Consider the following 55,763-nt stretch of genomic DNA (forward strand, 5'->3'; position numbering starts at 1 on the left):
AACCGCCTCAAGCGCCACCGCGCGGTCGCCACGAGGTACGACAAACTCGCCGTTCGCTACGAAGCGACCGTGCTGGTCGCAGCCATCAACGAATGGCTGTGACCAGCACTTTCGAAACACCCCCTAGACTCTGCTCGCTGGAGAACGCCCGGGCCGATCGGCCGACCGGGCGCACCGTGATGTGGAGAGGGAGGGACCAGTCGTGCGCGGCACCGCTGCTGTCGTTCCCCCGTCGCGGTTCGAGGTGATCCTGGTGTCCCGGGCGGGCCGGTGCCCGCTGCGCGGCCGGCACCGGTAGGGGCTGCGAGCTCCCGTCCGACCCCGTGAACCTCCCCGTTCCGCGCGCCGCTCCACCTGCCGTTCCGTGTGCCGTTCCGTGTGCCGTTCCGTGTGTCGGGCGGTGCGTCGGGCGCCCCGGTGGTGGCGGTGTGCGCGGTGCGGGCGGGTGCGGTGAGGTCGGCGGGCGTCGCTCGTGGCGCCGTGCATCGCGCTGCCGATTCCAGGAGCGAACTCCGAAGGGCCACGGGCCATGCGTACCGACCTCGTCACCACTGCCGCCACTGCTGTCACCGCCACTGCCGCCACCACCGCAGCCGTCACCGCCGGTTCGGCGATCGGCCTGGTCCGCAACCTGGGCATCCTCGCCCACGTGGACGCCGGGAAGACCACCGTCACCGAGCGGGTCCTCTTCCTGACCGGGGAGACCCACAAGCGCGGCGAGGTCCACGACGGCACCACCGTCACCGACTTCGACCCGCAGGAGCGCGACCGCGGCATCACCATCTTCGCCGCGGCCGTCAGCTGCCAGTGGGACGGCCACCTGCTCAACCTGATCGACACCCCCGGCCACGTCGACTTCGCGGACGAGGTGGAGCGCTCGCTGCGGGTGCTGGACGGCGCGGTGGCCGTGTTCGACGCGGTCGCGGGGGTCGAGCCGCAGAGCGAGTCGGTGTGGCGGCAGGCGGACCGGCACGGCGTGCCGCGGATCGCGTTCGTCAACAAGATGGACCGGCCCGGTGCCGACCTGGACGCCGCCGTCGCCTCCATCCGGGAGAAGCTCCACCCGGTGCCGCTGGCCGTGCAGTTGCCGATCGGCCGGGAGGGCGGGTTCGCGGGCGTGGTCGACCTGGTCGAACTGCGCGCACTGACCTGGCCGGACGGCGCCGAGCCCGGCGAAGGCGTCCAAGTCGGCGAGGTGCCGCAGGAGTTGGTGGCGGAGGCGACCCGGCGACGGCAGGCCCTGGCGGAGGCGGTGGCCGAACTGCACCCCGCCGCGCTGGAGGAGTACTGCACCACCGGCACCCTCGCGTCCGGCACCCTCGCCGCTGCGCTGCGCCAACTCACCGGCGGCGGACAGGCGGTGGTGGTGCTGTGCGGCTCGGCGTACCGCAACCGCGGCATCGAGCCGCTGCTGGACGCGGTGACCGCGTACCTGCCGTCCCCGCTGGACGTCCCGCCGGTGCGCGGGGAGTTCGACGGGGCGCCGCAGGAGCGGGCCGCCGATGCGCAACAACCGTTCGCCGCACTGGTGTTCAAGGTCTCCGCGAGCACCACCGGTCGGCTCAGCAGCCTGCGGATCTACTCCGGCACGCTACGGAAGGGGGACACCGTGCTCGACGCGCGCACCGGCCGCACCGAGCGGATCGGCCGGATCCTGCGGGTGCAGGCCGACCGGCACACCGAGACCGACACCGCGGTGGCCGGGGACATCGTCGCCGTGGTCGGCGCGAAGGGCGCCAGGGTCGGCACCACGCTGTGCGCCCCGAACGCCCCGCTGGTGCTCGAACCGGCCGTCTCCGCCGACCCGGTGGTGACCGTCGCGGTCGAGGCCCGCCGCTCGGTGGACAACGACCGGCTGGCCGCCGCACTGGCCCGGCTCACCGAGGAGGACCCGTCCCTGGTGGTCGGCAGCGACCCGGAGAGCGGGCAGCGGACGCTGTCCGGCATGGGCGAACTGCACCTGGAGGTCGCGGTGGAGAAGCTGCGCCGCGCGGGTCTGGAGGTCACCGTCGGACGGCCGAAGGTCGCCTACCGGGAGACCCTCTCCGCGGAGGTCACCGGGCTGGTCCTGCGGCACGTCAAGCAGGACGGCGGCTCCGGCCAGTTCGCGCACGTCGTGGTCGACGTCGCCCCGCTCGGCGAACCCGGGACGGACGGCTTCGAGTTCCGCTCCACCGTCACCGGCGGACGGGTGCCGCAGGAGTTCGTGCAGGCCGTCGAGGCGGGCTGCCGGGACGCCCTCGCGGACGGCCCGCTCGGCCACCCGGTCACCGGCGTCCGGGTCACCCTCACCGACGGGGCGACCCACGTCAAGGACTCCTCCGACCTGGCGTTCCGCACCGCCGGACGGCTCGCCCTGCGCGAGGCGCTGCGGCGCGGCGGCCCGCTGCTGCTGGAGCCCGTCGTCGAGCTGGTCGCGACGGTGCCGCCGGACGGTGTCGGCGGCGTCCTCGGCGACCTGTCCGCCCGTCGCGGCCGGGTGCACGGCTCCGAGCCGCGCGGCGGCAGCGCGGTGCTGACGGCGACCGTTCCGCTGGCCGAACTCTTCGGCTACGCGGGCACGTTGCGCGGCCGCACGCAGGGCCGGGGCACCTTCACCACCCGGCCCGCCGGGTACGCCCCGGCACCGCGGGCGCAGCAGTAGCGGCGCCGGCCGGGGCCCTGTTCCGTCTCTTCGGCGGGGCGGGGCTCCGGCCCGGGTGCGGGCGCGGGTGCGGGTGCTGGTGTCGGTCCGGTCCGGGTCCGGCTTCTGGCGCTGGTGCCGCGGCCGGTCCGGTGCCGGGTCTAGCGCAGCCAGCCGCGTTCGGCGGCGCGGGCGCCCGCCTGGAAGCGGCTGCGGGCGCCGAGCACCTCCAGCGCCTCGGCGGTCAGCCGTCGGACGGTGCGTTCGGAGACGCCGAGCTTCCGGGCCGCGACCACGTCGGTGTCGCCCTGCTGGAGGATCCGCAGCAGGGCGTAGTGCTGCGCCGTCATGCCGTTCAGGTCGCGTCCCCTGGGGTGGCAGAGCGGTGCGGCGCTGTGCCACAGCCCGTCGAACAGCGCGCACAGGGCGGCGACCGGTCCGCGTCCGTGCAGCACGGTCGCGGTGTCGGAGCGCTCGGGGTCGAGCGGCAGCAGGGCGGTCTCCTGGTCCAGCACGACCAGGCGCAGTGGCAGGGCGGGCGCGGTGCGGACCTGCCCGCCGAGCCCGACCAGGCGGCGGGCGTACTCCACGGTGGGCGGGTGGCGGCGTACCGCGTCGACGAACAGGGTGCGCAACTCGACGCCCCGGGCGAGCAGTTCGGCGCTCAGCGACTCGTCCAGCAGGCCCGTCGCCGGTGTGCCCGGGGCGTTCGGTGCATCCGGCGTGTTCGGTGTGATCGGTGCGTTCGGTGCGTTGGTCGGGCTGTCGCCGGGGGAGAGGACCAGGACCTGGGAGGAGGTTCCCGCGCCGAGTTCGGCCAGGCGGTCGCGGATCGCGTCCGTCCCGATCAGGTGTTCCGTCCTGGTGTGGTGGCGTTCGGCCGCGGCCTCGGTGCGCAGTTGGCCGAAGGCGGCCCGGGCCTGCTCGAACTCCTGGCGCTGGGAGAGCAGTTCGGCTTCACGGCGGGCCAGCAGGGCGGCCAGGCCGAGTTCCGGCACCACCGGGTGCAGGTGCGACGGGTCGTCCCAGGACGGTCGGAGCAGCCCGAGTCCGGTCAGTTCGGCGCGGGAGGAGTGCAGTTGCTCCGGTGCCAGGCCGAGGCGGGCGGTCAGTTCGGCGTCCGTGGCCCGGGGGGTGCGCAGGAGTGCGCGGTACAGCCGATCGGCCGGGTCGCTCAGGCCGAACGCCCGGAGGGCGACGGGCATCTCAGCCGACGCCAGGGGTGCGGCGGCCGGAGCAGGTCACCGTGTGCATCGCCGCCGTTCCTCCGTCCACCCGTTCGACCGGTCTGGGGTAGGTCTAGACCATTGGGGCTCCTGGTGTCAAAGGGGGTGGGCCGCGGCCGGTGCTGCCGGCCGGAACCGGCAGTGCCGGGTCCGGACACCGTCGGCCCTGGCGGATGGGGCGGCGGGCGTCGAAGGTGGGGGGCATGGCCCACGCGCTCCCCGCCTCCCCACCGTCCCCGTCCTCCCCGCCGCCGCCCGCGCTGTCCCCTCCTGCGGCGGTCGGGCGGTGGCGGGCCCGGCTCGGGGTGCCGGACCTGACCGGGCAGCGGCGGGTCGTGGCGGCGACCGTGCTCGACGCGTTCGGCGTCGGGATGTTCGTGCCGCTGTCCTTCCTGTTCTTCGTCCTCACCACCGAACTGTCGGTCGCCCAGGTCGGGTTGGGCAGTTCGCTGGCCACCCTGCTCTCCCTGCCGGTCGCCCCGCTGGCGGGTGCGCTGGTGGACCGCTGGGGTGCCCGTACCTCGCTGGTCGTCAACAACCTGCTGGTGGCCGGAGGTTACCTCGGCTACCTGCTGGTCGACTCGCTGCCCGGGCTGGTCGCCGCGATGCTGGTGGTGCTGTCCGCGGAGCGGCTGTACTTCACCGCCTGGCCGGGGTTCGTCGCGGACCTGGCCGAGGGCGCCGAACTGGACCGCTGGTACGCGTTCACCACTGCGGGCGGCAACGCCGCCGCAGGGCTGGGCGGTGCGGCGGGCGGCCTGCTGCTGGGCACCGGGTGGCCGGGCGCGGCGGTGGCCGTGGTGGTCGTGAACGCGGCCACCAGCCTGGCGGCCGCCGCCCTGCTGCTCACGCCGGGCGCGCGTCCGTCCGACCCCGCGCGGAGGAAGGGGGGCCCGACCGGGGAGGACGCCGCCGGGAGCGTCCCGGGGTGGGGGGCGCTGCTGCGCGAGCGGCGGTTGCTGGGGTTGCTGGCCGCGCAGGCCGCGCTCGGGTTCGGCTGGCTGGTGCCGACCGTCGTGCTGCCGGTGTACCTGGTCGAGGTGGCCGGGCTGCCGGCCTGGGTGCCGTCCGCGGCGCTCACCCTGAACGCCGTCGTGATCGTGGTGGCGCAGTCCGCGACGACGGCCCGGCTGGTGGTCTTCTCCCGTACCAGGGTGGTGGGTTGGGCGTCCGCGCTGATGGTCGGATCGATCGCGCTGCTGGCGGTCGGCGGCGGGCGGGTCGGGTCCGTGGCGGGGGCGGTGCTGCTGTTCACCGCGGGCCAGGTCCTGGCCGGGCCCGCGTGCACCGCGATCGCGGCGACCGCGGCCCCCGTCGGTGCGCGGGGGCGCTTCCTCGCGCTGGTCAACCTGGCCTGGGCGGTGTCCGCGGTCGGCGGACCGCTGATGGTCGGCGCGCTGATCGAGCGGCACGGCGCGCTCTTCTGGTCGCTGCTCGGGTCGTTGGTCGCGGCCGGGGGGATCGGTTTCCGCGCCGCCGGGCGCCGGACGGTCCGGACCGGCCCGGCAGGGACCGGGTTCGGCGTCGGGCCGGGGGAGCGGTGTCCCGGCCCGGACGGTGCGGGGTCGTCCGGGCCGGGACACCGGCGGGGCGGTCAGTAGGTGAGCAGGCCAGGGTCGGAGAGCGACGGGGCGCCGGTCTCGACGTGCCCGGCCAGGCGGCGGACGAAGTCGGCGCTCCGGTCGGAGGTGACGGTCAGGTCGTACCAGCGGCGGCAGGTGGAGAGGTCGACGGTCAGGGTCACGGTGCTGCCGCGGCGGACGGTGACGGTCTGCGGGCCCCCGGCGTAGGCGTTGGTGACGGTGAGGACGGCGTCGGCCCCGGCCGGGTTGGTGAAGGTCAGGACGAGGTTGCCGGTGGCGGCGTCGTGCCGGGCGGTGACCTCCGGGCCCGCGGTCCTGCCGGGGTTGCGGAAGCGCCGCAGGAAGCCGTTCGGACCGAACACGGTGAGGTCGGTGACGCCCTTGGAGTAGCTGGTGTTCCAGGCGTCGGAGACCGACTTCCCGGCCTCGGCGGTGTACGTCCACGGGCCGTCGGTGCGGTTCGCCGAGGTGACCAGGAACTGGGCGCCCGCGGCCGGTCCGCCGCTGAACGCGAGGGCGTACTTGCCGGTCGACACGTCGGCCGAACCGTCCACGTACGGCGCGTACTTGAGCGGACGGGTGGGCTTGGCCCCGGCCTCCTGCCGCGGCAGGGTGCCGGTCGCGGGCGGGGTCGGGACGTAGTCGGGGTGCCGGTTGTGGTCGGCGGGCAGGTAGGCGGCGGTGGACGGCAGCGCGGCCGGGGCGGTGTTGCTCGCCGTGAAGTCGAAGGCGGAGGTGAGGTCGCCGCAGACGGCGCGCCGCCAGGGGGAGATGTGCGGTTCGGTGACGCCGAAGCGCTGCTCGATGAAGCGGATGATCGAGGTGTGGTCGAAGGTCTCCGAACAGGTGTAGCCGCCGGTGCTCCACGGCGAGACCACCAGCATCGGCACCCGCTGCCCGAGGCCGTACGGCCCGGCCGCGTAACTCGCGTTGCCCGCGAACCAGTCGGCGCCGGTGGCGACCGTGGACAGGCCCTGGGCGGCGGAGGCGGGCGGGAACGGCGGTACCACGTGGTCGAAGAAGCCGTCGTTCTCGTCGTAGGTGATGAACAGCGCGGTGCGGGCCCACACGTCCGGGTTCGCGGTGAGCGCGTCCAGCACCTGCGAGACGTACCAGGCGCCGTAGTTGGCGGGCCAGTTGGGGTGCTCGGTGTACGCCTCGGGGGCGACGATCCAGGAGACCTGCGGCAGCGTCCCGGCCGCGACGTCGCGGCGCAGCTGGTCGAACAGCCCGTCGCCCGCCTTGGCGTTCGTCCCGGTGCGGGCCTTCTCGTACAGCGCGTCGCCGGGCTTGGCGTTGCGGTAACTGTTGAAGTAGAGAAGGGAGTTGTCGCCGTAGTTGCCGCGGTGGGCGTCGCTGATCCAGCCCCAGGAGCCGGCCGCGTCCAGGCCGTCGCCGATGTCCTGGTAGATCCGCCAGGAGACGCCGGCCGCCTCCAGCCGCTCCGGGTAGGTCGTCCAGGAGTAGCCCGCCTCCTGGTTGCCCAGCACCGGCCCGCCGCCGACCCCGTCGTTGCCGGTGTGGCCCGTCCACATGTAGTAGCGGTTCGGGTCGGTGGAGCCGATGAACGAGCAGTGGTAGGCGTCGCACAGCGTGAACGCGTCGGCCAGCGCGTAGTGGAACGGGATGTCCTGCCGGGTCAGGTACGCCATCGTGGTCGCGGTCTTGGCCGGGACCCACTGGTCGTACTTGCCGCCGTTGAACGCCTTGTGGCCGCCCGCCCAGTCGTGGTTGAGGTCCTGGACGAACTGCATCCCGAGGTCGTTCACCTGCGGCCGGAACGGCAGGATCTCCTTCTTCGAGGCGTTCGCCTGGTACCAGACCGGCTTCCCGCTCGGGAGCGTCACCGGCCGCGGGTCGCCGAAGCCGCGCACCCCCTTCATCGCGCCGAAGTAGTGGTCGAAGGACCGGTTCTCCTGCATCAGCACCACGATGTGCTGCACGTCCTGGATGGTGCCCGTGCTGCCCTGCGGGGCGATCGACGCGGCCCGCGCGATGCTGGGCGCCAGCGCCGAGAACGCCAGGCTCGCACCGGCCAGTTGGAGGAAACGACGCCGGTTCGGTTCGGCAGTAGCCATGGGTGACACGACCTCTACGGGTGAGGGGCGGACGGGGGTGCCCCCAGGACAGCGCGCCCGGGGTACCGCCCGTCGTCCCGCCCGTGACGGACCGGCGTACGGCGGGCGAACGCATCGAGTTGTCCGGACAAGTCGCGCTCGCCGCGTGCCGGGCACCGGGTGCCGTCGTCCGCGCCTCCGACCGTCCCCTCCCGTTGTCCGGGTTCGTCTGACAGTGCGCCGTTGATGTGCGAACATGTCGTCCTCTCAGGTCGGTTGATTGATCATCAGGGGAACCACGGCGTGTCCAGTGACATCGCGCTCCCCGTTCCGGGTTGGAACGGCGGGGACGGCAACAACGCTTACCTCGACAAAACGCTCCGGCACATGCCGGTCGAGACGGTGCTCGACGACCGGGTCAGCGGTCGGGCCCTGCTGCGGATGGCGGCCCGGGCCCTGCTGGTCTCCTGGATGGTCTGGCTGGCCGTGCTGCTGTTCGGTCTGCTGATCGCGCTGGCGGACAGCAGCAGCGGCTCCGACCGCTACGGCTCCAGCGACCCGACCGACTTCCTCAGCGTTCCCTTCTACGCCGGGCTGGTGGGCTTCGCCACCTTCCTGGTGGTCCTGCTGGTCGGAAAGCTGACGGAGCCGATCGCGGAGTGGCGGGTCCTGCTCCACGCCCGCGCCGACGTGGACTCCGCCTACAACCAGATCTGCAACGTGGTGGCCGAACGCGGCTACCCGCTGGCCCCGTCCGTCGAGGCCGCCCAGCAGTACGGCGGAGTCTCCCGCGGGCTGGTGCTCGCCCAGCACGACTGCACCGCGCACGTCTCGGTCTTCAGCTACGGCAGCAGCCTCTACCTGGGCTGGCAGATGTGGCGCACCAGGAGCAAGTTCCGCCTCTTCGTCCAGTTCGTCACCGACAACGTGAGCGGCGGCAGCGACCTGCGCAGCGCGATGTCCCGGACCGGGCAGGTGCGGGCGATGCGCGAGGCCGTGCACGCCGCCTGCCGCGAGGGCCTGGTGGTGGCCATCGAGCAGCGGCCGGTGCAGCTGCAGGTGCAGTTCCCGCAGGCGTCCTCGGTGTCGACCGTCAAGGCCGTCGGACCGCAGCGGCTGCCGTCGATGCCGCCCGCTCCGCCCGGTGCGGCTCCCGTGCCGCCGGCGCCGCCCGCTCCACCCGGTCCGTGGGCCGCCGACGAGCCCGGCCGGCAGTGACGGTCGCCCAGGGCGGCCCGTCGGTCGAGCCGCACGGTCCGGACGGCGACGCCGCCCTCGCCCGGGTGGCGTACCGGATCGCCCCGGTGCTCGGACCGAGCTCGCCGCTCGGCGGGCCCGACGGTCGGCACTGGGCCGAGGCGGGGGCGGCCGAACGGGCCTGGCTGAGCGGACTGCCCCGGCTCGGCGGACACCTCGAACTCCGCTGCACCGGCGGGGAGTCGGGGCGCATCCGGGCCGCCCTGCTGGCCCGGGGCGTGGCCGCTGCTCCCGAGCGGGCGGTCGACGCCGCCCGGGCGCTGGTCGGTGACGCGCTCCCGCCGCACGTGGTGGCGGCACCGGCCGACGTGGCGGAGGAGCTGTACCCGATCGGAACGGCACCCGCCGTGCTCGACCTGTACGAGGTCCGCAAGCAGCTCCGGCAGTACCGGTTGGCCGCGCCCGGTGCACCGCGCCTGATGGCGACCGTCGCGGTACCGCTGGGGCCGGGCGGCAGCTGGGAGGCGGTCTGGGCCGAACTGGCCCGGCAACCGGTGCCGACCTGCCTCGCGGTGAGCCTGGAGCCGTTCGCGCTGCCGACCGGGGCGAGCCGGTTGCTCGGCCGGTTCGCGGACACGTACGGCCAGTTGGCGTGCGCCTCGGTCGGCAGCCCGGTCTGGGGGCAGGCCCGCCGGGGTGATCCGGCGGCCGAGGCCGGGCAGCGTTTCTTCGAGGACGCACTGCACCGCTACCAGGGCCGGGTCTTCCGGCTCCGGATGCTGCTGGCCGCCGCCGGGCCGATCCCGCCGATCCTGCCCGAACTGCTCGCCGGCCTGGTCGGCGGCGAGGCCGTCCGGCTCCGTACGGACGCCCAACGCGCCCGGGCCTGGCACGACTTCAGTACCCTCGGCCTCGACCCGCTCCCGGACAGCCACCGTCCGACCGGTGCCCCGGACACCGAATGGACCGAACTGGAGCAGGAGTTGGTCGGCCTGGTGGACCTGGACGAGGCCACCGCCGCACTCCGCCTCCCCTACGAGTTCCCCGGCCGGACCGGCCGCCTGTTCGCCAGGCTGCCGGAGACCCCGACCCCGTCGACGCCCCCCGCCCCCGGGGACCTTCCGACCCTGCACTGAAAGGCCGACATGACCGGTTACACCATTGCCTTCCACGGCGAGGACGACGAGGTCCGCGAAGCCGCCGAGGCACTCCAGCAGCACCTCAACCGCGACGCCGAACTGCGCGGCCTCACCAGCAACCGGATCCGCCCGCCCCGCCCCGACGAGCAGGGCGGCATGGCGGACGCGGTCCAGTACGCCGCCGAGTTGGGTCCGCTGGTGATCAGCCCGCTCTGCGTCTGGCTGGAGGCCCGCCTGCGCAAGAACACCGTCTCGCTGGAACTGCGCCGCCCCGACGGCACCGAACTCCGGATCTCCACCGACTCGGTCCGGGACAGCTCCGAACTCCTCGACCAGGTCGAGGAGTTCCTCTCCTCCGAATGAGCCACCGCTTGATCCGTCCCGATCCGGACGGCTCCTGGGCCGTCCTGATCGCGGTCGGCCGCTACGCCGACCTGCCCGACATGCCCGAGGCGGTCGCCTCGATGGAGCTGCTCGCCGACCAACTCTCCGGCCCGGACGGTGGTTTCGACCCCTCCCAGGTGCTCCGGGTGGTCGACCCGGAGAGCGCCCGCGAGGTGGTCGACCGGGTCGCCGCCGCCGCTGCCCGGGCCACCGACACGTTCCTGGTCCACTACGCCGGCCACGGCGTCACCAGCACGGCGGGCCACCTCCACCTCGCCCTCCCCGGCACCCTGGACGAACGCGACCACGTCCCCCGCACCGCGCTCCCCGTGGGCACCCTGCTCGCCGCCGTCGGTCAGCGGGCCGCCCACCGGATCGCCGTCCTCGACTGCTGCTACGCCGCTCTCGCCCTGGACGAACCGGCCGCCGCCGACCTCCACCTGCTCACCGCCGTGGACCGGGCCCGCAGAGCCCTGACCAACAAGGACACCGGCCTCACCCGCTTCGGCGAGGAACTCCTCCGCCTCTGCCGCGAGGGCGTCCCCGACGGGCCCGCCTTCCTCCCCCTCGACCTGGTCCACCACCACCTGGCCGTCACCCTGGCACAGATCCCCGCCGACGCACCCCGCCACTACCAGGCCCCCGTACCGCAGCAACGCACCGTCGACGCCAGCGGGCACCTCGCGCTGTTCCGCAACCCCGCCCACGGCACGTCGTGCACCGAGCCGGGGCTCCGGGCCCGGGCCGCCTTCGCCTACCGCCAGTTCGCCATCCGCAACCGGCGCCAACCCTGGCACCGCCCCCAGGCCGTGGCGCTGCTGGCCGACGTCTCCGCCGACGCCGCCCGCTCCCTCGGCCCGGACCACCCGCTCGCCCTGCAACTCGCCAACGCCCACGGCCACGCCGTCGGCCTCCTGCACGGCGCGGCGGCCGCGCTCGCCCTGCTGGAGCCCGTCGCGGCCCGGGCCGCTGCCCGACTTCCCCCCGGATCAAAGGAGTTGGCCACCATCAACGCCACCCTGCGGAGCTGGTCGGACCAGCCTCCGATGTCGGACCAGCCTCCGATGTCGGACCAGCCTCCGATGTCGGACCGCCCCCGGTGACGGTGACGCCGTGCCCCACCGGGGCCCGCAGCACCGCCGAGCGCCCGGCCGCCGGGCCGGAGCCTGGCGGGGCCCCGTCACGTTCTGCGACAGGTCCCCGCCGGGCCCACCTCCTGATCGCGGTCGAGCACGCTCCCTAGCAGCGGTACTCCACCGTCCAGGAGTGTGCCCCCAGGCCGGCACCTCCGGTTCACCGTGGCGGTTCACCCGCACCTCGACCCCGTCGAGGAGGGCGAGGCGGTGGATGTCGGCGCCGGCCTCGGAGGGCACCCGCGCGACCAGTTCGACCTCCCGCAGCCGCAGCAACGGCCCGCCCGTCGCGTCGATCAGCACCGCGACCAGCCGCGGCCCCGGCGCGTAGAACGCGGTCAGCCCGGCTCCCGGTAGTACTCCCGGACGTCCCCCGTCCGCCACGTCAGCTCGGGTCGGACGCCCGCGTCCTCCAGCGCCTCCCGGACCTGCGCCGGGTCCATTCCGAAGCGCAGCGGCCCCACCCCCGCCAGCGGGTCGAGCACCCATCGCTCGCGTTCCCCCGGCGCCCTGTCCCACCAACCCACACCAACCCCCTGTGAACGACCCCGCCACGTCCGGCGCGACCCCGACGACGACCTCGCCGGTCACCCTGGACGCGGCCTCCGACAGCACCGTAGCCACCGGACTCCCCGCAGGCACCAGGCCGACCGCCATCCAGTCGGCGGCCACCTCCGAAAGGCTCCGTGCTTCCGGGGGCGCACCACCCGCCGTCCGGTCGCCGACGCCGAGGTTTCAGGCGGCGGTGATCGGGCGGACGGTGGTGTGCGGGGCGGTGCGGGCGGCGGTGTGGGTGGTGACGAGGTGGCGCAGGGCGCGGTCGGTGGCGGGGTCGGCGGGGGTGAGGGTGAAGAGGTGGTGGGGGCCGGTGGTGAGGATGTCGTAGTGGAGGCGGAGCTCGCCCGCCTCGGGGTGCTGGACGCGCTTGGTGCCGGTGGAGCGTTCCAGCACGGTGTGGTCGTTCCACCAGAGGGCGAACTCGCGTCTGTGGGACCGGAGTTCGGCGAGCAGGGCGGCCAGCCGGGGGTCGTCGGGGTGGCGGGCGGCGGCGGTGCGGAGGTGGCCGACGGTTTCGCGGGCGACGCGGGGCCAGTCGAGCTGGGCGGTGCGGGTCGCCGGGTCGCGGAAGAGCATGCGGGCGGTGTTGGCGGCGGACCCGCTGCCGAACCCCGGCCCGAACAGGGCACGGGCGGCCGGGTTGTGGGCCAGCACGTCGAGCCGGTGGTCGGTCAGGTAGGCGGGGAACAGCGGTATGCCGTCCAGGAGTTGGCGCAGCGACGCGCGGACGTCGGCGGGCTGCCGGGAGCCGTCCGCGGGGAGGACGGGGGTCTCCCCGCGGGCGAGCAGGTGCAGGTGCCGGTGCTCGTCGGGGGTGAGGTGCAGGGCCTCGGCGATGGCGTCCAGGACGGCGGTGCCCGGGGTGCCGACCCGTCCCTGCTCCAGGCGTACGTACCACTCGACGCTCACGGCGGCGAGCTGGGCGACCTCCTGGCGGCGCAGCCCCGGGGTGCGGCGGCGCGGCCCGCGCGGCAGCCCGGCCTCCTCGGGCTGCAGCCGGGCGCGCTTGGTCCGGAGGAAGGCGGCCAGCTCGGCCTGGCGGGGCGGTACGTGCGCGGTCATGCTCCCGATCATCGGTGCGGGTCGGGTCGGCCGTCCAGCGCCGAGACTGGTACGCCGAGTGCCAGCATCCGGAAGGTCTCCCCGGGGCGCGGGCGGCGGACGAGGGTGGGTCTCGCTCGCCAGAGCAGCCAGAGCACGCCAGAAGCACGTCTGATCCGACGACCGGCTGGGAGACCCGCGCCATGTCACGTTCCGCCCGCACCACCGCCGCTTCCCCTTCCTCCCGTCCTGCCCCCGTTCCTTCCCCCACCGCTCCGCGGTCGCGTCCGTTCCGCGCCGCAGCTGTCCTGCTGTCCGCCGCAACTGCCCTGACCCTGCTGGGAGTCGGTGATTCGAGCGCTCGAGTGCGCGGTGAGGTGCGGGACTTCGGGCGGGTGTCGGTCCGGGCCGGTATCCCGAACGGGGTGGAGCAGTTCACCGTGACCAGCCCCGATCTGGCCAACGGCCGCTTCTCGCCCGCGAACTGGGCGAACTCGTTCGGCTGCGACGGTGGCAACCAGCCGTTGCGGCTGGAGTGGCACGGCGCCCCGGCCGGGGCGAAGAGCTTCGCCGTCACCATGTTCGACCCGGACGCGCCGACCGGCTCCGGCTTCTGGCACTGGCTGGTGTGGGACGTGCCCGCCACCGCCACCGGCCTGCCGCAGGACCCGTCGGCCGGCGCGGTGGTCGGCGCCAACGCCGCGGGCACGCAGGGCTACTTGGGCCCGTGCCCGCCGGTCGGCGACCGCACCCACCGCTACCGGATCACCGTCTACGCCCTGGACACGCCGAGCCTGGCGCTGCCCGCCGCCACGCCGCCGGCCGTCACCGCGTTCACGATGGGCGGCCACGTCATCGGCTACGCGCAGACCACGGCGCTAGCTGCCCGGTGAACTCGCCCCGGACGGTGGTCAGTTGAGGGTGGTGAGGCGCAGGCCGCCGTCGGACTCCAGGACGGTGCCGGTGAGGTTGCGGTTGGTCGCGGCGAGCACGACCGCCTCGGCGACGTCCTCCGCGGAGGCGATCCGGCGGGTCGGCAACTGGGCGGCGGCCTGGGCGAAGTAGGCCTCCCGGGCGTCCTGCGGCAGGCCGTTCCACCACGGGGTGTCGACCAGCCCGGGGGAGACGGCGTTGATCCGGCGCGGGGCCAACTCCACGGCCAGCGGCCGGATCATCGCCTCCAGGGCCCCGTTCACCGCGGCCAGCCCGGCGGTGCCCGGCATGCCGGTGCGTGCCGAGATCGCGGTGACCAGGGTGACCGATCCGTCCTCGGACAGGTGCGGCAGGGCGGCCTGCACCGTGGTCAACTGCCCCCAGAACTTGGCCTCGAAGGCGCCGCGCAGGGCACCGAGGTCGAGTTCGGCGAACGGCCCCGCGCCCTCGGCGCCGCTCAGGGCGACCACCAGCCAGTCCAGGGTGCCGACGGTGTCCAGGACTTCGGTGATCTGCTCGCGGTCGCCGCCGTCCGCCCGGTGCCCGATCAGCTCCGGGTCGCTCACCGCGAGCGCCTCCAGGCGCTCCTTGCTGCGGCCCGCCACGTGCACCACGGCACCCTGGGCGCGCAGTTGGCGGGCGGTGGCCAGTCCGATGCCGGAAGTGCCGCCGACGACCAGTGCAGTGCGCTCGCTCATGTGTGCTCTCTCCCCAAGCAATCCATCGGTGGGTGTTCGTCGATCCGGCGAGCCACGGGCTCGTAATTTCGAACCGCGACGTCTCGTCTCGAATTAAGGTAGCGTGGTCGCCGTGATCGAGCAAGCGAACCGAGGACCGGCCGAGCCGGCCGACGAGACGTCAACTCCCGTCCGAACCGGGCGCCGACGCAGCGAGGAGAGCCGCCGCGCGATCCTCACCGCCGCGTACGAGCTGCTCGACGAGGCCGGGTACGCCCGCCTCACCGTCGAGGGCATCGCCGCCCGGGCCGGCACCGGCAAGCAGACCCTCTACCGCTGGTGGCCCGGCAAGGCCGACGTCCTGCTCGAGGCCCTCACCGCGCACGCCCGCCAGCACATCCCGCTGCCCGACACCGGCGACCACGCCGCCGACCTGCACGCCTTCCTCGCCGCCACCTTCGCCGCCGCCACCCCGCCCACCGGCGACGCCCTGCGCGCCCTGATGGCCGAGGCCCAGATCGACCCCGCCTTCGGCGAACGCTTCCGCGACACCCTGCTGAACCCCCGCCGCGAAGCGCTCGGCACCCTGCTCGCCCGCGCCCACGCCGCCGACGCCCTCGCCCCCCAGCTCACCCCCGCCACCGCCGTCGACCTCGCCTTCGGCCTCCTGTGGTACCGGCTGCTCGCCACCCGCGAACCCCTCGACGACCGGCTCGCCGCACTCCTCACCCGCACCCTGCTGCGGGCCTGAGCCGCCGGGCGGGCCGCCGCCCGCCGCTCCGCGGGTCGGCCTGCTGGGCGTGGGGCGTCGGGGCGGGGTGCCGGGGCGGGGCGTCGGGGCGGGGTGCCGGGGCAGGGGGTCGAGCCGGGGCGCCGAGGCGGGGCGTCGAGGCAGGGCGTCGGGGCGGGGCGTCGGGGCGGGGCGTCGGGGCGGGGCGTCGGGGCGGGGCGTCGGGGCGGGGCGTCGAGGCAGGGCGTCGAGGCAGGGCGTCGAGGCAGGGCGTCGGGGCGGGAATGTTGCCGGGGGATGTCCACCCGTACCCCGCCCGCACGGGCGTCGAACGGCTGAACGAGCATGGCGGGGTGCCCACCGAAACACCCTCCCGCCCGTCCCCGCCGCCCCGACCCGTCCCGACCGGGCTGCGCCGCCTCACCCGCGGCGCCTTCGCCGACCTCACCCCGCTACGGCAGAGCCCCGACTACCGGCGGCTCTGGTTCGGGCAGACCGTCTCCTCGATCGGCCAGCAGATGACCGCCCTCGCGGTCGGCATCCAGGTCTTCGCCCTCACCGGCTCCACCTTCCTCACCGGCGTGGTCGGCATCTGCTCGCTGGTGCCGCTGGTCGTCTTCGGCCTCTACGGCGGCGCCATCGCCGACCGCGTCGACCGCCGCCGCCTCGGCCTGATCGGCTCCGGCGGCCTCGCCGCCGTCTCCGCCCTGCTCGCCGCCCAGGCCCTGCTCCACCTCGGCTCCGTCGCCCTGCTCTACGTCGCCGTCGCCCTCCAGGGCGGCTTCTTCGCGGTCAGCTCGCCCGCCCGCTCCTCGATGATCCCGCGCCTCGTCCCGCGCGAGCAGCTGCCCGCCGCCAACGCCCTCAACACCATCGGCATGAACCTCGGCCAGACCGTCGGCCCGCTCCTCGGCGGCGTCGCCGTCGCCGCGTACGGCGCGCAGAGCGCCTACCTGATCGACACCGCCGCCTTCGCCGCCACCCTCTACGCGATGTGGCGCCTGCCCGCGATGCGCCCGCAGACCACCACCGGCAAGCGCGCCACCGTCCTCGACGGCCTGCGCTTCCTGCGCAGCCAGCCCAACCTGCGGACCTCCTTCGCCGCCGACCTCGCCGCCATGATCTTCGGCCTCCCGCGCGCCCTCTTCCCCGCGATCGTCCTCCCCTTCTACGGCGGCGACGCCGGCACCGTCGGCCTGCTCGCCGCCGCCCCCGCCGTCGGGGCCCTCGCCGGCGGCCTCTTCTCCGGCTGGATCGGCCGCATCCACCGCCACGGCGTCGCCGTCCTCGCCTCCGTCGCCGCCTGGGGCCTCGCCATCGCCGCCTTCGGCATCGTCCACAACCTGCCGCTCGGCCTGCTCCTGCTCGCCGCGGCGGGCTGCGCCGACACCGTCTCGATGATCTTCCGCAACACGATGATGCAGGTCGCCGCCCCCGACGAGATGCGCGGACGCCTCCAGGGCGTCTTCATCGTCGTCGTCGCCGGCGGCCCCCGCCTCGGCGACTTCGAGTCCGGCACCGTCGCCGCCCTCACCAGCCCCACCGTCTCCATCCTCACCGGCGGCCTCGCCTGCGTCGCCGCCGTCCTCTACCTCGCCGCCCGCCGCCCCGCCTTCCTCCGCTACGACGCCCGCCACCCCACCGCCTGACCACCCCCGACCCCACCCACCCGCCACACCCTCGAAACCTGGCAGCGAGCACCCCCCGACGTGCTGTATTGTTTTCCACGTCGCCGAGAGATCGGGGGCAAGGTCAGAAAGCCGAGGAGCCCGCCAGGGCCACCGGGCGGACGACCACGGGACGTGGCGCAGCTTGGTAGCGCACTTGACTGGGGGTCAAGGGGTCGCAGGTTCAAATCCTGTCGTCCCGACCAGCGTTTACGCAGGTCGGAGGCCGTTCCTATCGGAATGATAGGGGCGGCCTTTTCCATTGGTGGTCGCAATGTGGTCGTGAACGCTCGTTCACGTCGCCCTGCTGAGGGCATCTGCGCAGGTTGAGGGCCCTCGTCTCGGTCGTGGCGGGATGTCTGCTCACCCGGTCGGGCATTCGGGCGTCGTCGATCGAGGGCCGGTCGCCTCTTCGGTGCGGAAATGGGCCCGGATCCGCGGGAAAATGGCATGCCGAAAGTACCTGCGGCGTCAGGTGTTTGACGGACCGCACGTTTGTCGGGTGCAGCTGTGGGCGGGGTGGCCGGTCGTCCGGTCCCGCCGGTTGTGAACGGCTCGGCCTGCCGGGCCGGCCGCGGCGCTGAGGTGGTCAGGCCGCGTGGCTGAAGAGCGGGTTCGGCAGGGGCCTGCTGTCGGCGGGGGCGTCGGTGCCGTACTGGGCGCGGGCTTCGACGAGGTGCAGCCTTGCCTCGATGGTGTTCACCGCGGCCATGGCGACCTCCCAGGTGAGGTGGCTGTAGATGTTCGCGGTGGTGGAGAGGGTGGAGTGCCGCAGGGTCTTGGAGATGACGGCCATGGAGACGTTGCCCTCCAGCGCGATGGTGGCGGCCAGGTGGCGCAGGTCGTGGATGGTGACGTGGGGGAGTCCCGCCTGCTTGCGCAGTTCGTGGAACCGCCGGCGGACCGCGGCTGGGTGGAGGGGCTTGCCGTGGGCGTCCTGGAAGACGTGACCGTTGGCGGTGGCGGTGCTGCGGTCCATGGCGCGCTGGAGGGCGGCGGCGACACGCTCCGACAGGGGCACCCAGTTGCGGCTCTTCTTCGTCTTCGGCGCGGTCAGGACGAGTTCGTGGTTGTCGACCGCGGACAGCGTGTGGCGGATGAACATGACGCGGTCCTCGATGCGGACGCACTGGCGTTGGAGCCCGAGTGCCTCCCCCTTGCGCAGACCGGTGCCGACGATCACCTCGAACAGGTCGGCGAAGGCGGGGTCGACGTCGCGGCAGTGTGCGAGGAAGGTGACGGCCTGCTCCGCGCTCCAGGGCACTCGCTCGTCGGCGCGGGGTCGGCGCATGGGCAGGGGCTGGGCGGCGTTGAAGGGCAGGCGGTGGGTGCGCACGGCGCTGCCCAGGGCGCTGGAGAGCGTGGCCAGGCAGTGGTAGACGGCCTGGCGGCCGCGGCCGGCTTCGAGCTGTTCGTGGGTGTAGGCGGCGATGTGGTCGTGGGCGAGTTCCTCCAGGCGCAGCTTGCCGAACACGGGGATCAACTCGCCGAGCACGTAGGCGCGGTAGCGGGCGTAGGTGGTGGGCTTGAGCAGGAACTCCATGCCCTTGAGCCACTTGGTGAGGTAGGCGGCCACCGTCTCGTGCGGGTCGGCGTCGAACCCCAGCCGACGGCCTTCGAGGAAGCGCCGCAGCGCCGACTCGGCGGCGAAGGCGTCCTCGAAGCCGCCGCGGCGCACGGTACGTCGGCGGCCGTTGAAGGACGGGATGTCGACGGCGAAGGTCCACGTGCCGTGCCTGTCGTCGGCAAGACGCGGGCATCCGGCGCCGAGCTGGCGGCGGTCCGCGTCCCGGCATCCGCACCGACGGTAGACCCGGCCCCGTCGCCGTCCTGAACTGCGCATTCTCGTCTGCCTCCTGCGGTCCTGACTTCCTGGTCAGCCCGCGAGGCTACCGATCCCGCATCCTGCTGGACCGCTGCGACCACCATGCGATCACCAACGCGAGATTGCGGCTCTGACCTGCGGATTTCGGTGAGGACCCGCACCTGGGCGGAGCGGGCGTGGTGCTCGCTATGTTGATCGCAGGGCGGCCTCCACTGCCTTCGACAGCTGGTTACGCAGTGGCCCGCTCGTGATGAGGGTGACGGCGTCGGCCAGGGCCAGCAGAGCGTCCCGCAGCAGGCGGCCCTGGTCGGTCATAGTTGCGCAGAAAGCCCTGCGCCGGAGAAGGAGCCGTGTCGACCACCTGGGCCCTGTAATGGCGGTGAGGGAAAACGCCCAGCAGGCGTGGAGAAATCCGAATGCGTGAAGTATTATATTCCGCCACTGCGAATAGAGGGAAGGGTTCTCCGAAAATGACACCGATGCCGCATTCGGGGCATCGGTGAACCAATGGTGTCCTGCCTCGTGAATGAGGTCTCGCGCGAGAACCTCCGGGGAGTCCACGTGGTCGGTGAACACCGTGCCGGGAAGGCGCGTGATGCTCCAGCTGAAAAGGGTGTCGCGCATTTCGCGTCGTTCGAGGAGGCAGATGATCGGCGCGTGCTCGTCCAGCAGGTCACCGAAGCCGTGTTTGTGGGAGGAGTCCAACGCTGCTGCGAGGAGTGCGTGCTTGTCGGGTGCTGCGGGCGAGGTCTGCGGGTTGATCAGGTAGTAGGCGGTGTCCGAGAGCGGTGACTGCAGGAGCTGCTCGTGGGGCGGGTTGAGGAGCAGGTGGGCTGCGCCGGTGGTGTCTGTGGCGGTGAGGTAGGCGAGATCGCGCAGTTCGGTGCGCCGGTACCAGGAGAGCAGTTCGGTGTCGCGGTTGTGGGCGGCCTGTTCTGCTCCTTCGAGCAGGTGGTGGGCTACCGCGTGAGTGATGGCGGGCCCTGTCGGGTCCTGGCCGGTGAGGCTGCTGCCGAGGACCTCGGCGATGCGCCAGCATGTTGCGGGTCTGGGCCATGTCGGCGGCGGACTCCAGGTCGTGCCCGGCGACGTCGCCGATGACCAGGGCACAGGTGCCGTCGGGGAGCATCAGGGCCTCGTACCAGTCGCCGCCGACCTGCTTCGGGGTGGTGGCGGGCCGGTAGATCGCCGCGAGGCCGAAGGGTGCCGCATCGGGCAGGCCGGGAAGCAGGAGGCGCTGGAAACGCTCAGCGTTGGCGCGAACCTGCTGGTGGAGGCGGGCGTTCTCGGCGGCGAGGCCGGCCGCCCCGGCGAGTGCCACGAGGATGTCCTGGTCGTGGTCGTCGAAGGGCCGGCCGTCGCGGCGCTCGTAGAGGTACAGGTTGCCGTAGAGGCGTTCGCGGCCGGTGAGCGCCACCCTCGGCAGGGTCCGCATCGGCGGATGGCCCGGTGGGAAGCCCGTCGCGTCCGGGTGGTCGCCGATGTCCGCGACGCGCAGCGGTTCGGGGTGATCTATGAGGTGCGCCAGGAGTCCGCGCCCCTGCGGGGGCGCTACCCCGGACAGGGCTGCGACCTGCTGCTCGCTCAGCCCGACGGGGATGAACTCCTCCAGGCGTTCGCCGTCCTCGCTGAGTACGCCGAGCGCGCCATAGCGGGCAGGGACTTGGACCTGCCCGTGGTCATCACCCGGCGGAGCACCACGGGCAGGTCCCAGGTCCCTGCCCACCGCCGTCACCGCGTCCAGCAGGTCCGGGAAACGGTGCTGGGTGTGGGCCAGGTCCCGCAGGTGCCCGACGATCCGGTCCGTCTCGTCGTCGATCAGGCGGCTGCGGTCCGAAGCGCCCGCCTGCCCGGTTCCGTCCTCCTCCGGATCCACCGGTTCACCTTCGATCCCTCTGCCGGACGACCGTGCGTTCGACGCGCGGCACGATGGGACGTGTGCCGGGCGGCGCCGGATCCGGTTGAACGGCCAGCGCCCTCGTTAGGCCGCCCGCCGGCGCCGGTGACCAGGAACCGGTACCGGCGCGCCGCTTCGGTACGAGTACGCAGCCACGCCGCTGAGGCGGGACCGCAGGGCGATCTCCAGCCGGGCGTGGCGGGCCCGGCGGGCGATCCGTTGCGCACCTGCCGCGGGTGGGGAGATCCCGGACCGCACTGTCATCCCTTGTGCGACGAACCGCCTGACTCCTTGAGCTCATCGGATGCCTCTCGCGGCGCAGTGCCCGGGTCAGCTCCCTTCGGGGAGGCGGGGAGTGGGGCGGCCGTTGATGTTCGGGTCGGCGTTCGACGCACCGGCCGCCGTGTCTTTCGTCGAAGCTGTCGAGGCGGCCGTCGGCACCGCGGAGTGCTGGAGGGAGTGCAGGACGGCCAGTGCCTGGCTGACGATGCCGGCCGCGATCTGGTTCACGCCTTCGGTGCCGTTCAGGACGGTCAGGTCGGCGCCGGCCATCCCCCGGGCCGCTGCGTCGGCCAGCGTCGGGAGGTTCTCCACGATCCGGTTGGCCGCGATCAGCTCCTGGTTGCCGTCCCGCAGTGACGCCGCACGGGCAGCGTTGGCGTCCGCCTGGGCCTGGGACAGGGTCCGTTCGGTGTAGGCGCCGGCGTCGGCCTCGAACTTCACCCGGTCCCGGTCCGCCTCGGCGAGCGTCCGCTTCCGGTAGGCCTCGGCGTCGGCCGGCCGCCGCACCTCGGCTTCCAACCGCTGCGCCGTGAGCGCCGCATTGCGTTCTGCGAGTGCGGTCCGTTCCTCGGTGACCTCCTGGGTGGCCCGGGCCTCGGCCAGCGGCCCGGCCTGTGCGGCGCGTGCCTTGGACTGTTCGGTCTCCGCGAGGAAACCGGCCCGCTTGATCGCGGTGTCCCGCTCGTACTCGGCCTTGAGCGCGGCGGCCTGCTGCTCCCGTTCGCTGGCCTCCTGGTCGGCCTTGGCCTGGGCGATCCGGGCCTGACTGGCCACTGCCGCCGCGTGCGGCGCCGCGAGGTTGTCGATGTAGCCGGTGGCGTCCTCGATCTCCTGGATCTGCAGGGCGTCCACCACGATGCCGAGTTTCTCCATCTCACCGTGACTGCCTGCCACCACCTCCTGGGCGACGCGGCTGCGCTCCCGGATGATCTGTTCCACCGTCAGCCCACCGATGATGGAACGCAGGTGGCCCGCGAAGATCCGGCCGACCAGTTCCTGCATCTGGTTCTGCTCGGACAGGAAGCGCCTGGCAGCGTTGGCGATCGACACGGCGTCGTCGCCGACCTTGAAGACGCACACCGCGCGGACGGTGAGCCGGATGCCCTGCTGGGTGACGCAGTCCTCGGCGATCTCCGACTCCTGCAGGGCCAGGGACAGCATGCGGGCCTTCTGCTTGACGGGGACGACGAAGCTTCCGTGGCCGGTGACGATCCGGAACTGGGTGTCCTGCGACTGCCGCCTGGAGCCGGAGATGAGCATGGCCTCGTTGGGTGCCGGCACGTGCCAGAAAAGCATGGGGAACCACCTCACGTGCGAGGGATGCGAGGGCTGCCGCGCTCAGGGCGGCAGCGGCTCGACGAGCACCGACCGGGCGGAGATCGTGTCGGTCACGACCACCCTGGTGTTGACCGCGAGCGGCCGGGTGGACCAAGCCGCGAACACCTCCGACCCGCCGCGCAGGCCGACCAGCACCTCGCCCGGCCCTTCGGCCGGTACCGGCACCGTTATTTTTCCGACGGCTCCGACCGGGCTCTGGCAGGAGTCGTCAAACGGGTGCATGGCACCTCGTGCCCTGCGGCACGACGGCGCGGCGGGCGACTCGAGCGCGAATCATCACGGCGGCACCTCTCCTGGAGGCACCGGGCCCCCGGTCGGGTCCTTCGGCGGGATGTCCGCAAGCAACTCGTACGGCGCGGCCACCCCGGTCACTCCACAGTACTCCTGCCGCAGGAGATGGGCGTTCACGAGGCACCCAGCCCGGATCAGGCCCGGCGGCCACGGCCCGGAGCCGATCGGGCCCGGCTCGGAGGCTGGCGCGGGCACCGTCCGGATCGGCGGATCTCCGGACCACCTCCCGGCGTCGACACCGTCGTCGAGGGAGCGGCCGGGCACTGCACGGCCGGACGTCCCCGCTGCCCGGCTGTGATGGAGCACGCTGGTTTGCGGGTGGCTGGTAACTGAGTGCTGGTCAGGAGAGCGGGGACGCATGCTGATTTGCAAGTTTGGAGCAAGATGGTTGACGAACCCGAGGGAGTTTTCGTCACTGTGTGCGACGTTGCTCGGGTCGCGATCAGCCTGGTGCCGTCACCGTGTTCGAACCGATCGGCGGTCTCCAGTCGCACTCGCTTCCGGTGCGGTTGTTCCTGGACGGTGAACCCGCTTCGCTGCACGTATCGCGTACTGATGCCGTAGTGCAGGGATCAAGGTCTGTCAGCGTCTCCTGCAAGGAGAGTTCGGCCTGAGTAACCATGCACGATCGTAGGGAGATCCAGAGAGGAAGCCGGTGAAGGTCCGTACCCGGCAGGCGCGTTCGGAGAGGCCCGCAGGGTGGCTGTCGTGCTGTCAGCCCTCGTTCACCGCCGCGGGGGTGGTGGCTGGGCCGGGGACGTTCCACTTCTCCTCGATCCGCGCGAACCTCCACACGGCGAGTGCGATGAGCCAGGTGGCGACGAACAGGCCGACGATCGCGAAGCCGACGGTGTTGAGGTCGATTCGGGAGATCCAGTCCCAGAAGGGCCCGTGCAGGGCGAGTTTGTCGGCGAGGAGGCCGAGCAGTTCGATGGTGCCGATGAGGAGGGCGACGGCGATCGACAGGCCGGTGACGGTCAGGTTGTAGTAGATCTTGCGGGCGGGTTTGGAGAACGCCCAGCCGTAGGCGAAGTTCATGAACGAGCCGTCGATGGTGTCCAGCAGGCACATGCCGGCGGCGAACAGCACGGGCAGGCACAGGATGGCGTACCACGGCAGGCCGGACGCGGCTCCGGAGCCGGCGAGGACGAGCAGGGCGATCTCGGTGGCGGTGTCGAAGCCGAGTCCGAAGAGCATGCCCAGCGGGTACATGTGCCACGGTTTGCTGACCGAGTTCGTCACGCGTCCGAGCAGTCGGTTCATCAGGCCGCGCTTGTCGAGCTGCTCTTCCAGTGCGGCTTCGTCTAGGTGGCCGGCGCGCATCTGGCGGAACACCTTCCACAAACCGACGAGGATGACGAGGTTCACGATCGCGATCAGGTATAGGAAGGCTCCGGAGACGGCGGTGCCGATCAGGGCGGTGACCTGGTGGAGGGCGGAGCCGTCGTTCCGGAGGGGGCCGGCCAGGGCTTTGACGCCGAGCGAGAGCAGGACGGCGAGGGCGAAGACGATGGACGAGTGCCCGAGGGAGAACCAGAAGCCAACCGACAGGGGTCTCTTTCGCTGTTCCATGAGCTTGCGGGTGGTGTTGTCGATGGCGGCGATGTGGTCGGCGTCGAAGGCGTGGCGCATGCCGAGGGTGTAGGCGGTGACGCCGATCCCGATGCCGAAGGTCTTGGTGCCCAGGGCGTGGTGCTCAGGGGCGACGACGGCGACCAGGGTGACCCAGCCGATGACGTGCAGGGCGGCGATGAACGCGCCCATCGTGCCCAGTCGCCGCCACTCCTGACGGGTGATCGGGATCTTCGCGGGTGCGGCGGCCCGGGACGGGGGGAGGGGTGCGGACGAGGAGGCCACGGGCGTCCTTCCGGCGTGGGGCGAGCGTCCGCTCGGGTGCGTTCGACTCGTACTTGCACTATCACCGCAGAAAGGGGGTCTGTCAGGGGGCGCGCCGGGGGCGCGTGAGAGTGCGTAGTCGGCGTCCGGTCCACCGGAGGAGCGGGGGTGGCGGGCTCCGGCTCCGGCCCAGGCGGGCCCCGGTGGCGGGGTTGCCCCGTGCGGGTGATCCCCCGGCAGGTCGGGGTGGTAGCTGTTCCCCGTGGGGCGGGCGGGCGCGAAGGTGGTTGCGGGGCACCTCGCCTCGTTCCCTCTCCCACCGGGCCCGTCGGCCGTGGACCGCCCGGCCGTGTTCCTGGAGGCCCGCGTGCAGGCAGCACGATTCCTTGTCAGAGCGGGCGCCGTCGCGTCGGCGGCCCTGTGCCTGATGGCCCTCGGCGCGCCCGCTGCCGGTGCCCACCCGTTGGGCAACTTCTCCCTCAACCACTACCTCGGCCTCACCGTCCGGCCGGCATCCGTCGAGGCGCTCGCGGTCACCGACGCCGCCGAGATCCCCACCCTCCAGGAGCAGCCGAAGGTCGACCGGAACGGGGACGGCACCGCAGACGACACCGAGCGCGCGGCCTGGGCCACCGAGCAGTGCGGCCTGACGGCACAGCACCTGAAGGTGACGCCCGGTCAGGCCGCCCAACCGCTGGCCTGGCGGGTCGGCTCGGCACAGTTCCGCTACGAGGACGGTTCCGCCGGTCTGCGCACCAGCCGCCTGGAGTGCGTGCTCCACGCCGACCTGTACCTGCCCGCCGGAGGGAGCCCGATCCGGGCGGATACCGGGAGCGACCCGGCCCGGGTGGGGTGGAACGAGATCACCGCCCGCGGCGACGGTGTCACATTGGAGGGCTCCGACGTTCCCGCCGAGTCGGTCTCCAAGGAACTGCGGGACTACCCGCGGGAGCTGCTGGACAGCCCCAGCGGCGTCACCCGTGCTCAGTTCCGGGCCAGGCCCGGCGGCGGCGCCGTGCCCGCGGGTGCGGCGGCCGTCCGGGCGGACGGCTCCGGGCCGACGGCCTGGCTGGCCGGTCTGGACGCCCGCCTCGCCGGCATCGGTGCCGCTGAGCGGCTGACCGTGCCGCTGGGTCTGCTCGCGGTCCTGCTGTCGATCGTGCTCGGCGCCGGACACGCGCTGCTGCCCGGGCACGGCAAGACCGTGATGGCCGCCTACCTCGCGGGGCGGCGCGGCCGGACCCGCGACGCCGTCACCGTCGGAGCGACCGTCACGGTGACCCACACCGCCGGGGTCATCGTCATCGGCCTGTGCCTGACCACCTTCTCCTCGCTGGCCGGAGACGTGCTGCTGGGCTGGCTGGGCGTCCTCAGCGGGGCGCTGGTCGCCGTCGTCGGAGCGGGGCTGCTGCGCGACGCCGTCCGCCGTTCCCGCCACGCCCGCGCGCACGCACACCTCCCGCACCCCCAGCCGGGCTCCGACGACGCCGATGCCAGGGAGCTCGCCCACGCCGCCGCCCACGCCGCGGGCACCCCGCACGACCACGACCACGACCCGCACCCCGCGTCGGACGACCACCGCACCGGCCCCGACCCGCACCACGGCCACCCGCACCACCACGATCACGGTCACCCGCACGATCACGGCCACGGGCACCACCACGACCACGACCACGGCCATCCGCACGTCCACGGCCGGGCCGGTGAACTGGCGCACGGTCACCACGGCCACCGCCACGGGCTGTTCGGCGGCCACCACCGGCACGACCCCGCCCCGACGAGCCGGCGCAACCTGATCGGCCTCGGGATCGCCGGCGGCCTGGTGCCCAGCCCGTCCGCCCTGGTGGTGCTGCTCGGCGCGGTCGCGCTGGGCCGGACGCTGTTCGGTGCGGCCCTGGTGGTCGCCTACGGCGTGGGCATGGCCGCCACCCTCACCGCCGTCGGCCTGCTCCTGGTCCGGATGGGCGACCGGCTCGCCGCGGTGCAGGACGGACCGCTCGCCCGGCGCGTCCGCCGGATCGCGCCGTACAGCGCCCTGATCACCGCGGCGCTGATCCTGGCCGTCGGGCTGGGACTGGTCGTCCGCAGCCTGCCCGCCACCCTGTGAACGCCCGCACCCACCGGAGGACGACCGCCGTGGACACCCGCCGCACCCGCCCGCTCCTGCTCCTCGCCACCGCCGCCGCGCTGCTCACGGGCTGCGGCGGCGGAGGATCGGACGGGAGCTTCGACGCCCAGCCCGGCACACCGTCGCCGACCTGCCTCCGGCACCAGGCGCAGCAGCCGGGCAGCCGGTACACCGGCGGGGAGCGGTCCGATCCGACGGCCGTGCTGGAGATGATGCGCTTCTACACCGCCAACGCCACCAAGGCGTACTGCGACGGCCGACCGCCCACCGACACCGATCGTCGTTGGACGGGGCTGTACACCGACCTCGGCGGCGACCCGGGGCACGTGGCGGTGCCCCGGGCGAAGTAGCTGGTGGCCGACCGCTCCCGTCCGCCGCGGTTCAGTGCCCGGTGGAGAGTTCGGCCAGGGCTGCTCGTGCGGCGGGGGCGTGCAGCGGGTGGAAGTCGGGGTCGGTCGCCAGGGCCGTTCCGAGTTCGGTGCGGGCCTCGTCGTCGCGACCGAGTGCGCGCAGGATCACGCCGCGGTGGTAGTGGAAGAGGGCGTTGCGGGTGCCCAGCGCGAGCGCCTGGTCGGACTCCGACAGGGCGTCCGCGTCGCGGCCGGCCGTGTGCAGGGCCCAGGCGTAGGCGTCGTGGGTGTCCAGGAACGGGCGGGTGCGCAGGCCCTGTTCGGCGATGGCGACGGCGGTGTTCGGATCGCCGTGGTCGGCCTCGAAGAGAGCGGCGTCCGCGTCGAGGGCGACGCCGTTGTCGGTGAACAGCTTCCACTCGCCGCGCAGCACCCGGTACTGCTGCTCGGCCTCCTCGGTGCGGCCCAGCGACTGGAGCAGCTCGCCGAGTTCGAGGACGTACTCGGGCTGCGGCACCTGGGCGGTGGCGCGGCGGAGGTCGGCGACGGCCTCGTCGGTGTTGCCGAGTGCGGCCTCGGCGCGGCCCTTGGCCTCCAGCAGCGAGGCGGTGCCGGGTGCGGTGCGCAGGCCCGCTTCGGCCCGGGCGAGCGCGGTCTTCGCGTCCCCGGCGCCCAGGGCGAGCAGGCTGAGGTGGTAGAGGGCGAAGGCGCGGTCGGCGGCGGTGTTGGCGTCGTCCAGGGCGCGCTGCATGGTGGCGGTGGCGGCGGCGGTGTCTCCGCGCAGCTCCCAGGTGTAGGAGGCGCGGGCCAGTGAGGGGGTGCCCGGTTTGAGGTCGACCATGCGCTGGACGGCGTCGAACGCCTCGGGGTAGCGGCCGAGTTGGGTGTAGGCGTCGGCCAGGGTGCCGTGGAGGGTGGAGTTGTCGGGGTTGATCGCGACGGCCTTCTGCGACCAGTCGAGGGCTGCGGTGAAGTCGTGGCGGGCTGCGGTGAGGGCGGCCATCGCGGCCATCGCGGTGAAGTTCTCGGCGGGGTCGGCGGCCAGGGAGCGGGTCAGGACCTCCTCCGCCTTCGGGTAGTACGACGGATCGGCGGTGATCCTGGCCTGCTGGACGTAGGCCAGGCCCAGGGAGGCCATCGCGAGGGCGTCGCCCGGGGTCTGCTTCAGGTGGTCCTGCAGGCCGCGGATGTCCGCGGCCAGGCCGGTGTCCGCACTGTCCTGCCCGATGCTCCGCTCCTGCCCGGCGGGGGCTTCGCCGCCCTGTGGGGTGAGGCCGAGGCCCCCGGCGAGGAACAGGCCCACGCCGAGGGCGGTGGCGACGGCGGCGGGAAGCAGGCGGCGGCGTCGGTTCACTGCGGTACTCCAGGCGGTCGTGGGCGGGACGGAATCTATGCGGTCGGGGTGTCGTTGCCACGGGCCGGTGGCGCGGCGAACACCACCAGATTGGCGTCGTAGGCGTGCTGTGCGCGGTCGTAGCTGCCGCCGCAGGTGATCAGGCGCAGGCTCGGTCCGGCGGTGTTCCCGAAGACCTGTTCGGCGGGGAAGTCCTGCTTGTCGTAGCTGCGCAGGGCCTGGACGGTGAAGGAGGAGGTCGTTCCGTCCACCGCTTGCACCTCGATGGTGTCGCCGGGGCGCAGGACGGACAGGCCCGCGAAGACCGCGGGGCCGGTGCGGGAGTCGACGTGGCCGACGATGACGGCGGTGCCGGGGCCGCCCGGGGCGGGTCCCTGGCTCCACCAGCCCGCCACGTCCGGGTCCGCAGGGGCGGCGAGGTGGCCGTCGTCCTGCACCTGGAGGTCGCCTAGGGCGGTGTCGACACCGATGCGGGGGATGCGGAGCCGGGCGGGCGGGGCGACCGGCGCGCGGTCGGAGCCGCCCTCCGGCGCGGTCGGTGCCGCACCGTGGACGGTGGCGGGCAGCTCGCCGACGTCGGCGACCCGCGTGGGGGCGGGCGCGGCCGGTCGGTCGGTGACGGCCGCCGCGCCGAGCCCGGCCAGCGCGAGCCCCGCCGCCACGGCACCCGCTCCCACCAGGCGACGGGGCCCGGCCGTCCGCAGCGCAGCACCCGCACGCGCCGCGCCGGCACCTGTCCGGGCGGTGGTGTCCTTCGCCCGGGCGAAGGACACCACCAGGGCGGCTACGAGCCGGGCGCGCACGAGGGCCGGCCGGCCGCTCGCGGGGAGCGGCCGGCCGGCCCGTTCGGGCAGTTTCACGAGCGGGCGGAGCGGCGGCGCAGCGCCATGACGCCCGCGGCCGACAGCAGCGTGCCTCCGGCCATCGCGGCCGCGCCGGCGATCGGGAAGCCACCGAGGGCGAGGCCGCCGAAGCCCGCCTCGACGGAGCCGCCGGGGTTGTCGGAGACGGCCTGGTTGACGGCGGCGGTGTTGGGCAGTGCCACGTAGGGGAAGTGGTGGCCGAAGGCGTGGTCGTTGGCGTTCACGCCGTCACCGGCGGCCAGGGCCGGAACGAGGGTGCCGGTCTGGGCGGCGCCCTCGGCGGCCTGCAGGGTGATGTCGACGACGTCGTCGGCCAGGCGACGGCCGTTCGGGAAGCCCGCGAGGTCGCCCGCGAGCACGCCGAGCCGGTTCGGCGCCGCCGCAGGGGCGACACCCATGTTCAGGCGCAGCTCCTCGGAGGGCACGAAGGCGTCCTTCTTGACGTCCTTGTTGAGCAGCTGCGAGTTCAGGTCCGCCTGCACGGGGCCGCACGCCTTGCAGACGCCGGTCAGGAAGATCTCGACGAGGTCGTTGCGCGGCGCTGCCGGGGCGGGGATGCCGTAGATGCTCTGGACGAGCTTGGGCACGATCGGGTCTTTGACCTTGTCGACCACGGGGGTGACGGTGTGGTCCTTGTCCGGGGTCAGGGCGTTGAAGGCGTCCTTGTACTTGATCGGGACGACGACCTCGTTGACGAGCGGGTTGCCGAGCCGGGAGACCTGCCGCCAGTCGCCCTCGGCCTTGCCCTCGCCGCCCTTGTCGCCGCCGGGCTTGCCCTCGCCACCCTTGTCGGTGACGACGGCGCCCTTGCGGTCGGTGGTCGACCACACGCCGATGACCGGGTTGCGCTCCGCGTCGCCCTTCAGGGCCAGGGCCGTCTTCGGCACCTGGAGGGCGATGGTGTTGACGTTGTAGCCGGTCAGGGTGTCGTGGCCGGACTCCTTGAGGTTCCCGCCGTAGAGCAGGTCGAAGACCCGCAGGTCGAGGAAGAACGGGTCGTCGGCCTGTCCGGCGAAGCTCTGCCCGCCCTCGGGGAGTTCGGTGACGGCCTGCTTGCGCAGCGAGCCGTAGTCGGGCATCGACGCCTTGCCGACGTTCGACGGCGCGACGGGCGCGTCCTTGAGCAGGACCTTGCACTTCCCGTCCGGGCCGGTGACCGTGAGGGTGTAGGTCTGGCGGAAGTTCAGCGTCGGGTCGTCCAGGGACTTCACCACGCCGGTGTTGTAGAGGAACTGGTTGGCGTCGTCGCGGTAGTGGTTGGCGAAGGTCCAGGTGTAGGTGGTGTCGGGCTTGCCGTCGCCGTCACTGTCGATCTTGATGTTGTAGCGGGCGTCGTCGGCGAACGGGTAGAAGTTCGGGCCGCCGTTGGGCTCCTCGAACGGGATCCAGTTCGCCACCAGGGTGACGGTGTCGGGCTTGTCCGGGCTGACGAACGCGTACACGTCCGTGTTGTCGGCCCGCGGGTCGCCCGCGATCAGCGGGGCCTCCCGGTGGCTGGAGGCGTGGCCCACGCCGGGGGCGAGGCCGGCGAGGGCGCCGGCGGCGGCGAGGGCCAGCACCCCGAGGCCCGCCATGGGCTTCTCGGAACGGCGGGCGAGGGACGACAGCTTCAGGGACGGCGGACGCTGCATGGCCTGTCTTTCGTGAGAGAGGAGCCGGATCACACCGCGCGGCCCGATCGGGCACAGCGCGCCAAGCCGCCGGTTCCGGTGGTCGACGGCACGGGGGCGGACCTGATCACGCATCAACTACTCACAGGTGTAAGCCCGAGATAAGACGAACACAGCTCCCGCCCACCCGCCCCCTCGGCTACGCCCACGGGGAAGGCGACTCCACCCGTGCGGTCCAGTGGGAACAGTCCGTCCGACGTCCGGAACAGGCGTCGGCCCGTGGAAGCGGCGCCGCCCCCGGCCGGGGCGGTCGGGGTTTGCCGGGGCGGCATGTGGACATGCGCGGGGCGGTGCCGGATCTGGTTGAGCAGACAGCCCGCGCCGGGGCCGCTGGTCGGTACCGGGTGTCCTGTCCGGTACCGACCGGCGGGCGGGGGGTTCTTCAGGTGTCCGTCCCGGGGGTGCGGGTCAGGGCGTCGCGGAGGGTGGGGCGGGTGGGCAGGACGGTGTCCATCTCGGTGATCTCCAGCACCCTGCGGGCCGGCGCGGAGGGCTGAGCGAGCAGCAGGGCGGCGTGGGTGCGGCGGGCGGCGCGGTGGGCCTCGAACAGCAGGTGGAGGGTGGCGGTGTCGCAGAACCGCACGGCGGACAGGTCGACCACCAGGCGTCGCGGGCGGCGGGCGAGCGCGCGGGCCAGAGCGTGCTCCAGTTCGGGCACCCGGTCGTGGTCGAGGTCCCCGGCGGGGCGGAGCACCACCGTCGCGCCGGGCAGGTCGGTCATGGTGATCCGCAGGCCGGGCTCGTGGCGGTGGCTGCGGGTGCGGGGGTGGGCGGGCACGGGGCGGCCTCCGTTCGGGTCCGCGCGGCAGGGGGCTGGGCTGGCGGTCGGGCGGTCGGCCGAACCGGGTGTCGGCCGGGGCCGGGCGGTCGCCGCTGCCGCGGCGGCGGGTTGCGCCGCACCGGCCGCGGTGGGGGCGCCGTGGCGGCCGCCGCGGGTCAAGCGGTCCGGCGTGGTGGCGCTCAGGTCGCGCGGTTCGGCCGGCTCGGCGTGCGCGGCGGTGGTGAGCGCCTGCCGGGTGGAGCTGTCGGCGGCGGGGGCCGGCGCGTCGATCGGCTCAGGGGTGTTCGCGGTGTTCATGGTCACCACCGGGAAGGGGGCCGTCGGTACCGGTCGCGGAGTCGAGGTCGGCGAACAGGGCGAGCAGTCCGGCGATCTCGTGGCGGGACTCCGCCGGGTGGCGGAAGAAGGTGTGCCGGGCCACCCGGTAGTGGTTGCGGCGCCCATTGCGGGTGCGGGTGAGGTAGCCGGTGTCCTCCAGGTCGGTGAGGATGCCCTGCACCGCCCGCTCGGTCACCTCGCACGCCCTCGCCACGTCGCGGACCCGGACCTGCGGGTCGCGCGAGACCATCAGCAGGACCCGCGCGTGCTGGGTCAGGAACGTCCAGCCCGTGCGCGGTCCGGGTGCGTCCGCCACACCACAAGTATGAACCCGGATTCCGGTTTCCCCGGTCCGGTTTCCCCGGGGCAGGGGCCTGGCAGCGCCCGGCGGCCGCGGTCACGGGCCCTTCCCCGAGGTGTGGTGGACGGCGGCCCGGGTATCCGCGGGGCACCACACGATCCGTCCGCGGGGCGACCCATGCGAAACGATTCGGACCCGGAACCGCCGCGCCGTCGCCTGTCGTTCCCCGCCCGCACCGAGGCACCGGTCGGGCCCGCCCTGGACTTCACCCGCCGGGCCCTGGCCGCGTGGCACCTGTGGGAGCCGCCGCCCGATCGGCCCCACCTGGCAGACGACACCCTCCTCGTGGTCGGCGAGTTGCTGTCCAACGCCTGCGACCACGGCGGCGGACCGCGCTACCTCGAACTCGAACGCCGTCCCGGTGCCGTCCGCGTCACGGTCGGCGACCGCAACCGCGTCCTGCCCCGGCGCCGCCCCACCGGGCCGGGGGCGCCCCACGGCTTCGGCACCGTCGTCCTCGACCGGCTCACCACGCGATGGGGGGCGGTGGCGGGGCAGGGTGGGAAGTCCGTGTGGGCGGAGCTGGCGACCGGGTAGCCGTGGCCGGGGGCGGGCCCGGCCGGTCTCGGGCGTAATGGAAGGGACGGCGGACGCGGGGGCCGGGGCGGTTCAGGAGGCAGGCATGGCGGTGAGCGGCGGCGGCGGACGGCGGCGCGGCGGGGGAGCGGAGCGGCCCGCGGGGTCCGGGGAGCACCTGCTGGAGGTGCTGCTCGACCGGGCCCGGGAGCTCGCGCCGGCGCTGATCGCCCCGCTGGTCGCCGAGGCGGTGGCCGGGCTGGGCGGCCGGGAGCCGGCGCTGCTGCTGCAGGACTACGGCCAGTCGGTGCTGGTCCCGCTGTCCGGCGGCGGTCTGGCCGGGGGCCCGCCGCTGCCGATCGTCGGTTCTGCGGCCGGTGAGGCGTTCCTGCGGGGCACCGCGGTGGAGGTGCCGCAGGACGACGGGGCGCGGGTGTACCTGCCGCTGCTGGACGGCGGGGACGAGGCGGGGGTGCTGGCCTTCACCCTGGACGCGGTCGGCGACGGCGACCGGCTGCCGCTGCGGCGGCTGTCGGCCCTGGTGGCGGACCTGCTGATCACCAGGAGCGGCTACACCGACCTGGTCTTCCGGGCCCGGCGGCTGGAGCCGATGAGCGTGGCCGCCGAGATCCAGTGGTCGCTGCTGCCGCCGCTGTCGATGTCCGTGCCCCGGGTCGCGGTGGCGGGCATCCTGGAGCCCGCCTACCAGGTGGCCGGCGACAGCTTCGACTACGCGCTCGACGACGACGTGCTGCACGTCGCCACCCTGGACGCGATGGGCCACGGCCTGGACGCGGCCACCATGGCGACGGTGGCCGTCGGCGCGTACCGGCACGCCCGCCGCGCGGGCGTCGGACTCGCCGGGATCTACGCCTGCATGGACCGGGCCGTCGCCGAGCAGTTCGGCCCCGACCACTTCGTCACGGCGCAGATGATGCGGCTCGACACCGCCACCGGCCACCTCCAGTGGGTCAACGCCGGCCACCCGAAACCGCTGCTGATCCGCGGCGGCGCGGTCGTCGGACGGCTGGAGAGCGCCACCACGCTGCCGGTCGGGTTCGGCGGCGAGCAGCCGGTGGTCAGCGAGCGGGAGCTCCGGCACGGGGACCGGGTGCTGTGCTTCACCGACGGGCTGGTCGAGGAACGGGGCGCGGGCGGCGAGCAGTTCGGCGAGGAGCAGCTGATCGACTGGGTCGACCGCATCGAGCGCACCGGCTCCGGCGTGCGGGCCACGGTGCGCGCCCTCTCGCACGCGCTGAAGGCCCGCCGGGGCGGGCGCACCAGCGACGACGCCACGCTGTTCCTGATCGAGTGGCGCTGAGCGGCCCGACCGCTTCTCCCGGCGCCGCCGGTCCGGCGGCAACCCGCCTCAGCCGAGCAGGAGTTCGGCCGCCGGTGTGTGGTTGCCCGTCGCCGAGGCCCCGGTCATCGCGGCCGCGGCGGTGGCGGGCGGGGTGTCCGGAGGCACCACCAGGAGCAGGAAGTGGTCCTGGAAGCCCCGGGTGACGCTGATCGTGGCGTCGCTGCCGTCGAACCAGTTGATCCTGACCATCACGCCGCCGACCACGACGGACCGCGGCACGCCGTCCCAGGCCAAGGTGTCCAGGCCGACCCGGACGATCCGGCCCAGGTGGGCGCCCAACGCGGTCACCAGGTCCGGGAGTTCGGCGAGGAGGTGGGTGCTGCGGGGCCACCAGGCGCCGTCGAAGACACCCTCCCGGGACAGGGTCGGCTCCAGGGTGAGGCGCGGCAGCAGGGGAGAGCCGGGCACCGACCACGGGCCGGGGGAGGAAGGGATGGGAAGGGGGATCGGCATCACGGCTGGCCGCCCGTCCGGTCCGTTGCGGGACCACTCATGACCCAGGGCGACGTCGGCGCGGGTGCCGGTGTGCGGGATGTCCTCGGCTGTACTCCCCACGCTACTCCGCGCCCCGTCCGGCCGGGCCCCGGTCGGCGCCCCGCGACTCCCGCTCCGGACGGGAGTAGCCTCGAAGGCATCCAGGGCATCCCGTATCCCGGTAACCGTTCCGGCCTCGTTCTGGGTGAACGAAAGCCCGGCAGCCGCACGCGCGCGGGCCGCCGGAGAGGAAGCGGTGAGCCCCGTGACCGCCACCGAACGCCCCGGCCTCCCGCTGCGGCACCGCCGCGGCCTCACTGTCGCCGACGCGATGGAGCCGTGGACGCACCAGATCGCCGACGACAGCACCGTCGACCGCGCGAACGACGTCCTGCGCGGCTCCGGCGCCGAGTACCTGCTGGTCCGCGACCACGACGGCCGCTGCGAGGGCGTCGTCACCCGGACCGGGCTGCGCTCCGCCCCGGCCCGTCCCCGGCACACCGAGCACACCGGTCGGAGCACGGTCGGCGCCACCGCCCACCAGCGCGGCCCGTTCGCCTGGCCGACCCTGGGGCTGGCCCTCGCCGCCGTGGCCATGCGGGTCAGGCGCCTGACCGTCTGGCCCGTGGTCGACGAGGACGGCTATCCCCTCGGCGTCCTCACCGCGGACCGGGCCGCGTTCCTGCTCGCCGCGCCGGGCGGAGGGGCGGAGGGGTGAGCCCGGCGTTGCGGCCCGATCCCCTCCCGGCGCGGCGGAGCTGACGCACCGTCCGGCTACCGTTGCGCCGTCCAGTAGGCGGCGCGCTGCCGTCGCGGAACCGCCCGCCGACCAGCCCCGCGAGTCCGATCGAAGCGTGCGGTCGCCGCCACCGACCCGCCGGGGCGCGGCCGCGGCCCCTCCCGGCGGACCGGTTCCCGTGCGAGCACGTCGCTCGCGGTCCGGGTGTTGCACGGGTCGGACGCCTCTGCCATGAACCGGTCGGCGTCGACCGGGTCCGTCTGCGGGGGGACGACCAGCAGGTCCAGCCGCCGACCGTACGAGCAGAGCATGACCATGTGCTTGTCCTGCTCGGTGGTGTACCAGCCCGCGTGGACGACGTGGCCGGCCACCGGGATCCGGTGCGGGACCACCGGCCACTGTGCGGGATTCACGGTGATCCGGGTGACCCGCCCCCACCGCGCGTCCAAGGCGGCTGCCAGCGATGGAAGTTCGCGCAGGAGATCGTTCGACCGGGGCCACCAGGCACCGTCCAGCCGGCCCGGCTTCCGCCGGTCGGGGGCGAGCAGGAGCCGCAGGGGGCGGCCGGGAACGGTGGGTGCGGCGCGATCGGGGATCGCCTTCATGGTCGGAGACCCGCCTCCGGGCCCGGCTGCACCGGATCCGGGATCAGTCGTTCGCCGGAGACGGGGCCGGTGTCCGGTGCCGGTCCACGGAGTGCCCTCGGTGCCGACCAGCCTACTCCGGGCCCCGCCCCGGCAATACGTCCCCCGGCCGGGAGGAGGAGGGCGGGTCGGGGGAGGGCGGAGAGTAGGCTGGACATCACCGAAGGCACTTCGCATGCCGGCACCGGATACTGGCGTCGTCTCCGGCGAACGGCGATGCCGGGTCCGAGCCCTCGGGCCGGTCCCGGAGACAGGTCCTCAGTCATGACCACGACATTCGATCGTGCCGCGGCGGCACCCGCCGCCCTGGAATCCGTCCCGCGGCTCTCCCTGGCCCCCGGCGGTGTCCGGCCCGGCCGCCTGGACGGAGCCTGGTGGCCCCGCTCGCGCGACCTCCTCCTCGAACTCCCCTCCCTGGCCGCCGAACTCGACGCGCGGTGGGGCCGGGTCACCCGGATCACCGTCAACCCCGCGCAGTGGCCCGTCGTCCCCCGGCGCGTCCCGGTCACCGGGCACACCGTCCACGTGGGCTGGTACACCACCGAGCAGGACGAGCACATGATCATGGTGTGCTCGTACGCCCCGCGCCGACTGGACCTGCTGGTCGTCCCGCCGGGGACGGACAGCGCCGACGCCGCCCGGCTGATGGCCGAGGCCGCCGACCCGGCGAACACCCGGACCGCGAGCGAACTGCTCGCCGCGGGCGGCGGCGGGGCGCGCCCCGAGCCCGGTTCCGGGTTCCTGCCGTCGTCCGTCGCACCTCCCCGCGGCACCGGCGCGGCCGACCGGCGGGCGGACACCGCCCGGAGCCGGGCCGCCTCCTGGCCCGCGTCGGCGTCGGCGTAGACGGCCGACGGGAGCCGCGCCGCGGGCGCGGCGGGTCGGTCCGGTTCCGGTCCGGGGCCGCCGAACCGCTCCGGTCTCCTCCGGGAGGCCGGAGCGGCGGGCGTGTCCGCGCGGCGCGGGGGCGGGGCGTTCGAGTGGAGACGGGGTGCCCGGCCCCGGTGGGCCGGGCACCCCGTCGGTGCGGGAGTGGTGCCGCGCGTCACCAGTAGTGGCGGCGTCCGGCGACCTCGTGGCCGAGCGCGCCCGCGACCACCAGGCCGAGGCCGACGACGGCGAGGATGATGCCGATGGTCCACAGGACCGGGATGCCGGCCAGGAAGCCGATGGCGAGGAGGATGACTCCGAGGATGATCATGGTGACCTTCGTTCCTGTTCCCCCCGGGTGGTGCGGTGCTCCGCGGTGCGGAGTCGGTGCTGCTCCTTTCGGTGGTGCGCCCGTCGTGGCGGCCGGCGGTCGGCGCGCGGGCCGGGGCCGGTCCTCGCGGCGGGTCAGGGTCCTCCGGGGGTGAGGCCGGAGAGGAGGATGTCGAGGCCGCGTTCGAGTTCGGCGGCCCCGTCGTAGGAGGCGAGTTCGGCCGCGAGGCCGCGCAGGAGGGGGAACTCGCGGAGCGGGAGGCGGTACAGGCCCAGGCGGAGCAGGTCGTCGGTCTCGTCGGGGTTGTCGACGAGTTCCTGCAGTTCGTTCAGGACGTGGCCGTGCAGGAGCCCGGTCAGCGAGCGGTAGGCGTGCAGGGCGGCGGCGCCCGTGAAGCCCGCCCCGGTCAGGAGGGCCAGGACGTCCTCGAGGGGGCGCAGGGTGCCGGCGGGGCGCAGGGCGAGGGGGGTGGCCAGGGGGCGGGTCACCAGGAGGGGGACGGCGTTGGGGTGGTCGAGCGCCAGTTGCCGGTAGCTGCGGGCGAAGGCGCGCAGCTGGCCGGCCCAGTCGGGGTCGCCGGGATCGACGCTCAGCCGGCGCAGGAGCGTGTCGGCGACGCCGTCGAGGAGGGCCGCCTTGTTGGGGGCGTGGCGGTACAGGCTCATCGGGTCGTGGCCCAGGGCGCGGGCCAGGCGCCGCATCGACAGCTTCTCGACGCCGTCGCGGTCGACGATCTCCAGCGCGCAGGCCAGCATGCGCTCCAGGTCGAGCCGCTCCGCGAAGGGCGCTCCGGCGTCCCGGTCGGACGCGCGGGTCGGGGTGACTGCCATGTCGGAGCCTCCTCGTCGTGCCGGAGTAGTGCCGGATCGTGCCGGGCGTGAGCACCGGTGACGCAAAGTTCGTAGTCATACGGTGTAGACACCAGTGTAGTCCCGGCGTTGACTGTAGGCATACGACGTAGACCCGTTGGGAGCACGTCATGATCGTCCTTCTCGGACTCCTCCTCCTGGTCGCCGCGGCCGCCGTCGCGGTGGCGGGGATCCTCGGCAACACCGGCAGCGCGCACGAACTCAACGGCGCCTTCTCGGTGTTCGGCCACCACATGACCGGCTCCACCGGGATGCTCTTCCTCTGGGGCATCGTGGTCGGAGCCGTCGCCGTACTCGGCCTCGCCCTCCTTCTGGCCGGCCTCCGCCGCCGCCGCGCGGCCGCCCGGCGCGGACGGCGGCACTCTCACCACGAGGCGGCGGACGCCCGCGCCCACGACCGCGCCCCCGCCGGACGGCGCGACGACGCCCGCACCGGCGCGGCGGCGGCCGACGGGTACCGCGACGACTTCGCCCGGCGGCGCGAGACCCCGGACAGGACTCCCGGCCACGCCCGGGAGCAGACCGCGGGCACCCGGACCGGCCCGATGCCGCAGGACCCCGGACCCGCGGCCGACGACGGAAACCGCGGGTCGCGGCTGCTGTGACCGCTCCCGACGGCCGTGCGGACGGCACGGGCGCAGCTGCCGCGCCGCCTGCGGACGGTGTTCCGGGAGCGGCCCGGCCGCCCGGGCGATGCGGGCGCCGGAGCGGCTCCGGGCCGCGTGCGGCACGACGCGGGTGCGCTGTCCGATCCCGGCGTCCGGTCCTTCTGCCGCGCGCCGTGCTCTCCGCCTGCCCCCGCCCGCAGGCGGTCGGGGTCGCCGGGCGGGCCGAGTGAAGGGGCGGGGCTGCACGTGAGGGGCCGACGGCGGCCGGCCGGCGGCACGTGCCCTTCCCGGGAGGGGCCGCCCTGTGCCGCGTTTCCGGTCAGTCGGTGGCCGTCAGCGCCTCGCGTGCGGTGGTGAGGATCTTCTCGGAGAGCGGGGAGCCCTTGGTGGCGCGGGACAGGACGAGTGCGCCGAGCATGGTGCAGAGCCGGGTGATGCCGTCCTGGTCGTCGGTGGCGAGCCGGTCGGCGAAGTCGCCCACCCCCCGGGTGTAGACGCGGCGCGCCTCGCCGTCCGCGTCGTCGCGGGCCATGTCGCCGGCGAGCGCGGCGGCGGGGCACCCGTCGGCGGCGCCGTCGCGGTGCTCGGTGGAGAGGTAGGCGTCGATCAGTGCCCGCTGGGCGGCGTCGCGCTGTCCGGCGTACTGGTCGAGCCCGGCCTCGTGGTGGCGGGCGAGTGCGGCGAAGGCGTGGGCGGTGGCTTCGTCGACGAGGGCCTCCTTGGAGGCGAACTGCTTGTAGAAGCCGCCGTGGGTGAGGCCGGAGGCCTTCATGAGGTCGGCGACGCTGACGTGGGTGCCCTGTTCCCGGAAGAGCCGGGAGGCGGTCTCCACGACCCGCCGGCGGTTCTCCTGCGCCTGTGCCTGCGATACGCGGCCCATCGGTCACCCTCCCGTTTGGATGTCGAGTGGAATCTATTCTAGGCTACAGTTTAGATTTCAGACGACATCTATCACGGCGGCCAGCTGCCGCCCCACCTCAGGAGTGCTCATGGAACTGAAGGACGCGGTCGCGGTCGTCACCGGCGCCAACCGGGGACTCGGACGTCACCTGGCCGCCCAGCTCGTGGAGCACGGGGCCAAGGTGTACGCGGCGGCCCGCCGCCCCGAGACGGTCGACCTGCCGGGCGTCGTCCCGCTGCGGCTGGACGTGACGGACCCGGAGTCGGTCCGGGCCGCGGCCCGCATCGCGTCCGACGCGACGCTGCTGGTCAACAACGCGGGCGTCTCCACCGGAACGCCGCTGATCGCGGGCAGCCCGGACGCGGTGCGCCTGGAGATGGAGGTGAACTTCTTCGGCCCGCTCGCCGTGACCCGGGCCTTCGCCCCGGGCATCGAGTCCAACGGCGGCGGCGCCGTGCTCAACGTCCTGTCGGTCCTGTCCTGGCTGCACCCCGCCGACCTCGGCGCCTACGCCGCGGCGAAGGCGGCGGCCTGGGCGCTGACCAACGCGGCCCGGGAGGAACTGGCCCCCCGCGGCATCACCGTGACGGCGCTGCACGTCGGCTACATGGACACCGACATGGCCGCCGACGTCCCCGCCGACCAGAAGGCGGACCCCGCCGAGGTCGCCGCCCAGGCCCTGGCCGCCGTGGCGGCCGGCCTGCCCGAGGTCCTCGCCGACGAGACCACCCGGTACGTCAAGCAGGGCCTGGCCACGTCGCCGAACGCGGCGTGAGGGGCCCCGCGCCGAATCGGCGCGGGGCGCCGTGAACCAGCGGTGACCGGCGGAGAGCGGCCCGTACCGGGCGCGCCGGAAAACGAGCGGGGACCCCGTCCGCAGGCGGGCGGGGCAGGAAGACGGAGAGATGAAGACCTACCTGATCGAGAAGTACGGCGACCGGTCGGCGGTGCGCGCCGCCGAGAGGCCCGATCCGCGGCCGGGCCCCGAGGACGTCCTGGTCGAGATCCACGCGGCGAGCGTCAACCCGCTGGACTTCAAGATCCGCGACGGCGCCTTCAAGAGGATCCTGCCGTACCGCCTTCCACTCGTCCTGGGCAACGACCTGGCCGGAGTGGTGGTCCGGGTCGGCTCCGCCGTCACCCGCTTCGCGGTGGGCGACGAGGTCTACGCCCGGCCCGACAAGGACCGCATCGGCACCTTCGCCGAACTCATCGCCGTCCACCAGGACGACCTGGCCCCCAAACCCGCCGCCCTCACCATGGCGCAGGCCGCCTCCCTCCCCCTGGTCTCCCTCACCGCCTGGCAGGCGCTGGTCGAGAGGGCGCAGGTCCGCCCCGGCCAGAAGGTCCTGGTCCACGGCGGCTCCGGCGGAGTGGGCACCATCGCCCTCCAACTGGCCAGGCACCTGGGCGCCCACGTGGCCACCACCGCGAGCGCGGCCAACGCCGACCTGGTCGGGGAACTCGGCGCGGACGTGGTCGTCGACTACCGCACCCAGGACTTCGAACAGCTGCTGGACGGCTACGACGTCGTCCTGGACACCCTCGGCGGCCAGACCCTGGAGAAGTCGCTGCGGGTCCTCGAACCGGGCGGGAAGGCCATCAGCATCGCCGGGCCGCCCGACGCGGACTTCGCCCGCGAAATCGGCGCGAACCCGTTCCTGCGGCAGGCGATGAACGCACTGAGCTTCACGACCCGGCGCCGCGCCGAGCGGCACGGCGTCACCTACTCCTTCCTCTTCATGAAGGCCGACGGTGACCAGCTGCGCGAGATCACCCGGCTCGTCGACGCCGGGAAGATCCGCCCCGTCGTGGACCGCGTCTTCCCCTTCGACCGGACCCGCGACGCCATGGAGTACGCCGAGGAGGGCCGCGCCAAGGCCGGAAAGGTCGTCATCGCGATGAAGTGAGGCCCGTCGGCCGGTCCCCGTCTCCGGCTGACCGGCCGCTCCCGGCTGGCGCAGGAACCGTCGGGACGACGCTTCCACGTCGCCGCGGACCGCGGCCCGGTCGGCGCGAACGGCGGTTGGCGGGTGCGGGAAGAGCCGGCCGGAGACCGCGGGTGCTGGTGTCCGGGCGCCGACGGGGGCACGCTGAAGGGGGAGGGCCTTTCGGCGGGCCGGCCATCCGGGTCGTCCTGCGGACGCTCCCCACGGGGCGGGCTGCTGCAGGGAGCCGCTGTGATCGAGGTGGCAGACATCCGCGCGGGGCGCACGCATGACGTCGTGGACGCGGACGGTCACGACGTCGGCACCCTGGAAGCGATCCACGCGGACACCGGCACGGACGAACCGGCGATGGCCGCCGTCCCAATCGGCCCGCCCGCCACCGCCCGGTCCTCGTCCCCCTGGACGGCGTCGGCGTCGGACCCGGACACGTCGAGGTCGTCCACGAGAAGCCGCCGGTCAAGGACTGCCCTTCCGTCGGCGCCGGCGACGCCCTGCCCGCCGAGGACGAGGAAGCGGTCTTCCGGCACCACCGTCCGGCCTACCGGTCGGGCACCGCGGGTGAGCGGCAGCTCGCCCGCCGCTGAACAACCCCGCCCCGCCAAGGAGGCGTGCGATGGTCCTCTTCCTCCTGGTCCTCGTCGTCGCAGTCGTGCTCGGCGTCGTCGGCGCCGTCGTCGACGGCATGCTCCTCCTGCTCGCCATCGCCGTCCTGCTGCTCATCGCCGACGTGGTCTACTTCGCGGTTCGCTCGGCAGTGAACCGCTGACCCGTCTCCTCGACGGGATCGAAGCACTTCGGACCGTCTCGGAGGTCGAGTGGCGGTTCGCGGGGACCGGGGCCCGAACACCGAGGTCTGAACGCGGTGCCGGAAGGGCGGTCAGACCTTGACGACCTCGATGGTGGGTCCGCAGAGGAGTGTCAGGTCTTCGGGGTCGGAGGTGAGGAGGGTGACCGGGGCGGGGGCGTTGCGGGCGACGGCCGCGAGGACGGCGTCGATGGCGTACTTGTGGCCGTGCAGGTGGTGGGTGCGCAGGAGGGCGGTGGCCTTGTCGGCGATGTCGGCGGTGACGTCGTGGACGTCGATGCGGGAGAGGACCCACGTGATCCGGGCGCGGTGGATGCGCTCGTAGTCGGCTTCGAGTGTGGTCATGGCGGTGGTGGCGACGCGCACGCCTTCTTCGGCGGCGGCCTGGACCAGGGCCATGACGGTTCGGTCCTTGAGGTAGAGCTTGGAGAGGCCCTCGCTGTCGAGGAGGAGGGTGCCGGGCATCAGGCGGCGGTCCCGCCGGCCTGGTGGTGGTCGTGGCGCAGCATGGCCCGGGCCGCTTCGATCTCGGTGCGGGTGAGCTCGTCGTTGTCGGTCTCGAAGTCGGCGACGATCTCACGGAGCTTGTCCATGGCGACGCGCTGCTCGAGAGCCTCGGCGACGTAGGCGGAGAACCCGCCGGGGCCGACATGGGCGCGGACGGTCTCGGCGAGGTTCTCGGGCAGGCTGATCGAATACTTCTTGCTACCGCTCATGCCCCCGATGCTACCTCTGGTGGCAGGCGATTGGCCGGGGGCCGCCCGCATCCGCCAGAGAGACGGCTGCTGGGCCCGTGCGGGTCGGAAGAGGCCCTCTTGGCGGGCGGCTGTGATGGCGCTGGCACCGATGATCCGCCCTGGTGAAGCGTCGATCTCCTGGTCGTCGCGCATGCGCTTGAGCAGCGGGATGACCTGCGTGGGCCGGTAGACGGTCTCCGGGAGGGCATACGTCTTGAGCTGGTCCACGGTGCGGCCGGCAGGGGCGGAGGCGAGGTGATCGAGGAGGATGCGGCGCAGCGGGCCGGTGTCGGGTTCGAATTCGAGGTCGAGGGCCTGCTGGTTGGGGTCCTTGGGGCCGCGGTAGCGGACGCCGGAGGTTCTGTCGACCACCCACATGGCGTCCTTCATCTTCTCGACCCCCGCTCGTGTCGGGTGCCAAAGATGAGGTAGAGCAGGTGGCCGGCTTCGTCGATCATCTCGAAAGCCAACGTGTGCTGAAATCCGGCGCTCTTGAGCGTCGCGCGGTACTGGTCGCGGAGGTATGCGGCCTTGGCACTGGACGGTTGCCGGAAGACGTCGTGCCAGCCGGAGCCGCCGAAGAAGGCATCGCCAGCAGTGCGGTGGTGCTCGTTCTTCTCGGCGAAGCGGACAAGGAAGGAGGGCTGGAAGGTGACCATCACCTCGTTGCTGTGGTGGGCACCGGCGATCCGCCGCAGGAGGTCGAACGGCATCTCCGGGCCCCGAAGCCGTCGAGGAGGACGAACATCGGTCGGCGCATGCTGTCCGTGCGGGTCAGTCCCTCCAGGAGGACGGGATGGCAACTGCCCTGGCCGATCCGAACATCCAGGCGTCCCGACCGCAACTGCCGGGAACGCGCCGCGGCTGCGATGCGCTGCTCCGACTCCGCCTTGCGCCGAGGGTCTTCTGCCACCAGCACCATCCGTACCCGGCCCGGTCTGTCCCGGAGGGCGCTGGCGAGCACGTGGTAGGCGACGACAGGCGAGCCCTGCTCGCCACCCCGGTAGACGCCCGGGCCGGCGAACACCCCCTGCTCGCCAACAACCACGGCACCTACCCAGGGGCCGACGGCCAGGACGTCCTGTGGCAGGCGCTCGACGACCGCAGCGCGGTGGCCTTCGTCCACCCCGCCGAACTACCCGCCCAACCGGTCAGCGGCATCCCGGCCTTCGCCGCCTACTTCCTGCTCGACACCACCAGGGCCGCCTACCTCCTGGTCCGCAACGGCATCCTGCGCCGCTACCCGAACATCCGCTTCATCCTCAGCCACGCTGGCGGCTTCCTCCCCTACGCCTCCCACCGGATGGCCGTCACCCTCGCCAACGACACCGCGCGCAGCCCGCTCGGCGTCCTCGACGACTTCCGCTCCTTCTACTTCGACACCGCCCTGTCCTCCAGCCCGGCCGCCCTGCCCACCCTCCTCGCCTTCGCCCGCCCCGGACACGTCCTGTTCGGCAGCGGCTGGCCCTTCGCCCCCACCCCCGCCGGGCAGTACTTCGCCAACGGCCTCGACACGGGCGTCGACCCCGGCACACTCACGGCCGTCAACCGCACCAACGCCCAAGCACTCTTCCCCCGGCTGGCGACCACCCGCCCGGTCCCGCCGCCCACCCCGCCGGCTGTCTCCGAACTCGCGGGAGTGCGCCACCACGTACGGGGGTGTGTGCACCGCTCAGGCGCGTCGGCGTCACGTTCTCTCCCGCCTGGCCCTGCTCCGGTGCTGACGGGAAAGTGGCGGAGGGACAGCGGGCGGGGTGGGCGGATGTTGTTAGGGGCGGTCACTCGCGCCGGCCGGTGCGTTCGCCGGTGAGTCGTGCCTCGAAGCCGTCGAGGAGGGACTGGAGGCCGAACGCGAAGGTGTTGTCCGGCGCCGCGGCGTACTCCGTGGCGGCCGGGGTGCCGAGGCGTGCTCGCAGGCGGGGGAACTGCGCGGCGGTCTCGGTGGCGCGTGTCATCGCGTCGGCCATGAGCCGTTCGGCGTCCGTGCCGTTCCGGCTCAGCCGGCGGTTCAGCGAGACCTGTGCGGCGGGGCCGAGCGCGCTGCCGAGTGCGAAGGTGAGAACGGTGGCGGCCGCCTGGTCGGCGTCGTCGGCGGTGAAGCCCGCCTCTTCGTAGATGGCGAGGCTGAGGTCGTTGTGCAGGGCCTGGCCGGGTCCGTGCAGGAAGTGGCTGCCGAATGCCTGGACTAGCCAGGGATGGCGGGTGAGCATGGCGTGCATGCCGGTGGCATGCGCGGTGGCGGCCGTGCGCCAGTCGGTGGTGGCGAGATCGGGAGCCTCGACCTCGTGCCAGATCGCATCGCTGGCGAGTCTGACCAGGTCGTCCTTGGTCTTGATGTGCCAGTAGACGGCCGTGGCGGCCGAGCCGAGCCGTTTCGCCAGGCTCCGCATGTTCAGGCCGTCCAGTCCCTCCTCGTCGAGCAGCTCGATGGCCGCATGAACGATCCGGTCGGCGGTCAGTGTGTCACGGGGCATGACCACCACCTTACTTGCACTTAGTTCATGATGAGTCTTGCACTTTGTTCGAGCGGCTGTCTACGCTGCTCTTGCACTTAGTTCAAACATGCGGAGGGGGAAGCAGTGCTGCAGGACAAGCTGTCGGAGTTCGTCAAGGCGCAGGCCGCCAAGTTCGGCGTTCCCGGTGCGGCGGTCGGAGTGCTTTCGGACGGCAGGGAGATCTACGCCTCGCACGGCGTGACGAGCCTCAGCAACCCGATGCCGGTCGACGAGAGGACCCTGTTCCCCCTGGCATCGGTGTCCAAGACCTTCACCGCAACCGCGCTGATGCGTCTCGTCGCCGAGGGGAAGGTGGACCTTCACGCACCGGTACGGCGCTACGTCCCCGAACTGGAACTCGCCGACGAGCAAGCCGCAGCGCAGATCACCGTCCTGAACCTGCTCAACCACACCTCGGGCCTGGACTGGAACCTGATCGACGACGGTGAGGGCGACCGCTCCCTGGCCGGGCTCGTGGCGAAACTGCCCCGACTGCCGCTGATCGCACCGCCCGGAACCCGCGCCTCCTACAGCCAGGCCGGGTACAACCTGACCGGCCGGATCATCGAGAAGGTCACGAACCTGCCCTTCGAGCAGGCCATGGCCTCGCTCGTCCTGGAACCGCTGGGCCTCACGGACACCGTGTACGGCCTGTCCGAGGTGATGGTCCGCAAGTTCGCCGTGGGCCACAACCGCGGCGACGACGGCGAACTACGCCCCGCCCGACCCTGGGCGGCGTTCAAGGAAGGCGCACGCGCCGACAACCCCGGCGGCGGCCTCGCCTCCACGGCGAGCGATCTGCTGCGCTGGGCCCGGTTCCACCTCGGCGACGGCCAAGGAGTACTGCCCACCGCAGAACTGCACCGCATGCGGAAGCAGACCGTCGGGCTGCGCGCCAGCACGCTCGGCGACGGCTTCGGCATCTGCTGGTTCCTGCACGACCTCGACGGCCTGCACGCCATCGGCCACGGCGGCTCCGGCAACGGCCAGTTCGCCGAGCTGCTCATCGTTCCCGAGCGCGACTTCTCGGTGGTCTGCCTGGTCAACGCCGGCCCGGACGGCTACCCCTTCAACCAGTCCGTCGTGCGGTGGGCGCTCGAGCACTGTCTCGGCGTCCTGGAGAAGACGGTGGAACCGGTCCCGTACGACGAGGCGCAGGCCCAGCAGGTCGTCGGCCGCTACGAGATCGACGCCATGAACCTCGACATCGCCACCGACGGCACCCGCCTCACTCTGGCGGTCGGGATAAAGCCGGAGATCCGTGGGGCGTCGGACGAGGAAATGCCACCGGACCACCCGGCCGCGGACATCGGCTTCCTGCCCGGCGGCGACGAGTACGTCGTCACCGAAGGCGGCCTCAAGGGGCAGCGCGGCTACTTCTCCCGCGACGTCGACGGCACGGTCACAGGTGTCGACCTCGCCGGCCGCCTCTTCCACCGGATCACGCCAGCGTCCTGATCCAGCGCAGGCAGGGGCGGTGCCGAGCAGCCACCCCCGTCGGCACCCCGAGCCGACAACGGTCGGTTCACGAACACGACCCCTCTCCGCCGCCATGCCGGTGCACTCCCATCCGTACGGAGTGGTGCACACCCGCCTGTACACCGACACCTGTCCCGCTGTGCATCCGCCGAGCAGCCCAACACGCCCCAGCGCGCCTGGCGTTCAAGCTCGTCCAGCCCGGCACGGACTGATCAGGCTTCCGTCCATGCCTCCAGCCCACGCCCCGGGCGGGAGTCCCTTCCACGGCAGGTCGGCAAGACACGAGACCGGTCGTCGCGACCTGGAACACGGCTACGGAGGGGCGACGGGGACCTGAACCGGGCAATGCGAGGCCCCGCAGCGGGACCGGCTTCGGAGCCTTCCGGCACCTGGACTCGGTGCTCCGAGCCGGTCCTTCCGAACCGCAGTAGCGGGCGGCCAGCTGCCTGTTGCGTCAAGCCGCTGATTGCACAGGCGAAGCGTGGCGTTCCTGTTGGCTTCGGTTGCTGTCGGCGCGATCGAGTGCGCTGCTGAGTGCGGTGACGGCTTGGTCGGCGGAGTCCTTGAGGAGGTGGCCGTAGAGGTTGATGGTGACGGCGAGGGTGGTGTGTCGGAGGGTTTTGGAGATGACGGCGATGGGGACGTTCTCGGCGATCATGATGCTGGCGGCGGTGTGGCGCAGGTCGTGCAGGCCGATCTTCGGTAGGTCGAGTTCGGCAGTGCGTTTGCGGAGCTGGTTCAACAGCCATTGCGGGCGCAGGGGCTGGCGGTCGGGGCGGGGGAAGACGAGTCCTTCGAGCCGGCCGTCAGGGTGGGCGTTCATCTGGATCGCGGCTTGGCGGTGGAGGGCTGCCATGGCTCTGGGGGAGAGGCTGATCCAGGCGCGGCTGGCCTCGGTCTTGGGCTCACCGAAGCGGATCTCCGCGTTGTTGATGGCGGCGAGGGTCCAGCGGACGTAGAGCTTGCGGTCCATGAGGTGGACGTCGGACCAGTGCAGGGCCAGGATCTCGCCGCGGCGCATGCCGGTGCCGAGCATGACCTCGAACAGGTCGGTGAGCTGGTCGGCGTAGTGCTCCTTGTTGTGCCGCAGGAACGCGGCCGCCTCGTCAGGGGTCCAGCAGGTGCGCTCCGCGGCGCGGGGCTTGGGCGGGACGGCGTACTTGGCGGGGTTGTAGCGCAGCCGCCATGATCGGACGGCCGCGTTCAGCGCGTTGCGCAGTGTTGCCATCACCCGGTACACGGTCACGCGCCCGCGGCCGGCCTCCTGCTGGGCGCGGATCCAGTCCTCGATGTGCTGGGGGCGCAGATCCGGCAGCCGGTGCCGGCCGAACGCCGGGATCAGGTCCCGTTCCACACAGTCCGCGTACCCGGCGTAGGTGTTCGGCGCCAGCTCGCTCTTCCGCGCCGCGAGCCACTCCCGCAGGAAGCCGGCCACCGTGGTGCGCCGGTTCTCGTAGACTCCGCGCAGTTCGCCGTCCAGGACCGCGGCCATCTCCCGCGCGGCCTCGGCGCGGGAGGCGAAGCCGCCCCGCCGGCGGGTGCGGCGCCGTCCCTCGTCGGGGGCGAGGTCGACGCAGTACGTCCACTTCCCGTGCTTCACGTCCGCGGCCAACTGTGGGCACCAAGGCCCGAGTTGCTTGCCGTTGCTGTCTGAGCAGCCGCACCGCCGGTACACCCTGCCCCGCTGGGGACGCTGTCCCATGAACCCCTCCTCGCACTCGGTGCTCTCCGGCACCAAGGTTCGCCGCTCTGTTCGGCGTTTCGGCAGGGCGTACGGGACCGGGCGCGAAGCACACCGTGGCCGGGCGGCGGCGACACGCGCCAGACGACACACCGAACGGGAGATCACGGCACGTGACCGATGGGTAGGTGCTTCCGATCCGCGTCGTGGAGGCCGCGCAACAGGTGAACCCGCAGGCCGGGGTCTCGGCAGACATCTCCGGCAGGTAGTGGGCGGCTGGCGGAGGGCCGTTACTCCGCGTGTCCGAGCCCCGGGCCGGGCCTTGGGACCATTTTGGGACCAGCTGTTTTGGCCGCTGATGGCCGCCGGTGGACACATGTGGACGCAGTTGGACATCTCTGGCCATGGTCACAGTTGAGCCTCCGTCCGCTTCCATGCGCCATACGAGTAGCACTCGTCGCCCAACTCTGTTTTCTGCAAGCCAAGTTGACCGCTGGGGGTCAAGGGGTCGCAGGTTCAAATCCTGTCGTCCCGACTGTGAAGTCGGTTGTGGGAGCCGGTACTTGGGAAACCGAGTGCCGGCTCTTTCTGTTGCCGTGTCAGGTGGTGGTCGCATGGTGGTGGCCGGACCACATGGGCCAGTTCTCGGTGGGGTCGTCGAGGCGCGGGGTGCGGTTGGCGGGGCGTGGCCGGTGGGGGCGGGGGTGCTGGCGTACGGGGCGGCGGGTGCGGCAGACGGGGGTACCGAGTTCTTCGCGGTCGGCGTTGTCGAGGATCCAGGCGATGCCGTCGGCGCCGGCGCGGGCGGCGCGGGGGGTGAGTTCGGCGTAGATGTTGGCGCTGGTGGACAGGGTCCGGTGGCGCAGGGTCTTGGACATGATGGGCAGCGGGACGCCTGCGGCGAGGCCGAAGCTGGCGGCGAGGTGGCGCAGGTCGTGCAGGGCGGTGCGGGGGACGCCGGCTTTGTCGCAGAGCAGGTGGAAGTGGTCGAGGACGTTCTTGGGGTGCAGGGGGCGGCCGTGGCGGTGGAAGACGTAGCCGGTGGGGTCGGCGGCACGGCCGAAGGTTCCGGTGTCGGCGCGGTCGTCGAGGGCGGCGGCCGCGCGGTGGGAGAGGGCGACCCAGGCCCTGCTGTGCGGGGTTTTCGGGGTGGTGAGGACGAGCTGGTTGTTGTCGACGGCGGAGAGGGTGTGGCGGACGAACAGGACGCCTTCGGCTTGGTGGATGTCGTCCCAGTGGAGGGCGAGTGCTTCGCCTTTGCGTAGCCCGGTGTCGAGCATGAGTTCGGCGAGGTCGGCGTAGAGGGGGTCGGTGGCGCGGGTGAATTGCAGGAAGCGGACGGTCTGGGCTTCGGTCCACAGTCGCCTGGCTGGGGAGGCGGGGCGTGGTAGGAGTGGGGGTTTGGCGGCGTTGCGGGTCAGGCGGTCGTTGTCGACGGCGCTGGTCAGGGCGCTGGAGAGGGTCGCCATGATGCGGTAGACGGTCACCTTGCCGCGGTCGGCGTTCAGTTGGGCGGTGACGTAGGCGCGTAGGTATTGGCGGTCGAGGTCGTCGAGGGGGATGTCGCCGAAGGCGGGGATGAGGTCTTTTTCGACGTAGTCGCGGTAGCGGGCCATGGTGGTGGCCTTGCGGTGGAGGGCTTTCTCGTCGAGCCACCGGTACAGGTAGTCGGCGGTCTTCTGCCGCGGGTCGGCGATGAACCCGAGGGCGAGGGACTGGTTGAACTTGCGGAGTGCGATGCGCGCTTCGATCTCGTCGGGGAATCCGGCGCGGCGCAGGGTGCGTCGGCGACCGTCCAGGGAGGGGGCGTCGACGGCGAACGCCCAGCTGCCGTGGCCGGGATCGACCAGGCGCGGGCAGCGGGTGCCGAGCTGGCGGCGGTCGGCGTCGCGGCAGCCGCAGCGCCGGTAGACACGGCCGCGGTCAGGAACAGGGGTAGGGGCGGGGGTGCGCATGGTGATCGCCTCGAAAGAGCCGGGTGCGCGAGGGACTGCCCTTCCCAGTGTGCTCCTCTGCTGCGACCACCGTGCGACCACCAGGGCAGAAAGAGGTGCCTGACCTGCGGATCTCCCTTGACCAGCGGCAAGGGGTCGCAGGTTCTCATCCTTCGTCCCGAGTGTGCGACGGTCCGGACGGTGTCGGCGCCCTGCGGGTCGGTCTCCGAACCGGTGTCCCGGTCCTGTGCGAGGGCGGTCTTCGCCGCCGGCGCGGCCGGTGCCGTCGGGCGGCCTCACTGTCATCCCGGTGCCCATGGGCGCGACGGGGGTCTTCCGTCCGGAGTCCGGGCCCGTCAGTGGTGATCGGGGCGTCGACCGCCACCCCCGAACGGCCGGGGACCTGCGGTCCCGGAGGGCGGTGCACACGGCCGCAGGGTCCGGTGAACGGACCGGTGGTGTTGGCGCCGGGCGGCCCCTGGTGATGCGCTGCCCCGCGCACCTGCTTCTCTCCCTATCCCGCTTAGCTCCTCACGAAGGGGATGACATGCTGGGTTTCTCCAGACGCGGAACCGGACAACGGCGTCCAGGGCTGCGTGTCGGCCTGACGGCGCTCGTCGCCGCGTCCCTCATGACGGTGGTCGGCACGCCGATCGCCACCGCTGCGGCGGACGGCGGCGGACTCGTCGTCTCGACCGACACCGGCCGGCTCCTGGGCAAGCACGCCGAGGCCGCCGACCAGTACCTCGGTGTTCCCTACGCGGCCGCACCCGTCGGCGACCTGCGCTGGCAGCCGCCGCAGCAGGCCGAACCGTGGTCGGGCGTGCGGCCGGCGACCGAGTACGCGGCCCAGTGCGCGCAGGCGGGCGGCTTCGGGGCGGGGCCCACCGGCAGCGAGGACTGCCTGTACCTCAACGTCTACACGCCGACGGGTGCGCAGGCCCGGCACCGGAACCTCCCGGTGCTCCTGTGGATCCACGGCGGCTCGCTCAAGAACGGTTCGGGCAACGAGTACGACGGTTCGCAGATCGCCGACAGCCAGAACGTCGTGGTCGTGTCCATCAACTACCGGCTCGGCGTGTTCGGTTACCTCAACGTGCCCGGTCTGGGCTCCGGTGGCGACGGCAACTACGGCATGCTCGACCAGATCGCGGCCCTGAAGTGGACCCGGCGCAACATCGCGTCCTTCGGCGGCGACCCCGGCCGGGTGACCATCGCCGGTGAGTCCGCCGGAGGCATCTCGGTGTGCGGGCTGCTCGCGTCACCGCAAGCGGGCGGCCTGTTCGACAAAGCGATCATCGAGAGCGGTGTCTGCGAGAGCCTCACGCAGGCCGAGGCCGTCACGCGGAGCACGGCCTACGCGAAGGCGGTCGGCTGCACGGAGGCCGCGACGGTGGTCACCTGCCTGCGCGCCCGCTCGGGCAGTGACCTCCTGGCGGCGTCCAACCGCCTCGCCGACAGCGCCGGCACCCTCCTGCCGACCTCGGGGACACCGGAACTCCCGCTCGCCCCGAGCAGCGCACTCGGTTCCGGCCGCTACAACGACGTCCCCCTGCTGATCGGCGTCAACCGCGACGAAGCACGCTCGTTCGCCCTCTCCTTCTCCACGGCGACCGAGGCCCAGTACCAGCAGGCCGTCCGCGACGAGTACGGCTCCCGCGCCGATGCCGTGCTCGCCCGCTACCCCTTCGGCTCCTACCCGAGCCCCTACACCGGCACGTACGCGATCGGCGACGTGTGGACCGACAGCGGCTACATGATCGGCCTCGGCGGCTGCCCGGCGCAGCAGTTGGCGCAGAGGTTCGCCGACCGGCAGGCGCGCACGTACTTCTACGAGTTCGACGACCAGGACGCCCCGTCGGGGCTCTCCGGCGTGCTGCCCGGGTTCCGCGCCGGCGCCGCCCACGGGTCGGAACTCCCCTACATCTGGGCCGGCCTCGGAAGCGGCGGCGAACCCCTGTCGAAGCAGTTCACGGCGGTGCAGCAGCGACTCGCGACGGAGATGACCGGCTACTGGGGCGCGTTCGTCCGCACCGGATCCCCCGACGCGCACGCCGCCGCTCAGAGCGGGTGGCCGTCGTACCGCAGCGGCCGCCTGATGTCGCTGCGCCCCGGGGGCAGCACCGCGATCGCCGGTGCCGCGTACCGGTCCGACCACCGGTGCGGCTTCTGGAACGGCATCGGCTGAACTCCTGGCCGTGACGCGGCGCTGAGCTGACGGGCGTGCCGCCCCCGCGGCACGCCCGAGCCCTCGGCCCAGCCGTTCGGCGGACGTCCGGGCACCGGTCAGGTGCCCGGACGTCCGCCTCTGCGGGGGAAGGGCGCCGGGCCTCACTCAGGTGAGAGGGAGGTCCTGGTGGCGGCCCACCCAGTCGAGGACCGTCCGGGCGAACTCCGCCGGCACCTGCTCCGGTGCGGCCACGTGCCCGTCGGACAGCACGCGCGTCTCGCAGCCGAGCGCGGCCCCGAACCTCGCGAGGGAGGGCAGCGCGTAGTGGTCGTGCGGGGCGCAGACGGCGAGGGTGCGCGCGGTGATGCGCGGCAGACGGGGCTCCATCACGTAGCGGCGCAGGGATTCGTGCCCCTCCTCGACCCGGTCGAGGACGGTCAGCGCGTCGATGACGTACCGGGTCAGGGACTCCTCCTGTCCCGGTCGGTAGAAGCCGCGCCGCCGGTCCCACAGCTCCCGCAGGTGCGAACCGTCGGCCTTGGCGTCGACGTGGTCGACGCGCCCGTGTCCGTTCGCACCGCTGCGCTTCGCGTCGTCGACGAACGCGGTCGCCGACAGCACCAGGCTCGCCACCCGCTCCCGGAGGCGGGCCGCGACCTCGACCGCGATCACTCCGCCGGTGTGGTGGCCGACGAGGTGGAACCGGTCGAGGCCGAGCGCCTCGACCAGGTCGCCGACGCCGTCCGCGAACCGTTCCACGGAATGGGGTCCCTCGGGCTTCGCGGAGGCCCCGTAGCCCAGCGTGTCCATCGCGATCGCCCGGTACCGGGCACCGACGAGGGGCAGCACGTCGCGGTACTCCGTCCAGGAGCGGGGCGTCTGGTGGAGCATCAGCACGGGCTCGCCGTCGCCGCACTCCACGTAGTGCAACTGGCCGAAGCGGCTGGGCGCGTAGCCCTTGCGCAGGGTGTTCGTGCGCGTCGTGTCTCTGGTGTGCGTCACGGGCGGGTCGCTTTCGTCACGGGGCCGGGAACACCGAGCCGTCGAAGGCCACGACGGGGGCGGCTGGAGGGGGGCGTGCCGGGCGACGGCGCCCCGGTCCTCGGTGCGCGGTGGCGCTGCACCCGGCTCACTCGGCGTTCCGTGCCGTCAGGTCGAGGGCCACGTCCGTGATCATGTCCTCCTGGCCGCCGACCATTCCGCGCCGCCCGACCTCGACGAGGATGGTGCGGGTGTCCAGGCCGTAGCGGGCGGCGGCCGCCTCCGCGTGGCGCAGGAAGCTGGAGTAGACCCCCGCGTACCCGAGGCTCAGCGTCTCGCGGTCCACGCGCACCTCACGGTCCTGGAGCGGACGGACGAGGTCGTCGGCGGCGTCCATCAGCGGGAACAGCTCGCAGTGGTGCTCCCAGCCCAGCAGGTCCGCGACCGCGACGAACGCTTCCAGGGGGCAGTTGCCCGCCCCCGCCCCCTGGCCGGCCAGGGACGCGTCGACCCGGGTGGCGCCCTCCTCCACGGCGACGACGGTGTTGGCGACGCCGAGCGCGAGGTTGTGGTGGGCGTGGATGCCCAGTTCGGTGGCGGGGGTGAGGACGTCCCGGTAGGCGCGCAGCCGGCTGCGCACGCCGTCCATGGTCAGGCGGCCGCCGGAGTCGGTGACGTAGACGCAGTTCGCGCCGTAGGTCTCCATGAGCTTGGCCTGACGGGCGAGTTCGGCGGGCTCGGCCATGTGGGACATCATCAGGAAGCCGGCGACGTCCATGCCCAGCTCCCGCGCCGCGGCGATGTGCTGGGCGGCGATGTCGGCCTCGGTGCAGTGCGTGGCGACGCGCACCGAGCGGATGCCGAGCGCGTGGGCCTGCTTGAGGTCGTGGATGGTGCCGATGCCGGGGAGCAGGAGGGTGGTGGGGACCGCGGTGCTCGTGGCGTCGACGACGGCCTCGATCCACTCCCAGTCGGTGTGCGCGCCGACGCCGTAGTTGACGCTGGACCCGGCCAGGCCGTCGCCGTGCGCGATCTCGATCGCGGCGACCCCGGCGGCGTCCAGGGCGGCGGCCACGGTGCGGGCCTGGTCGGTGGTGTAGCGGTGCTTGACGGCGTGCATGCCGTCCCGGAGCGTGACGTCCTGGACGTAGAGACTGGTCACTTGGTGCCCTCCGTCGTGCGGTGCGCGGCCATCCGCTCCGCGGTGCGGAGCGCGGCCGACGTCATGATGTCGAGGTTCCCCGCGTAGGCGGGCAGGTAGTGGGCGGCGCCCTCGACTTCGAGGAACACGGACACCTTCAGAGCCTCGCCGGTCCCGGCGGGCGTGAGGGCGTGCAGCGGGTCGCCGGGACGGACCGCCTCGTACTGCACCTTCTGCTTGAGGCGGTAGCCCGGCACGTACGCCTGGACGCGGCCGACCATCTCCTCGACCGAGGCGGTGACGGCTTCCTCGGCGCACGCGGGGACGACGCAGTGCACGGTGTCGCGCATGATGAGCGGGGGTTCGGCCGGGTTGAGAACGATGATCGCCTTGCCGCGGGCGGCGCCCCCGACCCGTTCGACGGCGGAGGCGGTCGTCTCCGTGAACTCGTCGATGTTGGCGCGGGTGCCGGGTCCCGCGGAGCGGGAGGAGATGGAGGCGACGATCTCGCCGTAGTGCACCGGGGCGACCGCGTTGACGGCGGCGACGATCGGGATGGTGGCCTGGCCGCCGCAGGTGACCATGTTGACGTTCGGGGCGCTCAGGTGGGCGTCCCCGTTGACCGGTGGCACGACGTACGGGCCGACGGCCGCCGGGGTCAGGTCGATCAGCGTGCGGCCCAGCGGGCGCAGCACGTCCTCGTGGTGGCGGTGGGCTCCGGCGGAGGTCGCGTCGAAGACGTACTCCACGTCCGCGAACTCCGCCATCCTCACCAGGCCCTCGACGCCTTCGTGGGTGGTGGCGACCTTCAGGCGGCGGGCGCGGGCCAGTCCG

At 73.1% G+C, this 55,763-nt stretch carries 53 protein-coding genes, 1 tRNA gene and 1 pseudogene (1 of these 55 running past the window's edge); 24 read left to right on the top strand and 31 right to left on the bottom strand.

All coding sequences use genetic code 11. The annotated features are described in order from the left end of the window. A pseudogene (locus tag QSK52_RS34365) lies at positions 1-102 on the top strand (IS5 family transposase); the annotation flags it as partial. Positions 103-529: 427 nt separating this feature from the next. Then, entirely contained in the window at positions 530-2,644 is a 2,115-nt protein-coding gene (gene fusA, locus QSK52_RS34370; RefSeq protein WP_285740177.1) for an elongation factor G, read from the top strand. Between the two features lie 140 nt (positions 2,645-2,784). On the opposite strand, the gene QSK52_RS34375 is transcribed toward fusA, so the two are convergent. Continuing rightward, positions 2,785-3,828, bottom strand: coding sequence for a helix-turn-helix transcriptional regulator (locus tag QSK52_RS34375; RefSeq protein ID WP_285740178.1), 1,044 nt, complete (start codon positions 3,826-3,828; stop codon positions 2,785-2,787). Between the two features lie 224 nt (positions 3,829-4,052). On the opposite strand from QSK52_RS34375, the gene QSK52_RS34380 reads away from it, so the two are divergent. Then, positions 4,053-5,450 carry an MFS transporter gene (locus QSK52_RS34380; RefSeq protein ID WP_285740179.1) on the top strand — a complete coding sequence of 466 codons (1,398 nt, stop codon included), beginning with the start codon at positions 4,053-4,055 and terminating at the stop codon, positions 5,448-5,450. Here the strand turns inward: QSK52_RS34380 and QSK52_RS34385 are convergent. After that, positions 5,444-7,510 carry a phosphocholine-specific phospholipase C gene (locus QSK52_RS34385; RefSeq protein WP_285740180.1) on the bottom strand — a complete coding sequence of 689 codons (2,067 nt, stop codon included), beginning with the start codon at positions 7,508-7,510 and terminating at the stop codon, positions 5,444-5,446. The two genes, QSK52_RS34380 and QSK52_RS34385, sit on opposite strands and share 7 nt — an antisense overlap. A gap of 282 nt (positions 7,511-7,792) precedes the next feature. On the opposite strand from QSK52_RS34385, the gene QSK52_RS34390 reads away from it, so the two are divergent. Genes QSK52_RS34390 through QSK52_RS34405 form a run of 4 tightly spaced genes read left to right on the top strand, consistent with a single transcriptional unit; the run spans position 7,793 to position 11,312 of the window. Next, complete coding sequence (locus tag QSK52_RS34390; protein ID WP_285740181.1) at positions 7,793-8,707, top strand: hypothetical protein; 915 nt, start codon at positions 7,793-7,795, stop codon at positions 8,705-8,707. Then, on the top strand, positions 8,704-9,822 hold the full coding sequence (locus QSK52_RS34395) for a hypothetical protein (RefSeq protein WP_285740182.1): 1,119 nt from the start codon (positions 8,704-8,706) through the stop codon (positions 9,820-9,822). The genes QSK52_RS34390 and QSK52_RS34395 overlap by 4 nt, the downstream gene beginning before the upstream one ends. A gap of 9 nt (positions 9,823-9,831) precedes the next feature. Then, positions 9,832-10,188 (top strand): effector-associated constant component EACC1, encoded by a 357-nt coding sequence (locus QSK52_RS34400; protein ID WP_285740183.1) that lies wholly within the window; start codon positions 9,832-9,834, stop codon positions 10,186-10,188. Positions 10,189-10,196: 8 nt separating this feature from the next. Then, entirely contained in the window at positions 10,197-11,312 is a 1,116-nt protein-coding gene (locus tag QSK52_RS34405; RefSeq protein WP_285740184.1) for a caspase, EACC1-associated type, read from the top strand. Between the two features lie 368 nt (positions 11,313-11,680). Here the strand turns inward: QSK52_RS34405 and QSK52_RS34410 are convergent, their stop codons facing one another. Continuing rightward, entirely contained in the window at positions 11,681-11,869 is a 189-nt protein-coding gene (locus QSK52_RS34410; RefSeq protein ID WP_285740185.1) for a hypothetical protein, read from the bottom strand. Positions 11,870-12,077: 208 nt separating this feature from the next. Beyond that, positions 12,078-12,962 (bottom strand): helix-turn-helix domain-containing protein, encoded by an 885-nt coding sequence (locus QSK52_RS34415; protein ID WP_285740186.1) that lies wholly within the window; start codon positions 12,960-12,962, stop codon positions 12,078-12,080. A gap of 419 nt (positions 12,963-13,381) precedes the next feature. On the opposite strand from QSK52_RS34415, the gene QSK52_RS34420 reads away from it, so the two are divergent. Next, positions 13,382-13,834 (top strand): YbhB/YbcL family Raf kinase inhibitor-like protein, encoded by a 453-nt coding sequence (locus tag QSK52_RS34420; protein WP_285740187.1) that lies wholly within the window; start codon positions 13,382-13,384, stop codon positions 13,832-13,834. Between the two features lie 18 nt (positions 13,835-13,852). Here the strand turns inward: QSK52_RS34420 and QSK52_RS34425 are convergent, their stop codons facing one another. Then, complete coding sequence (locus QSK52_RS34425; RefSeq protein ID WP_285740188.1) at positions 13,853-14,572, bottom strand: SDR family oxidoreductase; 720 nt, start codon at positions 14,570-14,572, stop codon at positions 13,853-13,855. Between the two features lie 112 nt (positions 14,573-14,684). Between QSK52_RS34425 and QSK52_RS34430 the strand changes: the two genes are divergently transcribed. From QSK52_RS34430 to QSK52_RS34440, 3 genes are all read left to right on the top strand, one after another. After that, positions 14,685-15,302 (top strand): TetR/AcrR family transcriptional regulator, encoded by a 618-nt coding sequence (locus QSK52_RS34430; RefSeq protein WP_285740189.1) that lies wholly within the window; start codon positions 14,685-14,687, stop codon positions 15,300-15,302. A 332-nt stretch (positions 15,303-15,634) separates the two neighbouring features. Next, complete coding sequence (locus tag QSK52_RS34435; protein WP_285740190.1) at positions 15,635-16,930, top strand: MFS transporter; 1,296 nt, start codon at positions 15,635-15,637, stop codon at positions 16,928-16,930. A gap of 147 nt (positions 16,931-17,077) precedes the next feature. Further along, positions 17,078-17,154, top strand: a tRNA-Pro gene (locus QSK52_RS34440). Positions 17,155-17,537: 383 nt separating this feature from the next. Here QSK52_RS34440 and QSK52_RS34445 read toward each other — a convergent pair. The 6 genes from QSK52_RS34445 to QSK52_RS34470 all read right to left on the bottom strand — a co-directional run bounded on the left by QSK52_RS34445 (position 17,538) and on the right by QSK52_RS34470 (position 24,378). Then, the gene (locus QSK52_RS34445; protein ID WP_285740191.1) at positions 17,538-18,791 is read right to left on the bottom strand and encodes a tyrosine-type recombinase/integrase; all 1,254 of its coding nucleotides are present in this window, start codon (positions 18,789-18,791) and stop codon (positions 17,538-17,540) included. Between the two features lie 168 nt (positions 18,792-18,959). After that, entirely contained in the window at positions 18,960-19,478 is a 519-nt protein-coding gene (locus tag QSK52_RS39740; RefSeq protein WP_435053436.1) for a hypothetical protein, read from the bottom strand. Continuing rightward, positions 19,447-20,649 carry a PP2C family protein-serine/threonine phosphatase gene (locus QSK52_RS39745; RefSeq protein WP_435053437.1) on the bottom strand — a complete coding sequence of 401 codons (1,203 nt, stop codon included), beginning with the start codon at positions 20,647-20,649 and terminating at the stop codon, positions 19,447-19,449. The genes QSK52_RS39740 and QSK52_RS39745 overlap by 32 nt, the downstream gene beginning before the upstream one ends. A 351-nt stretch (positions 20,650-21,000) precedes the next feature. Next, the gene (locus QSK52_RS34460; protein ID WP_285740192.1) at positions 21,001-22,248 is read right to left on the bottom strand and encodes an SPFH domain-containing protein; all 1,248 of its coding nucleotides are present in this window, start codon (positions 22,246-22,248) and stop codon (positions 21,001-21,003) included. Positions 22,249-22,290: 42 nt separating this feature from the next. Continuing rightward, the gene (locus QSK52_RS34465) at positions 22,291-22,512 is read right to left on the bottom strand and encodes a hypothetical protein (protein WP_285740193.1); all 222 of its coding nucleotides are present in this window, start codon (positions 22,510-22,512) and stop codon (positions 22,291-22,293) included. Positions 22,513-23,295: 783 nt separating this feature from the next. Further along, entirely contained in the window at positions 23,296-24,378 is a 1,083-nt protein-coding gene (locus QSK52_RS34470) for a HoxN/HupN/NixA family nickel/cobalt transporter (RefSeq protein WP_435053440.1), read from the bottom strand. A 406-nt stretch (positions 24,379-24,784) separates the two neighbouring features. Here QSK52_RS34470 and QSK52_RS34475 point away from each other — a divergent pair, with 406 nt between their 5' ends. Beyond that, the gene (locus QSK52_RS34475) at positions 24,785-26,524 is read left to right on the top strand and encodes a nickel/cobalt transporter (protein WP_285740194.1); all 1,740 of its coding nucleotides are present in this window, start codon (positions 24,785-24,787) and stop codon (positions 26,522-26,524) included. Positions 26,525-26,553: 29 nt separating this feature from the next. After that, positions 26,554-26,895 carry a hypothetical protein gene (locus tag QSK52_RS34480; protein WP_285740195.1) on the top strand — a complete coding sequence of 114 codons (342 nt, stop codon included), beginning with the start codon at positions 26,554-26,556 and terminating at the stop codon, positions 26,893-26,895. Positions 26,896-26,926: 31 nt separating this feature from the next. Here QSK52_RS34480 and QSK52_RS34485 read toward each other — a convergent pair whose 3' ends face one another. The 5 genes from QSK52_RS34485 to QSK52_RS34505 all read right to left on the bottom strand — a co-directional run bounded on the left by QSK52_RS34485 (position 26,927) and on the right by QSK52_RS34505 (position 32,197). Then, entirely contained in the window at positions 26,927-28,249 is a 1,323-nt protein-coding gene (locus QSK52_RS34485) for a tetratricopeptide repeat protein (RefSeq protein ID WP_285740196.1), read from the bottom strand. A 35-nt stretch (positions 28,250-28,284) separates the two neighbouring features. After that, positions 28,285-28,911: a class F sortase gene (locus tag QSK52_RS34490; protein WP_285740197.1), complete on the bottom strand. Its 627-nt coding sequence runs from the start codon at positions 28,909-28,911 to the stop codon at positions 28,285-28,287. A 194-nt stretch (positions 28,912-29,105) separates the two neighbouring features. Beyond that, a complete protein-coding gene (locus tag QSK52_RS34495; protein WP_030463384.1) occupies positions 29,106-30,743 on the bottom strand; it encodes a DUF4331 domain-containing protein in 1,638 nt (545 codons plus the stop codon). Between the two features lie 421 nt (positions 30,744-31,164). Beyond that, a complete protein-coding gene (locus QSK52_RS34500; RefSeq protein WP_285740198.1) occupies positions 31,165-31,860 on the bottom strand; it encodes an STAS domain-containing protein in 696 nt (231 codons plus the stop codon). Continuing rightward, a complete protein-coding gene (locus tag QSK52_RS34505) occupies positions 31,838-32,197 on the bottom strand; it encodes a helix-turn-helix transcriptional regulator (RefSeq protein WP_285740199.1) in 360 nt (119 codons plus the stop codon). Before QSK52_RS34505 ends, QSK52_RS34500 begins: the two co-directional genes overlap by 23 nt. Before the next feature lie 162 nt (positions 32,198-32,359). Between QSK52_RS34505 and QSK52_RS34510 the strand changes: the two genes are divergently transcribed. Continuing rightward, a complete protein-coding gene (locus QSK52_RS34510; RefSeq protein ID WP_285740200.1) occupies positions 32,360-32,779 on the top strand; it encodes an ATP-binding protein in 420 nt (139 codons plus the stop codon). Between the two features lie 85 nt (positions 32,780-32,864). Then, positions 32,865-34,079 carry a PP2C family protein-serine/threonine phosphatase gene (locus QSK52_RS34515; protein ID WP_285740201.1) on the top strand — a complete coding sequence of 405 codons (1,215 nt, stop codon included), beginning with the start codon at positions 32,865-32,867 and terminating at the stop codon, positions 34,077-34,079. 48 nt (positions 34,080-34,127) lie between these two features. On the opposite strand, the gene QSK52_RS34520 is transcribed toward QSK52_RS34515, so the two are convergent. Beyond that, on the bottom strand, positions 34,128-34,676 hold the full coding sequence (locus tag QSK52_RS34520) for a DUF5994 family protein (protein WP_157852544.1): 549 nt from the start codon (positions 34,674-34,676) through the stop codon (positions 34,128-34,130). Positions 34,677-34,860: 184 nt separating this feature from the next. Between QSK52_RS34520 and QSK52_RS34525 the strand changes: the two genes are divergently transcribed. Next, on the top strand, positions 34,861-35,313 hold the full coding sequence (locus QSK52_RS34525) for a CBS domain-containing protein (protein WP_285740202.1): 453 nt from the start codon (positions 34,861-34,863) through the stop codon (positions 35,311-35,313). 56 nt (positions 35,314-35,369) lie between these two features. Here QSK52_RS34525 and QSK52_RS39585 read toward each other — a convergent pair whose 3' ends face one another. Next, complete coding sequence (locus QSK52_RS39585; RefSeq protein WP_352230347.1) at positions 35,370-36,155, bottom strand: DUF5994 family protein; 786 nt, start codon at positions 36,153-36,155, stop codon at positions 35,370-35,372. Positions 36,156-36,242: 87 nt separating this feature from the next. Between QSK52_RS39585 and QSK52_RS34535 the strand changes: the two genes are divergently transcribed. Beyond that, positions 36,243-36,824 (top strand): DUF5994 family protein, encoded by a 582-nt coding sequence (locus QSK52_RS34535; protein ID WP_285740203.1) that lies wholly within the window; start codon positions 36,243-36,245, stop codon positions 36,822-36,824. A 199-nt stretch (positions 36,825-37,023) separates the two neighbouring features. On the opposite strand, the gene QSK52_RS34540 is transcribed toward QSK52_RS34535, so the two are convergent. Beyond that, positions 37,024-37,179 (bottom strand): DUF6131 family protein, encoded by a 156-nt coding sequence (locus tag QSK52_RS34540; protein WP_198545077.1) that lies wholly within the window; start codon positions 37,177-37,179, stop codon positions 37,024-37,026. Between the two features lie 134 nt (positions 37,180-37,313). Next, positions 37,314-38,009 (bottom strand): TetR/AcrR family transcriptional regulator C-terminal domain-containing protein, encoded by a 696-nt coding sequence (locus tag QSK52_RS34545; RefSeq protein ID WP_285740204.1) that lies wholly within the window; start codon positions 38,007-38,009, stop codon positions 37,314-37,316. Positions 38,010-38,158: 149 nt separating this feature from the next. Between QSK52_RS34545 and QSK52_RS34550 the strand changes: the two genes are divergently transcribed. Further along, positions 38,159-38,653, top strand: a complete 495-nt coding sequence (locus QSK52_RS34550) for a hypothetical protein (RefSeq protein WP_285740205.1) — start codon at positions 38,159-38,161, stop codon at positions 38,651-38,653. A gap of 322 nt (positions 38,654-38,975) precedes the next feature. On the opposite strand, the gene QSK52_RS34555 is transcribed toward QSK52_RS34550, so the two are convergent. Next, positions 38,976-39,536: a TetR/AcrR family transcriptional regulator gene (locus tag QSK52_RS34555; RefSeq protein WP_285740206.1), complete on the bottom strand. Its 561-nt coding sequence runs from the start codon at positions 39,534-39,536 to the stop codon at positions 38,976-38,978. A 109-nt stretch (positions 39,537-39,645) separates the two neighbouring features. Between QSK52_RS34555 and QSK52_RS34560 the strand changes: the two genes are divergently transcribed. Together QSK52_RS34560 and QSK52_RS34565 are read left to right on the top strand one after the other, a co-directional pair. Beyond that, positions 39,646-40,332: an SDR family oxidoreductase gene (locus QSK52_RS34560; protein WP_285740207.1), complete on the top strand. Its 687-nt coding sequence runs from the start codon at positions 39,646-39,648 to the stop codon at positions 40,330-40,332. A 130-nt stretch (positions 40,333-40,462) separates the two neighbouring features. Continuing rightward, a complete protein-coding gene (locus QSK52_RS34565; RefSeq protein ID WP_285740208.1) occupies positions 40,463-41,467 on the top strand; it encodes an NADP-dependent oxidoreductase in 1,005 nt (334 codons plus the stop codon). 329 nt (positions 41,468-41,796) lie between these two features. On the opposite strand, the gene QSK52_RS39590 is transcribed toward QSK52_RS34565, so the two are convergent. Next, the gene (locus tag QSK52_RS39590) at positions 41,797-42,033 is read right to left on the bottom strand and encodes a hypothetical protein (RefSeq protein ID WP_352230348.1); all 237 of its coding nucleotides are present in this window, start codon (positions 42,031-42,033) and stop codon (positions 41,797-41,799) included. Positions 42,034-42,119: 86 nt separating this feature from the next. Here QSK52_RS39590 and QSK52_RS34575 point away from each other — a divergent pair, with 86 nt between their 5' ends. Beyond that, entirely contained in the window at positions 42,120-42,272 is a 153-nt protein-coding gene (locus QSK52_RS34575; RefSeq protein WP_198545076.1) for a hypothetical protein, read from the top strand. A gap of 111 nt (positions 42,273-42,383) precedes the next feature. Here QSK52_RS34575 and QSK52_RS34580 read toward each other — a convergent pair whose 3' ends face one another. From QSK52_RS34580 to tcmP, 3 genes are read right to left on the bottom strand one after another with little or no spacing between them, the layout of a single operon-like run. Next, positions 42,384-42,776, bottom strand: a complete 393-nt coding sequence (locus tag QSK52_RS34580) for a DNA-binding protein (protein WP_285740209.1) — start codon at positions 42,774-42,776, stop codon at positions 42,384-42,386. Further along, positions 42,776-43,438, bottom strand: a complete 663-nt coding sequence (locus QSK52_RS34585) for a hypothetical protein (RefSeq protein WP_285740210.1) — start codon at positions 43,436-43,438, stop codon at positions 42,776-42,778. Before QSK52_RS34585 ends, QSK52_RS34580 begins: the two co-directional genes overlap by 1 nt. Further along, positions 43,435-43,761, bottom strand: a complete 327-nt coding sequence (tcmP, locus tag QSK52_RS34590) for a three-Cys-motif partner protein TcmP (protein ID WP_285740211.1) — start codon at positions 43,759-43,761, stop codon at positions 43,435-43,437. The genes QSK52_RS34585 and tcmP overlap by 4 nt, the downstream gene beginning before the upstream one ends. A gap of 251 nt (positions 43,762-44,012) precedes the next feature. On the opposite strand from tcmP, the gene QSK52_RS34595 reads away from it, so the two are divergent. Continuing rightward, complete coding sequence (locus tag QSK52_RS34595) at positions 44,013-44,858, top strand: amidohydrolase family protein (protein WP_285740212.1); 846 nt, start codon at positions 44,013-44,015, stop codon at positions 44,856-44,858. Here QSK52_RS34595 and QSK52_RS34600 read toward each other — a convergent pair. Beyond that, complete coding sequence (locus QSK52_RS34600; protein WP_285740213.1) at positions 44,827-45,522, bottom strand: TetR/AcrR family transcriptional regulator; 696 nt, start codon at positions 45,520-45,522, stop codon at positions 44,827-44,829. The genes QSK52_RS34595 and QSK52_RS34600 overlap by 32 nt on opposite strands. Positions 45,523-45,627: 105 nt before the next feature. Here QSK52_RS34600 and QSK52_RS34605 point away from each other — a divergent pair, with 105 nt between their 5' ends. Beyond that, positions 45,628-47,001, top strand: coding sequence for a serine hydrolase domain-containing protein (locus tag QSK52_RS34605; RefSeq protein WP_285740214.1), 1,374 nt, complete (start codon positions 45,628-45,630; stop codon positions 46,999-47,001). Between the two features lie 475 nt (positions 47,002-47,476). Here the strand turns inward: QSK52_RS34605 and QSK52_RS34610 are convergent, their stop codons facing one another. Together QSK52_RS34610 and QSK52_RS34615 are read right to left on the bottom strand one after the other, a co-directional pair. Then, positions 47,477-48,634 carry a tyrosine-type recombinase/integrase gene (locus QSK52_RS34610; RefSeq protein WP_285740215.1) on the bottom strand — a complete coding sequence of 386 codons (1,158 nt, stop codon included), beginning with the start codon at positions 48,632-48,634 and terminating at the stop codon, positions 47,477-47,479. Between the two features lie 668 nt (positions 48,635-49,302). Continuing rightward, complete coding sequence (locus QSK52_RS34615; RefSeq protein ID WP_285740216.1) at positions 49,303-50,658, bottom strand: tyrosine-type recombinase/integrase; 1,356 nt, start codon at positions 50,656-50,658, stop codon at positions 49,303-49,305. 616 nt (positions 50,659-51,274) lie between these two features. On the opposite strand from QSK52_RS34615, the gene QSK52_RS34620 reads away from it, so the two are divergent. Further along, a complete protein-coding gene (locus QSK52_RS34620; protein WP_285740217.1) occupies positions 51,275-52,825 on the top strand; it encodes a carboxylesterase/lipase family protein in 1,551 nt (516 codons plus the stop codon). Between the two features lie 147 nt (positions 52,826-52,972). Here QSK52_RS34620 and QSK52_RS34625 read toward each other — a convergent pair whose 3' ends face one another. The 3 genes from QSK52_RS34625 to QSK52_RS34635 all read right to left on the bottom strand — a co-directional run. Then, entirely contained in the window at positions 52,973-53,809 is an 837-nt protein-coding gene (locus QSK52_RS34625) for an alpha/beta fold hydrolase (RefSeq protein WP_285740218.1), read from the bottom strand. A gap of 127 nt (positions 53,810-53,936) precedes the next feature. Continuing rightward, positions 53,937-54,950 (bottom strand): 4-hydroxy-2-oxovalerate aldolase, encoded by a 1,014-nt coding sequence (dmpG, locus tag QSK52_RS34630; protein ID WP_285740219.1) that lies wholly within the window; start codon positions 54,948-54,950, stop codon positions 53,937-53,939. Beyond that, a protein-coding gene (locus QSK52_RS34635; protein WP_285740220.1) for an acetaldehyde dehydrogenase (acetylating) crosses the window boundary here: on the bottom strand, positions 54,947-55,763 show its 3' portion. 137 nt of this gene lie beyond the right edge of the window; the window shows 817 of its 954 coding nt (coding positions 138-954); the start codon falls outside the window, past its right edge — the gene reads right to left on this strand; it ends in the stop codon at positions 54,947-54,949. Before QSK52_RS34635 ends, dmpG begins: the two co-directional genes overlap by 4 nt.

The organism is Kitasatospora phosalacinea (genome assembly GCF_030268885.1).
GTDB classification, from domain to species: Bacteria; Actinomycetota; Actinomycetes; order Streptomycetales; family Streptomycetaceae; genus Kitasatospora; species Kitasatospora phosalacinea_C.

What these genes read in the sequence shown, in the direction of transcription:
- fusA (WP_285740177.1), top strand. Translation starts at nt 530, where the DNA reads ATGCGTACCGACCTCGTCACCACTGCCGCCACTGCTGTCACCGCCACT.
- QSK52_RS34375 (WP_285740178.1), bottom strand. Translation starts at nt 3,828, where the DNA reads ATGCCCGTCGCCCTCCGGGCGTTCGGCCTGAGCGACCCGGCCGATCGG.
- QSK52_RS34380 (WP_285740179.1), top strand. Translation starts at nt 4,053, where the DNA reads ATGGCCCACGCGCTCCCCGCCTCCCCACCGTCCCCGTCCTCCCCGCCG.
- QSK52_RS34385 (WP_285740180.1), bottom strand. Translation starts at nt 7,510, where the DNA reads ATGGCTACTGCCGAACCGAACCGGCGTCGTTTCCTCCAACTGGCCGGT.
- QSK52_RS34400 (WP_285740183.1), top strand. Translation starts at nt 9,832, where the DNA reads ATGACCGGTTACACCATTGCCTTCCACGGCGAGGACGACGAGGTCCGC.
- QSK52_RS34415 (WP_285740186.1), bottom strand. Translation starts at nt 12,962, where the DNA reads ATGACCGCGCACGTACCGCCCCGCCAGGCCGAGCTGGCCGCCTTCCTC.
- QSK52_RS34425 (WP_285740188.1), bottom strand. Translation starts at nt 14,572, where the DNA reads ATGAGCGAGCGCACTGCACTGGTCGTCGGCGGCACTTCCGGCATCGGA.
- QSK52_RS34445 (WP_285740191.1), bottom strand. Translation starts at nt 18,791, where the DNA reads ATGCGCAGTTCAGGACGGCGACGGGGCCGGGTCTACCGTCGGTGCGGA.
- QSK52_RS34460 (WP_285740192.1), bottom strand. Translation starts at nt 22,248, where the DNA reads ATGCTTTTCTGGCACGTGCCGGCACCCAACGAGGCCATGCTCATCTCC.
- QSK52_RS34465 (WP_285740193.1), bottom strand. Translation starts at nt 22,512, where the DNA reads ATGCACCCGTTTGACGACTCCTGCCAGAGCCCGGTCGGAGCCGTCGGA.
- QSK52_RS34495 (WP_030463384.1), bottom strand. Translation starts at nt 30,743, where the DNA reads ATGCAGCGTCCGCCGTCCCTGAAGCTGTCGTCCCTCGCCCGCCGTTCC.
- QSK52_RS34500 (WP_285740198.1), bottom strand. Translation starts at nt 31,860, where the DNA reads ATGAACACCGCGAACACCCCTGAGCCGATCGACGCGCCGGCCCCCGCC.
- QSK52_RS34510 (WP_285740200.1), top strand. Translation starts at nt 32,360, where the DNA reads ATGCGAAACGATTCGGACCCGGAACCGCCGCGCCGTCGCCTGTCGTTC.
- QSK52_RS34515 (WP_285740201.1), top strand. Translation starts at nt 32,865, where the DNA reads ATGGCGGTGAGCGGCGGCGGCGGACGGCGGCGCGGCGGGGGAGCGGAG.
- QSK52_RS39585 (WP_352230347.1), bottom strand. Translation starts at nt 36,155, where the DNA reads ATGCGAAGTGCCTTCGGTGATGTCCAGCCTACTCTCCGCCCTCCCCCG.
- QSK52_RS34535 (WP_285740203.1), top strand. Translation starts at nt 36,243, where the DNA reads ATGACCACGACATTCGATCGTGCCGCGGCGGCACCCGCCGCCCTGGAA.
- QSK52_RS34540 (WP_198545077.1), bottom strand. Translation starts at nt 37,179, where the DNA reads ATGATCATCCTCGGAGTCATCCTCCTCGCCATCGGCTTCCTGGCCGGC.
- QSK52_RS34545 (WP_285740204.1), bottom strand. Translation starts at nt 38,009, where the DNA reads ATGGCAGTCACCCCGACCCGCGCGTCCGACCGGGACGCCGGAGCGCCC.
- QSK52_RS34550 (WP_285740205.1), top strand. Translation starts at nt 38,159, where the DNA reads ATGATCGTCCTTCTCGGACTCCTCCTCCTGGTCGCCGCGGCCGCCGTC.
- QSK52_RS34555 (WP_285740206.1), bottom strand. Translation starts at nt 39,536, where the DNA reads ATGGGCCGCGTATCGCAGGCACAGGCGCAGGAGAACCGCCGGCGGGTC.
- QSK52_RS34560 (WP_285740207.1), top strand. Translation starts at nt 39,646, where the DNA reads ATGGAACTGAAGGACGCGGTCGCGGTCGTCACCGGCGCCAACCGGGGA.
- QSK52_RS34565 (WP_285740208.1), top strand. Translation starts at nt 40,463, where the DNA reads ATGAAGACCTACCTGATCGAGAAGTACGGCGACCGGTCGGCGGTGCGC.
- QSK52_RS34575 (WP_198545076.1), top strand. Translation starts at nt 42,120, where the DNA reads ATGGTCCTCTTCCTCCTGGTCCTCGTCGTCGCAGTCGTGCTCGGCGTC.
- QSK52_RS34580 (WP_285740209.1), bottom strand. Translation starts at nt 42,776, where the DNA reads ATGCCCGGCACCCTCCTCCTCGACAGCGAGGGCCTCTCCAAGCTCTAC.
- QSK52_RS34585 (WP_285740210.1), bottom strand. Translation starts at nt 43,438, where the DNA reads ATGAAGGACGCCATGTGGGTGGTCGACAGAACCTCCGGCGTCCGCTAC.
- tcmP (WP_285740211.1), bottom strand. Translation starts at nt 43,761, where the DNA reads ATGCCGTTCGACCTCCTGCGGCGGATCGCCGGTGCCCACCACAGCAAC.
- QSK52_RS34600 (WP_285740213.1), bottom strand. Translation starts at nt 45,522, where the DNA reads ATGCCCCGTGACACACTGACCGCCGACCGGATCGTTCATGCGGCCATC.
- QSK52_RS34615 (WP_285740216.1), bottom strand. Translation starts at nt 50,658, where the DNA reads ATGCGCACCCCCGCCCCTACCCCTGTTCCTGACCGCGGCCGTGTCTAC.